Raw genomic sequence first — 54,052 nt, 5'->3', positions numbered from 1 at the left:
ACGAACTGGCCAGCAACGCGCTGCAATACGGATCGCTGTCGGTTGGCTCGGGGAAGGTCGATGTCGACTGGAAGGCGGCGGGCAAGAAAGGCGCGCGCCGCCTTGTGCTGACCTGGAGCGAAAGCGGCGGGCCGAAAGTCGACCCGCCGGAACGCCAGGGCTTCGGCTCTATCCTGATCCGCCGCAGCCTCGCCAAGGTTTTATCGAGCGAAGTGACCCACGAATTCCGCAGCGAAGGCGTGTTCGCCGAAATATCGATGCCGCTTGAAGATCTGCCGGCTTAAAGCGCGTCACGCTGAAACGGATTCATACGACGCGCTTTAAGTCTTTGTTTTGATGCATGTCGTTGTCCCAGAACCGCGGCACACTTCTGGGCGACATGCATTAAAAGCGATTCCAGAAGTGCGAAGCGGTTTTCCCGGGAACAGCGTATCAGCGCGACGCGCTTTAGTCGGCTTCGCTGTCTGGATCGCCCGGATCCGGCTTGACGTTCTCACGGTAGATGGCATAGGCCGCGAGCGCGATCATCGGGCCGAGAATGACGCCCTTCCCGCCTTTCCCCTTGAGCAAGGCCGGCAGCACGGCAAGCGCCGCGGTGATACCGAGCGCCTTCAGGTCGGCATTGCGCCTTCGCGCACGTCGGCGTGCACGCGTTCCAGCCGCAAGTTGATGAATGAGCACGATAAGCCCGGCCAGTACCAGGAGACCAGCGGCGAAGCCAAGACAGGCGGCCATCGAGCCATAACGGTCAGCCGCCCAGATGTAGGCCGCCCCCAGGAGAAACCCGAGGCCGCACAGGGCAGCCACGGCGGCGAGCCCGTAGACAATTGCCGCCGTGCGCGCGCGGCGCATGGCGGCAATGGCTTCACCCGAGGCCAAGGCCGAGATAAGCGGTGCCAGCATGCCCATCTCTGTCGAAACTAGCGCCGGGCAAGAAGCGCAAACAGGAAGCCGACGCCGGCCGCGATCGCCAGTGAAGTGACCGGCTTCTCGCGCACATTGGCCGTGATCTGGGCCTCAAGATCCTTGGCGTTGCCACGCAGGCTGTCGAAGACGGCTTCGCCCTGCGCGCGCAACTGGTCGACGCCTTCGGCAGCAGCGCGCCGCGCCGTGCCGTAACCATGTTCGCCGGTCTTGGCCAATTGCTTGGTCAACTTTTCGATATCCGCCTTCAACTGCCGAATGTCGGCTTCCAGGTCGGCGTTCGTCTGACTTTCGTTGGCGGTTTTTCCTGCGGCAGTTGCCATTCTAAACTCCTTGCGTTTGCTTGGCTTCAAACGCCCGACACACGTCATGGTTCCGAAATCGGAGACCGTATCCATGAAAGGGTGTTTGCAAGTGCGAGTCCAGCCCCAGATGGAGGCCTGCCTGTCAGATCAGTGGCCGACGGCCTTCGCTTAGGCCCTCCCAGCGCGCGAGATCCTTCAGCCCCTCCCCGTCGATCACTTCGCAACCGCCGTCGCGCCAGGCGATCAGCTTGCGATCGATGAGCTTGCGGATCGTCTTGTTGGTGTGGACCAGCGACAGGCCGAGCGTATCGGCGACATGCTGCTGGGTAATCGGGATTTGCACCGGCGCCTTGCCGTTGAGCCCGACTGCCGCCGCGCGGCTGGCGATGAAGGCAATGAGATAGGCGGTGCGCTCGACCGCCGTGCGCCGACCGACGCTGAGCAGGTTCTCGTCCAGCATGCGCTCCTCGCGCGACGCCAGCCAGGTAATGTCGTAAGCAAGGCCCGGATGGTTGCGGTAGAGCTCGTGCAGGTTTTCACGCTCGAAGACGCACAACAGCATGGGCGACAGCGCCTCGACCGAGTGCTGCATTTCGCCCATCAGGCTGCCCTGCAGCCCGATAAGATCGCCGGGCATGGAGTAGTTCAGGATCTGGCGCCTGCCGTCCGACAATAGTTTGTAGCGGAAGGCCCAGCCCGAAAGCACGGTGTAGAGATGAGCACTTTGGCTGCCTTCGACCAGCACTGTGGCGCCCTTGTCGACGGCCAGTTCGCCCTTCTTGAACATGCTGACATAGGCAAGCTCCTGCTTCTCGAATTCCCGGAACACCGGCAATGGCCGAAGCGGGCAGATCTCGCATGGGTACTGACGGCTGGAAAACGAACGACCATTCTGGCCAGACATTTCGATCCCTCTTTCGAAAGTCTCTTGCCAGAGACTGAGTGCTACGCCTTTGCAAGGCCGCGGTTCCGCTGCCGATGGCATGTCTTTTTTAAATGACAGGATGGCAAATAGCGATCATGACTCGCTACACTCCACTGAGGCGAATTCGAAGCTCGCTTGTGGAGTAGAGCCGGTGGGCGAACTTTTCGGATTAAGGCCTGACCGATCCCCCAAGGTCCGCGATGCGGTTGACTGGAGTCACTGTACCCGATGCTGCAAGAATTGAGGAGAGATTGCCAAGTGCCGCCATTGCTTGAGGGATTGCGAATTCTTGTCTTGGAGGATGAATTCCTGATCGCCATGGATGTCGAGCAGCTTTGCCGCGACCATGGCGCGAACGACGTAGTGATTGCCCGCGCTCTGGCCGAGATCGATGAGCAGAAGGTCGTTGGCGAGTTCGACGCCGCTATCGTGGACCTCATGCTGGGCGGAACGTCCACACTCGATTTCGCCGCGCGGCTGCGCCAATCGGGCCTGCCGTTTGTCTTTGCCTCCGGCTATTCGGACCCCGATGAGATCAAAGGGTCTTTTCCCGGCATCCGCCTGGTCACCAAGCCTTATTCGGGGACCGATCTCGTCGAGGCTCTGGCGGCGGCCTGCGGCCGCGCGCCAGTCTGAGATATCTTCGATGCGTACGTGTAAAGAGCCCAGGCCCGCAAACGGGGCCTCCGCCGTCAGGCAGCGTTTGAACCCGTCACCTGGGACGAGATCGCGTCCGGCCCGTATTCGTCTTCGCCGGAGATTTTGAGGATCTCCTGCAACCGCGTGCGGGCCCGGCTGACCCGGCTCTTGATCGTTCCGACCGCACAGCCGCAGATTTCGGCGGCCTCTTCATAGGAAAAGCCTGAAGCGCCGATGAGGATGATGGCTTCGCGCTGGTCCTCGGGGAGTTGCTCGAGCGCGCCGCGGAAATCCTTGAGGTCAAGCTGGCCGTGCTGAGCCGGATGAACGGCAAGCCTGGCCGTCATGATGCCGTCGCTGTCCTGCACCTCGCGGCCGCGCTTGCGCATCTGGGAATAGAACTCGTTGCGCAGGATGGTGAACAGCCATGCCTTGAGATTGGTGCCGGGCTGAAAGCTCTCATGCTTGTCCCAAGCCTTGACCAGCGTCTCCTGCACCAGATCGTCGGCCTTGTCGGCATTCTGCGTCAGCGACACGGCAAAGGCCCGCAGGCTCGGGATCGAGCCGAGCAGGTCGGTCTTGAACCCTTGTGAGACAGCTGCCATGCCTCAGTCCTTCTTCTGTGCAGGTTCGGCCTTTTCCAATTGGCTGAGCAACTGGGCAAAGCGATCCGGCACATTGTCCGAGACCAGCTCGTCATAATATTGTTTGAGTTTGCGGCCGATTTCCGAATTCGCCCCGAGCGGGTCGCCGGAATTGGCCCGGCGCCTGTCAGCGGCGCCAGCCAGCGTTTCTTTATTCATGTCCTTCATTTCGCCCTTAAATCCAGCGCCCCGAGCCGCCCCATTACACAACGCAAAGCGGCCCCCTCGTCTGGTTGCCCATCGCACCACAAACGTCGCCCGTACGGTTTCGTTCCACAAGTCTCGGAACTTTTTCGCAAAACCCGCGTTTGGGTGTTGGGGCTTGCAATCAGCTTGACCTGCAATCTATGCAATCACGTCATCTGAGGGAGACGTCTACCATGAGCCTTTCCGCAACCATCGCTCCGCACCTGCCGTTCCTGCGCCGCTTTTCACGCGCCGTATCCGGATCGCAGGAGAGTGGCGATGCGCTGGTCGCCGCGATGCTCGAAGCCATCATCGCCGACGTCGACATCTTCCCGCAAGCGTCAAGCGACCGCATCGCGCTCTACAAGGTATTCGCCAAACTGTTCACCTCCATTGCCATCCGCGTTCCGCAGGAGCAGGCACAATCGGCATGGGAGCAGCGCGCCGCCGCCAATCTGAACGCCATTGCGCCACGGCCACGCCAGGCTTTCCTGCTGGTCGCGGTCGAAGGCTTCGGTGAAGACGAGGCAGCTGAAATTCTCGATGTCGACGCCAAGGAATTCTCCGAACTGCTTGCCCAGGCGAGCAACGAGATCTCTCGCCAGGTGGCGACCGATGTGCTGATCATCGAGGACGAGCCGCTGATCGCCATGGACATCGAGGAAATGGTCGAGAGCCTCGGCCACCACGTGGTCGGAACCGCGCGCACCCATACCGAGGCGGTGGCGATGTTCGGCAAGACAAGGCCGAAGATGGTGCTGGCCGACATTCAGCTTGCCGATGGCAGCTCGGGTATCGATGCGGTCAACGAAATCCTGTCGTCGACTTCGGTGCCGGTAATCTTCATCACCGCCTTCCCCGAACGTCTGCTGACCGGCGAGCGGCCTGAACCGGCCTTCCTCGTCACCAAGCCGTTCAATCCCGACATGGTCAAGGCGCTGATCAGCCAAGCGCTGTTCTTCGACCGGCAGGCCAAGGCCGCCGCGTGAAGTAGGGCCTTCAATCTCCAACTTTTCGCCGCCTCGCAGCGTTGCCGGCACTGGCGATCGCCTAGCCCGGCGATCGGCGGCTGCCCGTCGCTCCGTATGGGGCGCACGCGCGTGAATCAATTCGCATCCGGGCCTCTTCCAAAGACCTTCTTTTTCGGCAAATGGTGGAACAAACAGCAATCACTCACGTTCTTGATTCAGTATCGGAAGGAGACAGATCATGCTCTACTGGGCGCTCGTATTTCTCGTCGTGGCGATCATCGCCGGCGCGCTTGGTTTCGGCGGCATCGCCGGTACCTCGGCCGGTATCGCGCAAATATTGTTCTTCATCTTTCTCGCCTTCCTCGTCATCTCGCTTCTGGCCGGCCTGTTCAGACGGGCATCGTAGGAGCGGGCGAACACTGGAAGCCGCACCCCTCAAACGGTTTCCAGCCACCGCCGGGCGATGTCCTCCAACGGGACATCGTCCGGCGGACCTTTTCTGGGGACCTACTCAGGAACTGAGTCCAAGTGAATCGTTCGGTCCTGATCAGGTGGACAGGTGATTGATGCGTTCCATTGGCGGAGGCGAGAGCGGACAGGGCGACGAGGTGATCGCACTGCACCCGGCTGAAAGCGGAATGCAGCTTGGCCGGGCCTTGCTTCACGCTCTGCACAATGCCGGCATTTCCGTCCTCTATCAGGATCGTGAATTGAAGACTGTATGGGCCCGCAACATGCGTGCGCCGTGGGTCTCCGACACAGCCGACAGCAACGGCGCGTTGCCACCGGCGCAAGCTGAGCAAATCGCCGCCGCCAAAAGCAATGTGATCGCTTCCGGCAATCCGGAACGCCTTGAACTGAGTGTTCCCACCGGTGATGGCATGCGCTGGTTCCAGGTATGGGTCGATGCCGATCGGGGCAATCGCGGCGACGTGCAGGGCGTCGTCACCACGATGGTGGAAACCACCGAGCAGAAACGCCGCGAACAGACGCTGAAGACGCTGTTGCGCGAAGTCAGCCACCGCTCCAAGAACCTGTTGGCCATCATCCAGAGTATTGCCACCCAGACCGGCCGCTATTCCGAGACACCCGACGATTTCCTGAAGCGCTTTCGCGGCCGCCTGCAGTCACTGGCTTCCTCCCAGGATCTGGTAACGTCGTCGAACTGGCGGGGTGCAGCACTTCGCGAGCTTATCCGCGGCCAGGTCGTTCGCTACGGCGCCGATCCCGCGCAGAGCCTGCGCTTCAATGGCGTCAACCCCTACCTCAATCCCAACGCGGCCATTCATATTGGACTGGCAATGCACGAACTCGCCGTCAATTCATTCAGCTACGGCGCCCTGGCGCGGCCGGACGGCTTTGTCGAGGTAACCGCCGATCTGTCGAACGTCGCAGAGGCCGCAGACAAGCCGGCTTTGTCGCTGACCTGGGTCGAGGCCATTGTCGCCAATGATAACAGGCGCACCGAGAAACGCTTCGGCAGCGTTGCCCTCGAACGTGTCGTGCCGGCATCGCTGAACGGCACGGCGACGCTGGAGATCACCAGTGACCGCCTCGAATATCGCCTCGTCGTTCCGCACGGCAATTTCGAAACCGAATGAGCGGCGGGATTCCTTAACCGGCTGTTCACCATAAAATCCGATGCTGTGGTTCCCAGAGATTGCTGGATCTTGACCGATTCAACCGATGTTTCGGCCGCAGCCTGCAACGCGAGTATGGGAGGAATGATCATGACGGTTGCCGATATGAACAGGCTGGAGCAGGCCGCCCGGGTGTCGATGAGCGGCTTTCAGGATCCTGACGCTTCAGCCTCGCCTTTGCAGCACGCCTGGCATCCCTTGCTTCGCGTCGCCGCTGTCGCGCTCGTCGCCGCTGTTGTGCTGATCGTGGCGTCGCAATTGGTCTGAGCCAGATGCTCAGGTTCACGCTGCTCCCAAGCAGCCTGGCTCAGAAACTGTCCAGCTCGTAGCCGACCAATTATTAACGCCCCTTTCGGCACAGGAACTTTGACGGCTGTGGACCGTTCTTATGGCGAGAGGACGTGTCGCCGTGGAACACATCGCCGCTTTGCTTTTGGTAATTGGCTGTTCGAACAACATGACCGAATGCCGTGAACTGCCGGTGCCGGTCAGTGTTTTCGAAACCGCCGAAGCATGCACGGCAGAACGTCCATTCGCTGCCGGCGACGTGCAGGGTCAGGCCGAGCACGTCGTTGCCAAATGTCTTACGGTCGACCCCGCGCTGGAAGATGATTACGACCAGATCGTCTGGAACGTGCGCCCGGACGGCACCCTCGACGCGTCTTTGCAGATTTCCAGTGTCGTGGTCGCGTCGAACGCCACGCGCCGCGAAAAAGACTCTCTTAGCCAACAATAAGATCGAGCGGGCAAAGGCTGCTGTTTTGTGCTAAATAGCGGCTGGAGCTTACTAAAGTGAGGACAAAAGTGAGGAGAGATTCTATGCGGAAATTGATTATTGCCATGGTTGCGGTGGTCGCCGTCAGCGGCTGCAGCACGACCGAGCAGGATGTCGGTGTCGGCGCCGGTGTCGGTGCTTTGGCCGGCGGACTGATCGGCGGCGGCAAGGGTGCGCTGATCGGCGCAGCCGTTGGCGCCGGTTCCGGCCTGCTGGTGCGCAACCTGCGCAACGGCTATTGCCAGTATCGCGACAATCGCGGCCGGCTCTACACCGCTCGCTGCTGATTCGCTTCAAAAGCGTCAGACAATCGCGACGGAGACCGGTCAGCCGGTCTCCGTTTGTTTGCCTGCATGAGGCGGCGGGATCCTGATTTCCACCGTAAGCCCATCGACGCGAAAATCTCGGGCAATCGTGCCGCGCAATTCCTGCGTGACATTGAGGTCGATCAGCTTGGTGCCGAAGCCGGTCTTCGCCGGCGCTTCGAGTTCCTTCTGCCCGGCCTCGCGCCAGTTCAGAACCAGCATCCGCTCGGACCCGCGCCCCTCGAACGACCAGTTGACCTTCAGCGCACCCACGGAATTGCCGGCCTCGCCATATTTCAGCGCATTCGTCGCCAGCTCGTGAAAGGTCAGGCCAAGCGCCTGCGTCGTCCTCTCGTCGAGAAGCACCTGAGGCCCTGACAATATCCCTTCCGGAAGCTCCTTGCCGAACACCTGGCCGAGCTCGATGCGCAGCAGGTCGCCAAGATCGGCCTTCTGCCAGCGCGAACGCGTCAGCATATCCTGGGAAGCCGCCATTGCCTGGAGGCGGGCCGAGAAGGAAGTTGAGAACTCCTTCACGTCGGTTGCTTGCGCTGCCGTCTGGCGCGCAATCGCCAGCACCCGCGTGATCGAATTCTTGATCCGATGCTTCATCTCCTGCAGCATCAAATCCTTTTCGAGCAGGCTTTTTTCCGTCGTTTCATGCAGCAGCGACTTGGCGTCGTAGGCGCGCTCCTGGTAGCGGGCCACCAACGCGATGGCGCCGGCCAGAAGCAGGCCGAACAGCCCGAGCATGACCGGAATGGCGCGCGAGGACGGTTGCGAAAATGCACTTGTCGGCCGAAACAGCACCGTCCACGGCCGACCGGCGACGATGATCTTGCGCGTCACCAACAGCCTGTCGCCAAAGCTCGCGGCCGGCGGCGTTTCGGACTGGAACAGAAGATTGTCGGCGTCCGCCGTGCCGTCATAGACCGCGGTGTTGACCGGCAGCAAAGGCGTGCGGCTGAGCGCGGTCTGGAGCAGGTCGCGGGCGCGGAAGGCCGCGTAGAGAAGGCCTGATGTCGATGATCTGGACGCATTGATACCATCCGGCGCGGTTTCTACATTGAGCCTGACGAAGACCAGGAAGCCGGTAAAGGTCTGCGCCGCGCCAGTATCCTGGCCGAGCTGGACCAGACCGCTTGCGTGCTGTGCGTCATCGGCCAGCGCTTTTTCGATCGCCTCGCGCCGCACCGGCTCGGTGAACATGTCGTAGCCGATGGTGGATTCGTTGGCAGGGTCGAGCGGCTCGAACAGCACGACGGGCGTGCGCCATGGCTGTGTCGTGTCCGGATAGACCGTGTGGGCGGCGCCGCGGTCGCGCAACATGTCGCGCTCGACCGCCGCTTCGTCACCGGTCTTGGCCAGCCTGAGATAGCCGATGCCGCGCAGGCCGGCGAAATTGTTATCGACATTGAGGGCGCTGAAGAAGGCCTTGAATTCGCTACCTGAAATCTCGCCATTGCGGGCGTCGAACAGCGCCTGCGTCGAGCGCAGCAGTGACAGATGCAGATCGATACGGCTTTCGATGCGGTTGAGCGCGTCGTCGGCCGTCGCCTCGAACTTGATGCGCGCCGCTTCCTGGGTGGCGAAATAGGCGAAGCCCGCCATCGTCAGGCTGATCAGTGCAACGGCAATGAAGGCAAGGATCGGGAAAAACTTCTTCAACGCAGGCCCACGGACGGTTCGGGAACCTTTATGGGCAAGTCGCGGCGGCAAGACAATGGCGCGGCCAAGCCATAATGACGGCTGGCATATCACGTATATTTAGCCGGCTTATCGGTCGAACATCGGTGAAGATGAGAGCCGATGATATCGTGGTCTCAGGCCGCGATCTTCAGCGCACCCGGACCGGGAATGGCGCCGGGCGGACACTTTCCCAGGATGATCATGCCGAGCACTTCGTCCTGCGTCACATCGGTGGTGAGCGCGGTGCCGACGACCTGGCCGTTCTTCATTACGCAGACTCGGTCGGCAAGCTCGAACACGTCGTGAATGTCGTGGCTGATCAGGAAAATGCCGATGCCGTCGGCCTTGAGCTGCTTTACCAGTTCGCCGACCTGCGCCGTCTCCTGCGGCCCAAGCGCGGCCGTCGGTTCGTCCATGATCAGGATGCGGGCGTTGAACAGGATGGCGCGTGCGATCGCCACCGACTGGCGCTGGCCGCCCGATAGCTTGATCACGGGCTCCTTGAAGCGCTGGAAGCGCGGATTGAGCCGGCCCATCACCTTGCGCGCCTCGGCCTCCATGGCGACATCGTCGAGTGTCCCCCACGCGGTCATCAGTTCGCGGCCGAGGAAGAGGTTGGCGGCAGCGTCGACATTGTCGGCCAGCGCAAGCGTCTGGTAGATCGTTTCGATGCCGTATTTCTTGGCGTCGCGCGGATTGGAGATCGAGGCCTCCTGGCCGTTGACCAAGATCTGGCCGGCATCGCGCTTGTAGGCGCCCGACAGGATCTTGATCAGCGTCGACTTACCGGCGCCGTTGTGGCCAAGCAGCGCCACCACTTCGCCCGGGAAAAGATCGATGGACGCATCGTCGACGGCGCGAATGCCACCGAACGCGATCGAGATGTTGCGCATGTCGATCAGTGGCGTACCGGTGGGAGCAGTTTTTTCCATAATCGTTCCTCCCTAGACGCGCTTGCGGTAGACGGTGTCGAGCCAGACGGCGATGACCAGGACAGCGCCAACGACAATGCTCTGCAGCGGCGAGTCGATGCCGAGCAGCACCATGCCGGATTGCAGCGACTGCATCAGAAGCGCGCCGAGCATGGCGCCCATCACCGTTCCGGCGCCGCCCGCGAGCGACGTGCCTCCGATGACAGCGGCCGCGATCACCAAAAGCTCGTCCAGCGTGCCCAGCGCATTGGTCGACGCATTGAGACGGGCCGACGAGATCGCCGCGCTGATTGTAGCTAGCACACCCATGATCATGAACACCTTCATGGTCACCCAGCGCGTGTTGATGCCGGCGAGTTCCGCTGCCTCCGGATTGCCGCCGATGGCGAAGACATAGCGGCCGAAACGCGTGCGCTTCGTGATAAACGTCATGATGATGCCGACAGTCACCGCCATCAGCACCGGTATGGCGATGCCATGCGCGATGAACAGCCCGCCTTCGGGAACGGTGATGCCGTTCTGCTGTGCGTACTGGCGCACGATGCCGATCGGCCATGGATAGGAATTGGCGATCCACACGGCGCCGAGGATGGCCGCGCAAGCGACCACGCCAAGCAGGGTCTCGGCCCAGACGGGGCGCAGTGGAAAGCTGAAGCGCTTGCGCTGCGAGCGACCGTTGAGCAGCGCGAAGGCGACCGCCGCGCAGGCGACGATGCCGACGATCCAGCTGGCAGCGGCGCCAATCGAGCCGCGTGGTCCGCCGCCCATCAGCTGGAAGGTGGCGTCGAGTGGCGCGACCGTGCGCCCGCTGGTGATGAGCCATGCCATGCCACGCCAGACCAGCAGGCCACCAAGCGTCACGATGAAGGCCGGAACCTGCATATAGGCGATGATGAAGCCCTGGAACGCGCCGATCAGCAGACCAAGCACCACGCCGGCGGCAAGCGCGACGACCCAGAGCCAGGGGTTTCCAAGCTGGAGGCCGATGATGCGAATCAGGAATTCGGCCTGTGCCACGCCCATGATCATGCCGATCACGCCTTCGACGGAGCCCACCGAAAGGTCGATGTTGCGCATGACGATGACCAGTACCATGCCGGTCGCCATGATCGCGACCGAGGACGTCTGCACCGACAGGTTCCAAAGATTGCGCGGCGTCAGGAAAAGCCCACCCGACAGGATATGTATGCCGACCCAGATGACCAGCAGCGCGCCGACCATGCCGAGCATGCGCGTGTCGAGCTCGGTCGCTTTCAGGAACCGGGCGGCCGCGCCGAGTTCAGACGCTCGTGCCGTATCGGCCTGCGGATTTGAGGTCGTGTCGGTCATGATGTCCTCCAGCGGCTTGCCGTCTGGCGCGGATGCCGGACCACAGCCTAGAAGTTTGCCGCCGATGGCGGAAACACACAATTCTCGTAGAGAAAACGCCCCCGCGGTGGCCCCCCCGCGGCCCGAATTTTGAAAAAGGGGGGGGTACGTTTGAACCCCCCCCCCCGCCGGGGCGGCCCCCCCGGCCCCCGTGGGGCGAGTTTGTCACCCCCCGGGGGGTGCGGGTGGGGGGGTTCGCCCCCACAACCCCTTTTTTGTTGCCGCCGTTGGGCTAAAAAAAAATTTTTTTTTAAAAAAACCCCGGGGTTTCCCCCCCGGCGGCGCCTCATTTCTTCAAGTCGTCGAGATCAGTTGCAAGCCGCGACGCTGCCGGCGGCGACGCCCGTGCAGACTTCGTCCTTCTTGATCCAGCCGGCGTCGATGACGACGTTGAGGTTGTCCTTGGTGATCGCGACGGGGGTCAGGAACAGCGACTTGACGGTGTTGCCGCCAGGCGTGGTGAAGTCCTTGGCGCCGGCAATGTCGCCGGTCTTCTTGCCATCGGCAAGCTGCGAGGCGATCTCGGCGGCGTTCTTGCCGAGTTCGCGCGCGTCCTTCCACACCGACACCGTCTGCGTGCCGAGCGCGATGCGGTTCAGAGCGGCATGGTCGCCGTCCTGGCCCGAGACCGGAACCGTTCCGGCAAGGCCCTGCGCCGTCAGCGCGGCGACAACGCCGCCGGCTGTGCCGTCATTGGCCGCAACCACGGCATCGACCTTGTTGTCATTGGCGGTCAGGAACTGTTCCATGTTCTTCTGGGCATTGGCCGGCAGCCAGCCATCGGTATAGGCCTCGCCGACATTCTTGATCTTGCCCGAGTCGATGGCTTCCTTGAGCACTTCCATCGAGCCCGAGAACAGGAAATCGGCATTCGGATCCGAGCCAGAGCCCTTGATGAAGACATAGTTGCCCTCGGGCTTCGCCTTGAACACTTCGCGGGCCTGCATGCGGCCGACTTCCTTGTTGTCGAAGGTCAGGTAGAAGACGTCCTTGTTCTCGATCAGGCGGTCATAGCCGACGACCGGAATGCCTTCGTCCAGCGCCTTCTGCACCGCCGGGCCGATGGCCGAGGCGTCCTGCGCCAGGATGATCAGCGAGTTGGCGCCCTGCGAGATCAGGCTTTCGACGTCGGTCAGCTGCTTGCCGGGATTGGACTGCGCGTCGGCGGAAATGTACTTGTCGCCGGCAGCCTCGATCGCCGTTTTCATCGCCGCCTCGTCGATCTTCCAGCGCTCTTCCTGGAAGTTCGACCACGACACGCCGATGACCTTGTCCTTCGCCTGCGCGACCGAGACCAGCGCCAGCGACATGGCGACGCCCGCCAGCATGGCGGCTGCAAATCTGTTCATTATAACCCTCCCTGCGCCGCGCACGGCGCGACAAAACCGGCCCGAAGGCCTGCACACAGAGGCTCCATTTTTTCGAGCCTCGAAAAAACACTGGTTCAATGATAAAGCGCTGTCAACATGGTTTCTGATGGCCTTGCCGAATTTTTTCGAGCTCCGCAATAAACAATGACAGGGCTGCCGGCGTCTGCCAATATTTGGCTGGTGCCGTCGAACGCCTTCACTATCATGAGGCGCGAGGAGGCCGGGAGGAAACAAATGTCGGTTGGAATCCGCCACGACGATCTGCGCCGTCGCAACCGCGCGATGGTGATTTCGGCCGTGCGCCGGGCCGGCCAGCCGTCGCGGACCGAGATTGCGGCGACCACCGGCCTCAGCCATTCGACCATATCGGCAATCTCGTCTGATCTGATTCAAGAAGGCATCCTGATTGAAGGCAAGCCTGGCGAGACCGGCTCGCTGAAACGCGGCCGGCCGCAGGTCGGCCTTGGCCTCAATCCGGAAGCGGCGGCGGTGATGACCGTGGTGCTGTCGCTGAACTTCCTCTCCGTCACCGTCATCGACTATGCCGGCCAGGTGGTCGCGGAAGAACAGCGCCGGCTCGACACGCTGACCATGCCGCGCGACGAACTGATCGGCGAATGCGTAGCAATCGTCCGGCGGCGTCTCGAGGACCCGGACCTGGACGTCCAGAGCATCGCCCGCATTGCCATGGGCATCCAGGGCATCACCGATTCGCAGGCGCGGGCCATGCTGTGGTCGCCAATCACGCCACTGACCGACATTGCCTTCGCCGACATGTTGGAAGCGGAATTCGGCATTCCGGCCACCATGGAGAACGACTGCAATATGATGGCGGTGGCGCTGCAATGGCGCCAGCCCGAGCGCTACCGCGACAATTTTATCGCCATCCTCTTGTCGCACGGCATCGGCATGGGACTGGTGCTGAAAGGCGAACTTTTCACCGGCACCCATTCCTCGGGCGGCGAGTTCGGCCACATGATCCACCGTCCGGGCGGCGCGCTCTGCCGCTGCGGGCGGCGCGGCTGCGTCGAGGCCTATGCCGGAAACTACGCCATCTGGCGCAGCGCCAAAATGATGGGCGAGGATGCCGAGCCGGTCGATATCGGCGACGCTGATATGCGCGCACTCGCCGCGCGCGCCCGCGAAACCGACGGCCCGGAGCGCGAAGCCTATCGCAAGGCCGGCGAGGCGCTCGGCTTCGGCCTCGGCAGCCTGTTTGCGCTGATCGATCCGGCACCCGTCGCCATGGTAGGCGTCAGCGCCGCCGCCTTCGACTTGATCGAACCGGCATTGCGCGAAGCGATCGCCCAGACCGCCGGCGGCCAGCACTCGAAATCGATCTCCTTCGACACCGAGCCCAACGAGCTGCCGCTGATCCGCGAAGGCTGTGCCATGCGCGCGCTCGGCTTCGTCGATCAGGAGATTTTCGCGCCGGGCATTCAGGCCAAATCCGGCAAGCATGTCGTCTGAATGGCCGGCAACGGCGCGACGCGCAGCATCCTAGTCTTCCCTGATCGCGTAGCCGGCGCCGCGAATGGTACGGATGACATCCGGCATGCGGCCGTTGTTGACCGCTTTGCGTAAGCGCCCGACATGGACGTCGACGGTTCGCTCGTCGATATAGATCGTCTCGCCCCAGACATTGTCGAGCAGTTGGCTGCGCGAGAACACGCGGCCGGGATGGCGCATCATGAATTCGAGCAGCCGGAACTCGGTCGGTCCGAGCCTGATCTCGCTCTTCTTGCGGTAGACACGGTGCGACTCGCGGTCGAGCACGATGTCGCCGACCTTGAGCACGCTGGACAGCACTTCCGGCTTGGCCCGGCGCAGCAGCGCCCTCACGCGCGCCATGAACTCCGGCGTCGAGAATGGCTTGACCAGATAGTCGTCGGCGCCGGTGGACAGGCCGCGCACGCGATCGCTTTCCTCACCGCGCGCGGTCAGCATGATGATCGGCAGCCGCTCGGTTTCGGGCCGCACTCTAAGGCGCCGGCAGAGCTCGATGCCGGAAACAGCGGGCACCATCCAGTCGAGCACCAGGAGATCGGGCACGTTTTCCTGCAGGCGGATCTCGGCCTCGTCGCCGCGTGTCACCACCTCGACGTGATAGCCTTCGGATTCGAGGTTGTAGCGGAGGAGCACGCCTAGCGGCTCCTCGTCCTCCACGACCATGATGCGTGGCGCGATCATCGGCAGTTCACCCTCATCAGGCCGGCATGGCCATCGCCGTCTCGTCCTGCTTCGGACGATTGGCGGGCAGTTGCTGGCCGGTCAGCACATAATACGCATTTTCGGCGATGTTGGTGACATGATCGCCGATGCGCTCAAGATTCTTGGCGCAGAACAAGAGATGCGTGCAGGCGGTGATGTTGCGAGGGTCTTCCATCATGTAGGTCAAGAGCTCACGAAACACAGACGTGTATTTGACGTCGATGCGCTCGTCGTCATTCCTGAGTTTTGCAAGCGCTGCCGCATCGGTGGCGGCATATTCCTCGACGACGCCTTGCACCTGGATCAGCACCAGCTGCGCCATGGCGTCGATGGAGTGCGAGAGGTCGCGCGGCGTGACGCTCAAGCCCACGGTGCCGACGCGTTTGGCGATGTTCTTGGCGAGGTCGCCGATGCGCTCGAGGTCGCCCGCCATGCGGATCGAGCCGACCACGGCACGCAGATCGTTGGCCATCGGCTGACGCTTGGCGATCAGCGTGATGGCGCGGTCGTCCAGTTCGCGCTGGCGCGCATCCATGATGGCGTCGTCGGAAACGACACGCTGTGCCAGCGCATTGTCCGAATTGAGCAGCGCCCTGGTCGAGCCGCTGACCATCGAGCCTGCCAGATCGCCCATGTCGCGGATCAGCTTGCTGATCTGCCCGAGCTCTTCATCGAAGGAGGCGACGGTATGTTCACCCATGATCTTGGTCCTCGTGCCTGAAAATTCACCCGCCGGACGGCTCAGCCGAAGCGGCCGGTAATGTAGTCCTGGGTGCGCTTGTCGTCGGGGTTGGTGAACATCTTGTCGGTGGCGCCCTCCTCGACGAGATAGCCGAGATGGAACATCGCCGTGCGCTGCGAGACGCGCGCCGCCTGCTGCATCGAATGGGTGACGATGACGATCGTGTAGTTCTGGCGCAGCTCGTCTATCAGCTCCTCGACACGGGCGGTGGCGATCGGATCGAGCGCCGAGCAGGGCTCGTCCATCAGGATCACCTCCGGCGACACGGCGATGGCGCGCGCGATGCACAGGCGCTGCTGCTGGCCGCCGGACAGGCCGGTGCCGGGCTCCTGCAGGCGGTCCTTGACCTCGTTCCAGATCGCCGCCTTCTTCAGGCTCTGCTCGACGATCTGGTCCATGTCGGACTTGCGCTTGGCCAGCCCATGGATGCGCGGGCCGTAGGCGACGTTCTCGTAGATGGACTTCGGGAACGGGTTGGGTTTCTGGAACACCATGCCGACGCGTGCGCGCAGTTCGACGACATCGATGTTCTTGTCGTAGATGTCGTCTTCATCGAGCGTGATCTTGCCGGTCACCCGCGCCGAATCGATGGTGTCGTTCATGCGGTTGAGGCAGCGCAAGAAGGTCGACTTGCCGCAGCCGGAGGGGCCGATCAGCGCCGTCACCTGGTTCTGGCGGACGTCGAGATTGACGTCGAACAACGCCTGCTTGTCGCCATAGAACACGCCGACCTTGTCGCCGCGCATCTTGATGACTTCGTTCGACTTGGCGTTCATTTTGTCGCCCACTGCATTCTCAAGGGACTGTTCGGTCATGATGTTCATACCAAATTGCCTTTTTTCTACCAGCGCCGCTCGAACCGGCGCCGGAGCACGATCGCAGTGATGTTCATGGCCATGAGGAAGACGAGCAGGATGATGATGGCGCCGGACATGCGCTCGACAAAAGCGCGCTCAGCCTCGTTTGCCCACATATAGATCTGAACCGGCAGCGCGGTCGCCGGATCGAAAGGCGTCGTCGGATAATCGGCGACGAAAGCGACCATGCCGATCAAGAGCAGCGGTGCTGTCTCGCCGAGCGCACGCGCCAGGCCGATGATGGTGCCGGTAAGGATGCCTGGGGCGGCAAGCGGCAGGATGTGATGGAACACCATCTGCATCTTGGAGGCGCCGAGACCTAGGGCCGCCGAGCGGATCGACGGCGGCACCGCGGCAAGGGCGGCGCGCGTGGCGATGATTATGGTCGGCAATGTCATCAAGGTCAGCACCAGGCCGCCGACGAAGGAAGCCGAGCGCGGCATGCCGAGGAAGTTGATGAACACGGCAAGGCCAAGCAGACCGAAGACGATCGACGGCACCGCCGCGAGATTGTTGATGTTGACTTCGATCAGGTCCGTAAAGCGGTTCTTCTTGGCGAACTCCTCCAGATAGATCGAGGCGGCGACGCCGATCGGCAGCGCCAGCAACAGCACGATCACCATCATGTAGAACGAACCGATGATGGCCACGCCCATGCCCGACGTTTCGGGCCGGCTGGAGGCGCCATAGGTGAACAGGCCGGTGTTGAAATGCTCGGCCATCACGCCGTCGGCTTTAAGCTTGTTCATCCAGTCGATCTGCTGGTTGGACACCTTGCGGCGCGCTTCATCGACGCCGAGGTCGATCTGGCCCTTGAAGGCCGAGTCGAGATTGGCGGCGGCCAGGATGTCGACGTCACGCGTCGTGCCGATCACCGACGGATCGGCGGAGACGATGTCGCGCAGCTGGACGCGGGCGCCTTCCGACAGGAAGCCCTTGAGCTTCAGCATCATCGGCTTGTTGGCCGGATCGATGCCGAGCTTGGCCACCAGCGCGTTTTCGGCGAGCTTGGGATAGTTCGCCTTGATCAGCACATTCGGGTCTGTGGCACGCTTGTTCGAGGGGTCGATGACCTTCTCATCGAAGGTGATCGGAAGCGTCACCGTCGTCTGCCAGAAGGCGGTGTAGCCTTTCGAGACGATGGTGATCAGCATGATGGCCAGGAACGCCAGGCCCACCGAGATCGCAATCACGCCATAGATGCGGAACCGGCGTTCGGCGGCATAGCGCGCCTTCAGCCCGATGTCGCGGCGCGGACGCGCGACGGCACCCGCCATCGTGTCCAGGGGGATGTCGGTCATTCGTACTGCTCCCGGTACTTGCGCACGATGTAGAGGGCGACGATGTTCATCACCAGCGTCAGCGCGAACAGCGTCAGGCCGAGCGCGAAGGCGACCAGCGTCTGCGGCGAGTTGAACTCGAGATCGCCGGTCAGCTGGTTGACGATCTTGACGGTGATGGTCGTCATCGCCTCGAACGGATTGGCCGTCAGATTGGCGGCGACGCCCGCCGCCAGCACGACGATCATCGTCTCGCCGATGGCGCGCGACGCCGTCAACAGGATGGCGCCGACGATGCCGGGCAGTGCCGCCGGCAGGATCACCCGCTTGATCGTCTCGGAGCGCGTGGCGCCGAGGCCGAGCGAGCCGTCACGCATTGCGCGCGGCACCGCGGTGATGATGTCGTCGGACAAAGAGGACACGACCGGGATCAGCATGACGCCCATCACCAGACCGGCGGTGAAGATGCTCTGGCCCTGGATGAAGGGCGAGCCGCCGGTGAGTGCCGCCGACAGGTCGCGCAAGAACGGTCCGAGCGTGACAACGGCGAAGATGCCGTAGACGATGGTCGGAATGCCGGCCAGCAGTTCCAACGCCGGCTTGACCACCGAGCGCACACCGCGCGAGGCATATTCGGACATGTAGACCGCCGACATCAGCCCGACCGGCACTGCCACCAGAAGGGCGACGGCGGCGATGTAGAGCGTGCCGGCGAGAAGCGGGATCAGGCCGAACTGACCCTGGCTGCCGCCGGAACCGGCGGCGGCGAAACGCGGATCCCACACCGTGCCGAAGAAGAAGCTCATCGGCGACACGCTCTCGAAGAAGGTGATGGTCTGGAACAGCATCGACAGCACGATGCCGACCGTGGTCAGGATGGCGATGGTCGAGGCCGCAAGCAGCCCCCACAGCATCAGCTTCTCGACGTTGTTGCGCGCCCTGGCGCGCGGCGCGATCTGCCTCAGCGCATAGAAGGCGCCGGCGACCGACAGCGCGAAGGTCAGCACGGCGCTGAACAGGCCGAGCCGGTCCTGGACCTGGTTCGCCTCGACCGCGATCGGGATCATATAGTCCTGGGTGTCACTGGCCAGTGCCACGCCCTTGGCGGCGAGCAGCGGCTGCAATTCGGCGAAAGTAGCGGGAAGTGCGATATCGCCATCGAGCCGGCGCAGGCCCTTGGCCAGGCTCTTCACCAGGCTGGCGTCGAGCGCTTCGCTGGCCACCTTTGTGTCGGCGGTGCGCTCGGGCAAAGCGGCATGGATATGCCGGTCGAGATAGAAGGAAGAGCCGATATCCCAGACGGCGAGCAAAAGGACGGCAGGCAGGACCGCGAGCAGAAAGGCCCACCAGCCATGATAATGCGCGCGCGAATGCGGCTTGACCTTGCCGGTATCCTGCGCCGCTGCGCGCTGGCGGCCGACCACAAAAGCGACCACGCCTATGGCGATGACTATGGCGAGTACGAGCAAGGACGACATCACCCACCCCAGGGAAAATTCAGATCGCCGCAGCCGTTGCGGCAAGCGGCGAAGTCAGGGCGCGGAGTTCATCCGCGCCCTGATCCGTCCGTTGATTACATTGTCTTTCCAGCGGCGAAGGCGTCGCGCTGGCCCTGACGTTCGGCGTCGGGAGCGGAAACCAGGCCGTACTGGGCGAGCGGGCTTTCCGGGCCGATCATCTGGTCATCAAGGAAGAACTCGACATATTCCTTGAGGCCGGGAACGACGCCCAGATGCGCCTTCTTGACGTAGAAGAACAACGGCCGCGACACGGGGTACGTGCCATCGGCGATGGTCTGCGTCGAAGGCACGATGCCTTCCACGGTAGCGACCTTCAGCTTGTCGGCATTGTTCTCGTAGAAGGCGAGGCCGAACACGCCAACGCCGGTCTTGTTGGAGTCGATGCGGGCCAGCGTCTCGGTGTAGTCGCCGTCAATGTCGACAGCCTTGCCGTCTTTGCGGATGGCGATGCAGGTCTTGCCGATTTCCTTGTCGTCGGCGATGCCGGCAGCCTTCAAAGCGGCCTTGTCGCAGCCGGCGTCGAGCAGCTTGGTCTCGAACACTTCACGGGTGCCGTGCTTCTCACCCGGGATATAGGCGGCGATATCCCAGTCGGGCAGCTTCGGATTGACCTGGTTCCACTTGGTGTTCGGGTTGTCGACCAGCTTGCCGTCGACCACCAGCTTGGCGGCGAGCGCCTTGTAGATGTCGGCGGGAACCAGCGCCCAGTCCGGACCCTTGATGTCGGTGGCAAAGACGATGCCGTCATAGCCGATGCGGACTTCCTGGACGTCCTTGACGCCGGCGTCGGCGCAGGACTTCAGCTCGTCCTTCTTGATCGGGCGCGAGGAGTTGGCGATGTCGATCGTGTCTTCGCCGACCCCCTTGCAGAACTCCTTGATACCGGCGCCACTGCCGCCGGACTCGACCACCGGGGTCTTGAAGCTGGTGAAGGTTTCGCCGAACTGCTCGGCGACGATCTTGGCGTAAGGCAGCACGGTCGACGAACCGGCGACCTGGATCTGGTCACGCGCAGCGGCGACACCGGACGATGCGGCGAACGCTACCGCCACGGCCGATGCCGTAACGAGGAATTTCTTCATGTGGCCTGCTCCTGTTCGGAAGATGGTCTCTTGGCGCCCTCTTCAAACCGGCGCCCGCTGAGGCCAATAGCCTTCGATTATTACAGTCGCATGACAGTTTCGTGTCAGCCCGGTAACGTCGCACAGACGCCTCGTGAGCCGCAGCCTTTAAGCCGGTTTGTGGGGATGGAAGTTGCCGCTGGAATCAGACGCTTGCGCGATTCGTGCTGGCATCAAGTCCCGGCAGATCGCAGGCCGCGATGCCGAGAAAGAAAAACCGGACGGGAGCGCGTTGCCCGTGGCCAGAGCGAATCTTGGCCGAGCCATCGCCAAAAACAGGTCCGTTGGGGTAGATTCGACGCTGTTTCTTGTCGGCGGTCGCTTGCTCCCGCCCGTAACTGAATGAGCGGTTTCGTTGCGACCATTGTCCTGACTGGGCGCCAGCTTTGATATGGTGCGATCGCACCATAGCCTTGGCTGTTGCGGCGCGGCCGAATCCCGGCCGGCGCCGCAGGTTGCTATCCAGCGTCTCGTTGGGCTTCGCCTGATATGCCGACCCAGCGCTCGACCTTTTCGAGCAGCGCCCTGGGGCTGATCGGCTTGGGCAGATAGTCGTCCATGCCGGCTTCCAGGCAGCGCTCACGGTCGCCCTTCAAGGCATGCGCGGTGACGCCGACGATCGGGATATGCATACCCGTATGTTCTTCCAGCCGGCGAATTGCGGCGGTGGCCTCGAGCCCGTTCATCTCCGGCATCGAGACGTCCATCAGGATCATGCGCGGATTAAGCCGGCCGAAGGCATCAAGCGCCTTGCGGCCGTTGCCGACGATTTCGAAACTGTAGCCGGTTTCGCCGATTATCTGGGTGAACACCATCTGGTTCACTTCATTGTCCTCCGCAACGAGGATGTCGAGCCGGCGTTCATCCCCGGCGGCCCGGGCGCGGGCACGAACCGGCGGCGGTTGCAGCAGGGCGCGTTCCGAGGCAGCGAGCGGCGGCTTTGCCGGCGACGGTTCGTTCCTGCCGCCGCCGGAACCGCTGCTTGCCGCCGGCAGCACACGGCCGTCTGTGATATTGTGATGGTGCCGCTGGATGGTGGCGACCAGCGTTTCCAGAAGCACCGAGGAACGCGCCGGCTTGATTAGCTGGGCGTCGATGCCGAGATCGCGATAGCTGGTGTTGGCGAGCGACTGGTCGACCGAAGTCAGCATGATGATCGGCGTGTCGGCCAGCCCTGCGGTGCTGCGCACGACGCGCGCCATTTCGGCGCCGCTCATCCCCGGCATCTGATAATCGAGCACGACGCAGTCGACCGGCACGCCGTAGGCAGCCGCGGCGACCAGCACCTTGAGCCCTTCGGGTCCGCTTTCGGCGGCGCAGGAATCGAAGGTCCATGACGCCATCTGCTCGCTCAGGATCGATCGGTTGACGGCATTGTCGTCGACGATCAGCACCCGTGAGCCGGTCACGTCGACCGGCATGATCCGCCGTCCGGTCCGTTCCTCGGCCCTGGGCAATGTCACGGTGAACCAGAAGGTCGAGCCCTTGCCTTCGGCGCTCTCGACACCGATCTCGCCGCCCATCAACTCGACCAGCCGCGAGGTGATGGCGAGCCCGAGCCCTGTGCCTTCGTGGCGTCTGGTCGACGAGGTGTCGGCCTGACTGAATTTTTCGAAGACGAGCTTCAGTTTCTGCTGCGGAATGCCGATGCCGGTATCGGTGACCGAAACGGTCAGCTTTGTCCCCGTCGGCCCCCTTTGTCCCGTCACGTCGACCAGCACGTGGCCTTCGTCGGTAAACTTCACCGCGTTGCCGACCAGATTGGTGACGATCTGCCTGATGCGACCGACATCGCCGACGAACAGGCTTCCCAGGCCCGGCTCGACGCGCACGATGAGCTCGAGGTCCTTCTCCTTGGCGCGGGTCGATATCAGCGTCGCCACATCCTCGATCGCTTCGGGCAGGTTGAAGGGCGCAGGGTCGAGCACCAGCTGTCCGGCATCGATCTTGGAGAAGTCCAGTATGTCGTTGATGATGGTCAAGAGCGCGTTACCCGATTTGACGATGATGTCGGTGAACGTCTTCTGCTTGGGATCGAGGTCGGATTTGGCCAGCAACTCGGCCATGCCGAGTACGCCGTTCATCGGCGTGCGGATTTCGTGGCTCATATTGGCCAGGAATTCCGACTTGGCGCGGTCGGCCAACACGGCGCGCTGCCGCGCCTCGCGCAGTTCGGCCTCGCGCAGCTTCAGTTCGGTGATGTCGGTGGTCGACCCAATCAGATAGAGCGAACCGTCGGACGCGATCATCGCGCCCTTGCGGGCGAACTGGTGGCGCACGCTGCCGTCGGCAAGCGTCACCGTTTCCTCGATCTCCTGTGTATCGCCTGTGCGCAGCACGGCGAGATCGCTGTTGACGAAGGCTTCGCCGTCCTCGCCGAAAATCTCGATGTCCGTCTTGCCGATCGCGTCTTCCCTGCGGAGGCCGGTGAGGTCGCACCAGCCCTTGTTGACGTAGAACTGCCTGAGGTCGGAGCGCTTGGCGTAGATCGACACCGGCACGTTGTCGATGAGATTGCGGAACACCTCGTTCTCGCGCATGCTCTCTTCCAGCGCCTGCTCGCGCGCCTTGACGTCGGTGATGTCGGTGCTGGAGCCGACAAGGTGCACCGACCCATCGAGCGCCACCAGCCGGCTCTTGCGCGTCATCAATTGCCGCACCGTGCCGTCGCGATGGATAACGGGCTCCTCGATCTCGCGGCCGCGCCCGGTGACGACGACCTCGGTGTCGTCATGGGTGTAGGTTTCGGCGTCGTCGATGCCGAAAAGCTGGAGATCGGTCCGGCCGATGACCTCCTCCTTGGGGATGCCGGTCAGCGCGCACCAGGCTTTGTTGACGAATTCCATGCTCAGATCCTGCGCCTTGATGAAGGCGGCGACCGGCAGTTCGTCCATGACGTGGCGGAACAGGTCGATCTGGCGCATGCTTTCCTGCAGCGCCTTTTCGCGGCTCTTGATCTCCGAGATGTCGACGCGCACGCCGATAAAGGTGCCGTCCTCGGTGCGCATATCGTAGACCTGATACCAGCGGCCGTCCGCATTGAGGCGCTCATAGGACGAGTTGGGCAGGCGATAGCGGGCGAGGATGGCATTGAGCCAGACATCGGGGTCGCCTTCATAGAGCCTGTCGATTTCTGGATCGCCGCTCGATCGGAAATAGCCGACCGAATGTCCAAGTTCCAGGGCCGCGCGGAAGCTGCGGCCAGGCTGCCATGCCGGTTTCAGCTCCGGCAGCGTGTCCTGCAGCTTGCGGTTTGCAAAGACGAACTTGTCGTCGCGGTCATAGATGATGACGGCCGCCGGCAGCGACTCCAGCACCGTGGTGAGGTTCTTGCGGGCGTCTTCGGCTTCGGTCTCGCGGCGCTTCATGTCGGAGATGTCGAACAGGAAACCGGCGACATAGTTGCGGCCGCTGGGCATGCCGACGCGGTTCTTGCGCACGATGCGCGAGCGGCTGGCGCCCTCGGCGTCGAAAGTCTCCTCGACCTCGTAGGGCGTGCCGGTCGCCAGCACGGCGCGTTCGCTGTCTTCGAACTGCGCGGCGTCCTTTTGCTTGAGGAAGTCGCCGCCGGGCCTGCCCAGCATCGCTTGCGGGCTCTGTCCGAACAGTGCCGAAAACGCCTCATTGACGAAGACGAAACGCAGATTGTCGTCCTTGACGAAGATCGGGTCCTTGACGCCGTTGATCACCGCCTCGGCCAGCCGCGATTTCTCCAGCGCATGGGCGAGTTCAGCCTCGCGATCCTTCATGTTGGTGACGTCGACATAGGAGATCAGCCTTTTGCCGCCGGCGAGCGGCGCCAGCGATGCAATCAGCGTACGGCCGTCATTGCGTGGCAGTTGCCTGGAGCCCACCAGGCCGGCCGAGATTTCTGCTTCGCGCTCGGCGATGTGGTCCTGCCATTCCGCATCGTCAGCACCGTACGGGTCCATATCGCGGCTGGCCTGCATCAGTTCGCGGAAGCCGCAGCCGATCCTGGCGCGTCGGGGATCGATTTCCCAGAAATCATAGAAGGCGCGGTTGATCACCTCCGCCCGCATGTCCGCATCAAGGACGAGCACGCCGATCGGCATCTGGTCGACCATCGTGCGAAGATTGGCGAAGGTCTCCGTGATTTTGGCGTTGGCACTCTCGATCTCTGCGTCGCGACGCTTGAGCTCGGAGACGTCGTAGTAGGTCAACAGCCGCTTGCCGCCGGACAATGCCGTCACCGAGAACATCATCGTCCTGCCGTTGGCATGGAGAAATTCGCGTGGCGCAACCGAGCCGGCGCTGATCTCCTCGATGCGGGTGGCTAGGTAGTGCTGCCACTGCTGTTCATCGAGATCGCCGTAGATGCCGTTGCGGCGGTTGAGTTCCATCAACAGACTGAACGGCGCGCCGACAGTGACGGCGCCATCGGGAATCCTGGAGAGCTCGCGATAGGCCTTGTTGACGATGAGTGTGCCGAGCTTTTCGTCAAGCAGCACGACGCCCATATGCATGGCATCCATCGTCCGCTCGAGATCGGCGAGGTGCTGCGTGGCCTCCCCGGCCGGCGGATCGCTCTCGTCCTGCCGCAGTTCGTCCAGCGCACCGGCCAGTGCCGTGACGTTGCGGCCGATGCCGCGATAGCCGATGAATTCGCCTTCGCCGTCGAACCGCGGGGAACCGGTGATCGAAACCCAGCGGCAGCCGGGACGGCCGCCCTTCAACTCATAAACAAAGTCGCGAAACGGCCGATGCGCCTGCAGATCCTCCAGATGCGCGGCGGCGTGTCGATTGCCGTGCACCATCTGCTTGAGGAAATCGAAGCGGAAACGGCCAAGAATGCTGGCGGGATCGATGCCGGTGGCGGCCTGGTAGTTCTCCGAAAGCCAGGAAAAGCGCAGCTCGGCGTCGGTCTCCCAGACCCAGTCGGCGCCGGCCTCGACCAGTTCGCGCAGCGCTTCGGGCGAACCCCCGACGGACGTATCCTCGCCGTTCACCACCCCTTTTCGGGAACCGCGTCCGCCGCGTGTTCCAACAGTCCCGTCAGCCATCCCGTTCCCACCCCGAAAGCCAAGGCCGAACCCCCTCAGCGGTTCGCCGGCGGAATTTGCCCGAGAAGCATTAATGATCCGCTAACCATAACCAATCCAGACTGCGGCCAGAGCCACATTGCCCTGCGGTATTCCGCCGGTTGTCGGCGGAACCCCGGCCGGGCTATAAGTCGGCGGGGGTGTTGCTGATGACGGGTTGGATCGTGCCTTGTTTCCTGTGCCTGGCGCTGCTTGCGGGCAGCGGCTGCGCACGCAGCTATGACGGCACGGTGGTGATCCCGAAGCCGCTCGATATCAGGCGGGTCTGGGATCGCGATCCGTCGCAGACTGAGGCCAGCCGGATGCAGGCGGCAGCCGGTGTGTTTCCGACGCCGCCGCCGCAGGAGCCCTACCGGCCCGCGGCACGCAGGCACACAACACAAATAGCTGCGCCAAGGCGGCACGTCAGGTCCAGCCCGCCCAGCATGGCTTCCGAACCGGCCAATCCGCTCACCTGCAAGAATGTCAGCGAACCCGGCAAACGCTACAGGATGGTTTGCGAATAGCTGGTACTAGTGCAATTCCAGGAAAAGTGTGAAACGGTTTTCCGTCCGGAATTGCGTAAAACAAAGACATAGAGCGGTTCGCCGTTTCGGTGAAACGGTGAAACGCTCTAGGCGCAGGTTACTCCACCGGGAAGAAAGCCGGCCCGACCACCCTGACCGGCCGCGAGCCGGCCAATGGCTCGACCGGTTGTCGCTGGGCGGCGCCCCTGGCCTCTGCAGCGTCTGCGCCAGGCTGGGGAAGTTGCGCCACGGTGCCAAGATCCGGCTTCGCTGACGGCAAAGGAATGATCGCGTTGGCCATATTAGCTGGCGTCACCGTGCGCGCTCTCAGCTCGGCAACGCGCCGGTGATAGCGCTTGAGGTCGCAGGCCCTGAAGTTCGCATCATCGCGATATTTGAAGGCCGTCGGCAGGTCCTTGTAGGATGTGCGCGTATCGAGCGCGACCATCTCTTCGGTTTCAAGGCTTGGGTCACTGAGCATGTACAGGTCGACGCCGGCATCGTCGCAGATGTAGCGGCACTGATCGACCATCTCCTTGACATCGCCGCCTTGCACGAACTGCGATTTCGGCGCCGGGAAGAAATAGCCGTCGGAGAGACGAACGCAAAACAGCATCGAATTGCTGCCGATCATGGCACCAGCCGGACGCTGTCTTTGTTGCCCGGCGGCGGGCCTGCAGCCGAGCGCGACGAGCCTGGCCTGCAGTCCGGACGTATCCCGGCGCGAAATCGCGGCGCCGGCGATCTGGCGTTGCACCCGAGTGTATTATGCCGGTTCCTGTAAATTCGCTATTACACTTTTGTTTCAAGATTGAGACGTAGCCAGGCTTGGGCGAGCCCAGGCCGCCGCAATCATCGATCCCGCGTTGTCGGCCCTTGCGGATGAAACCTTTCTCCGGTGTCTCGCGTTGTGTCGGGCAAAGGAGACGAAGATGTCTATTCACTTCACTGTCTCTGGCCTGACCAGGAACCTGTTCCACTCGCTGGGGCTGGACCATGAGCGGGCGCCGAGAGCGCTCGATCCCGAACAGAGCCTGTTGCTGGAATGCTATCTGGCCGGACAGATTCCGGAATCCGCCTGGGCCGACTACGTCTTCGAGACGCCGGAACTGCAGCGGCATGTCGATATCAGACGCCCGCACAACTGATCAGAGCAACTTCAGGAAAAGTGTGAGTCGTTTTTCCGCGAAAAGCGCGTAGCGCTTTCCCCTGGGAATTGCGTCAAGACAACGAGAGAGGGGGTCGCCGTTTCTGTGAAACGGTGAAACGCTCGCCCGCTCGCCTACTGCTTGGGCGAAGCGAATTGCACGGTGAAGACATTGCCTGCGACGCCTTGCGCCAGCGTCGGCGAGAAGCTCAACGGCAGGCGCTTTTGCAGAGCAGTGGTTGCGGCGTCGACGAACGACTTCCTGGTATCCGCATCGCCATCGACCTTGATCGCCGTCGGCCGCGGCGGACCGATCAGCGTGCCGTCGCGCTTGAAGCTGAAGCTCAAGGTGACGCTGGCATTTCCAGCACCCGCCGGCGGCGTCCAGCACGCCTGGATGGCATCGCCGACCTCCGCCATCGTGTCGAGCGGCGCGGCATTGCACGGGTAGCCTCCGACCAACACAACACCGGCAATCGCAAACACTCTCGCTACGCCCTTCATCGCAAAGCTCCTCGTGTGTCGTCCGCCGACCATGATGGTAGGGTCGAAGCAGACTGTGGCAATATGCCTGATGTCGGACTTTACGGCATGAGACGGGCCTGATGGCGCATCGGCGAAAAGCAAAAGGCCGGCATTGCGCCGACCTTTCCCTTCACCCTTGCGCCAGTACATCCGTGGTCGCGCGGTGCCTTCAATAGACAGCGTTCTGGTTAATGAATCCTTAGCGTTGCGCGCTGGCCTGCGACTTCACATAGGCGATGTAGCCGCGCACGTCGCCGGCCGGCTCGGCATAGGCCTGGCCGAGTTTCTTCTCCATCGCCGTGACATACTCCTTGGCCCATTTTGGCAGCGCATAGTCGATGACGGCCAGGAACTCCAGCGTCGATGCCAGGCGTATGTCGGCGATCGACGGGTGCTTGCCGCCGATGAACGGCTTGCCGTCCCTGAAGAAGGAGTGAAACACCTCCAGCGGCTCGGCAATGGCGGCCATGGCGGCCTTCTGCGCCTCGGACTTCTTCTCCGGATGAGCGTCGCTATGGCCGACCTCGCCGGCGTAATGCGGAAAACCCAGCGCCGGATAGGTGGCGCGCGCCACATACGGGTAGAGCGTGCCGATCAGGTAGAACATGGCGCTGTCGACCATCGCCCGCTTGGCCGGCGCCTTGGGATAGAATTTCTCCAGTCCGTGCTTGTTGGCGAGATACTGCATGATGGCACAGCTCTCCCAGAGCACGCCGCGCGGCAGCCCCTTGTCCTCGATCATCGGCGTCAGATGCGCCGGATTGCGCGCCATATATTCGGGCGAGCGCGTGTGGCCCCAAGCGTCGGTCTCGGCGGCGTCGAACCCAGCCGCACGGGCAAACACCCGGACGGTCATGTTGTTGACGCTCGGCTTCAGCATCGAGAGCTTCAGCGCCGGTTTTTTCGCCGCCTTGACCTTCGGCGCGGATTTCTTGGCAGCCGGCTTTGTCGCGGCTTTCGCGGCCGGCTTTGCGGCTGCCTTCGGCGCGGCCTTTACGGCCGCTTTTGCCGCCGGCTTCGCAGCCGCTTTCGCCGCAAGCTTGGCCGCTGATTTCCCAGCGCTCTTGATCACTGTCTTTGCCATTATGGTCCTCCCCCTTTGCTGGCCGTCAGTATGGATTCTTCGGCGTCCGGTCGTCCGACAAGGTCGCGCGCGACCGTTCGACCAGCGTCTGGATCGCGTCGGCAAGGTGCACTTCGGCGATGTTGTAGTCGCCGCGCGCAACGCGCAGCTTGTGCGCCTGCATCAAGACGTCGGCGTGGGTGAAGCCGGCCGGCGGCTCGAAGCGGTAGGACGCCAGCTCGATCAAAAGGCCGAGCGGATCCTCGAAATAGATCGAATCCATGAAGCCGCGGTCCTTGACGCCGCTGTGCTTGATGGCGCGCTCGTCGAGCCGGGCGACCGCCTGCAGGAAGGTCACGCGCGACACCGAGAACGCAATATGATGGACGCAGCCCGGTTCGGTGGGCGTGCGCCGCTTGACAGGCGTGCGGCTCTCGTCGGTGAAGACGGTGATCAGCCTGCCGTCGCCGGGATCGAAATAAAGATGGCTTTCGCTTGGCTTGTCGAGATTGGGTTGCTCGAAAATGAACGGCATGCCGAGCACGCCCTCCCAGAAATCGATCGAGGTCTGGCGGCCGGCGCCGACGAGCGTGATGTGATGGACGCCCTGCGACTGCAGTTTCTGCATCGGTCTCCTCCTCGCCGACCCTCGCCTATGTTCCCCGGCGTCTTGCGCGCCGCAAAGAGCCCTTTGGCTAGGCTTCGTACAGTGATGCTAGTGCAATTGGCAGCGCCGCGCCAGAAGCTCGCGGAGACTGCCGGCGCTGGATGGTGAAAGAGGCTTAAGGTTGCATGACCTGAGGCTACGCAACGGCTCTGAGTTCGGCCTCCGCCAGGGTACCCAGGCCCGCGCATTCGGCACATGCCATGGTCTGCCCGGGACAGCCGGCCCGATGCGTGCCTTGCGGGCAGCAATGCCCTTTCGACTCACGCCATTTCAAGCAATCGAAAACCTGCCCGCTGCCGTGACAGCACGGGCATATCATTTTTGCCGAATTCATGCCTGCTATGCCCAACCAAATCCGCGTTGCCGCAGATGCTATCCCCGCACCGCAAGTAACAGAGATCGCTACGCTTTCAAGCGTCGCGGCCTGACTTAAATTGGGTGTATTCGGGTGCGCGGACTTGCCGAATTTCGCTGATGCCGCCGACCCTCGCGGTCACACGCGATCCGCGCGGCTGCTGCCCGAAATTTTCGATGATGCGGAAGGAAAGTCGTTGCTTGGTACGCCCAAGGGGAATCGAACCCCTGTTCCCGCCGTGAGAGGGCGGTGTCCTGACCGCTAGACGATGGGCGCGTTCAAGAACCGGCGATATAGGCTGACGGTTTGGAAAAAGCAACTGGCTTCGAACGGCCGGACCGCTTCTGTGCAATGTCGGTTCGTGGACCTAGCGTTTCGGCTCGATCAGGTCCCACAGATTGCCATAGAGGTCGGCGAAAACCGCCACGGTGCCGTAAGGCTCATGGCGTGGCGTTTCGTGGAACTCGACGCCGTTCTCCAGCATCGTCGCATGGTCCGTGGCAAAATCATCGGTTTCGAGAAACAAAACCACGCGGCCTCCGGTCTGGTCGCCGACGCGGCTCTTCTGCACATCGTCCAACGCCTCCGCCAGAAGCAGCCGGGGCCCTTGCCCGACCGCCGGCGTTACCGTCACCCAGCGCTTGCCGTCGCCGAGCTCGATGTCGTCGCAGAGGACAAAGCCAAGCTTGCCGACATACCAGGCGATCGCCTCGTCATAGTCGGCGACGACGAGCGTGATGGTTGCGATGCGGCGATGTTCGGCAAACCCGGTCATTGTTTCGGCCCGGCTATTTGTTGCGGATGGCGAAGCGGCCGATGATACGGCGCTCGGCGATGTCGTAGACAAAGATGGTGCGGCTGCCGTCGCTGAGCTCGGCGTCGATCGAAATGCGATTGCCCGACAGAGCCTGGCTAATCACCTTGGCTCCGACCGGGAGCACTATGTCGGCCGCGAGCGGCTCGCCGGGCGGAACTGGAATGTCGTTGGCGAGCGGCGGGTTCGCGGGCGGCGCCCTGCGCGATTTGTAGACAATGGCCGCGATCACCACCATAAGGGCCAGCAAAAGCAGGCCGAGATTGATGGCCATGAAGCGGATGAGCCTGCCGCGCACCTTTTCGATCTCGGGATCGAGCGGCTTTTCTTCTTCATCGGCAACGGGCCGGGCCATGGCAGAACTTTCCGGAACTTTTTCGATGAGCGCTCATAACGAAGAGACCCCTGAATTGATAGAGGCTGTACAATTCATAGAGGCGGCGCCGACCGTGCTCGAAGCCGGCGCGGAAGCGGCCGGCCAGCGCCTCGACCAATGGCTGGCGAGCGCCCTCGGGCCTGACATGTCGCGCAGCCGGGTGCAGATGCTGATCCGGCAAGGTGCCGTTTCGATCGACGGCAAGCCGGTCGACGAGACCAAGCGCAAGATGAGTGCCGGCGAGCGCGTATCGGTCGTCAGGCCCGAGCCGGAACCGGCCGAACCGGAAGGCGAGGCCATCGCGCTCGACGTGCTTTATGAGGACGACGAGTTGATCGTCATCAACAAGCCGGCCGGCCTCGTCGTCCATCCCGGCGCCGGCAACTGGACCGGCACGCTGGTCAATGCCCTGATCCACCACTGCGGCGACAGTCTCTCAGGCATTGGCGGCGTCAGGCGGCCGGGCATCGTCCATCGGCTGGACAAGGAAACCAGCGGCGTCATGGTGGTGGCCAAGACCGACCGCGCCCACAAGGCGCTGTCGGAGGCCTTTGCCGACCACGGCCGCACCGGCGACCTCGAACGTGCTTATCTGGCGCTGGTCTGGGGAATCCCGTCGCGGCCGACCGGAACGGTCGACGCGCCGCTTGGCCGTGCCGCCGACCGCGTGCGCCGCGCCGTCGTGCCGGAAGGCCGTGACGACGCCCGCCACGCCGTCACGCATTTCACCGTCAAGGAGCGTTTCGGCGAAAACCAGCAGCCGTTCGCCGCCGCCAGCCTGGTCGAATGCCGGCTGGAAACCGGCCGCACCCACCAGATCCGCGTCCACATGGCTCATATCGGCCACCCCGTCATCGGCGACCCGGATTACGGCCAGGCCTTCCGCACCAAGGCCAACCGGCTGCCCGAGCCGCTGAAAACCCAGGTCAAGGCATTTTCCAGGCAAGCTTTGCATGCCTGGCTCCTTGCATTTCGGCACCCGGCTACCCATTTATCGATGAGGTTCGAGGCGCCGATACCGGGGGACATGGAGGAACTCGTCGGCGGCTTCCGCAAAGCTAAAACCTGAGCGGCATTGTTCACTTCAGCGTGACACACTGTTTCGTGTTGAACAAATGCCTGTCTTTTCTGGTTTTGTTCCTATATAGATCAGTTGTCGCGGGCGAGCCTTTTGGTGCTCGCGTCACATGCCCGCCGCGTTTCGGGGGCATCACTCCAATAGAGAGGGGGCGCAATCATGGCCCAGTCACTACCCAGTATTGTTTCCGGCGAAGGCGGCCTCAGCCGCTACCTGGAAGAAATCCGCCGCTTTCCCATGCTTCAGCCGCAGGAAGAGTACATGCTCGCCAAGCGCTACGCCGAGCATGAAGACACTTCCGCTGCGCACAAGCTCGTCACCAGCCATCTTCGGCTCGTCGCCAAGATCGCCATGGGCTATCGCGGCTACGGCCTGCCGATCGGCGAAGTGATCTCGGAAGGCAATGTCGGCCTGATGCAGGCCGTCAAGAAATTCGAACCCGAGCGTGGCTTCCGCCTCGCGACCTACGCCATGTGGTGGATCAAGGCCTCGATCCAGGAGTACATCCTGCGCTCGTGGAGCCTGGTCAAGATGGGCACGACCGCCAATCAGAAGCGCCTGTTCTTCAACCTGCGCAAGGTGAAGGGCAAGATCCAGGCGCTGGACGATGGCGACCTCAAGCCCGACCAGATCACCGAGATCGCCACCCGGCTGAACGTGTCGGAAGCCGAAGTCGTGTCGATGAACCGCCGCCTGTCGGGCGACGCGTCGCTGAACGCGCCGATCCGCGCCAGCGAAGGTGAATCCGGCGAATGGCAGGACTGGCTGGTCGATGACCACGAAAGCCAGGAAGACATGCTGATCGAGCAGGACGAGCTGGAAAACCGCCGCGGCATGCTGTCGGGCGCTCTGGCCGTGCTGAACGATCGTGAGCGGCGCATCTTCGAGGCCCGCCGCCTCGCCGAGGAGCCGCTGACGCTGGAAGAACTGTCGTCCGAGTTCGACATCAGCCGCGAGCGCGTGCGCCAGATCGAGGTGCGCGCCTTCGAGAAGGTGCAGGACGCGGTCAAGGCCGCTGCCAAGCGCCAGATGCAGGCCCTGCGCACGATCGAGGCGCAGCCCGCGGCGTAAAGCCGGGTTCGGTGACGAAACAAAAAGCGGCGCCAGGAAACTGGCGCCGCTTTTTTGTGGGTCCGCTGGTGGTTGGCGAAAACCGGGCGACAGCCAATCTCCCTCCTTGAGGGGGAGATGTCCGGCAGGACAGAGGGGGGCGTGACGGAACGCCGCCTTTTCGTGCTAGCTACCCCAACCGAACCAGCTCGATCACACAGCTAAAACCATTAGACGGGTCGGCGGGACAGCACCCCCCTCTGCCCTGCCGGGCATCTCCCCCTCAAGGGGGGAGATTAGCTGTTCACCGACAGCACCCTCTCACAAACCATCAAGCGGAAACTTCAGATACCGCCTCCCATTGGCCTCCGGTTCCGGCAGCCGTCCACCATTCATGTTGACCTGCAGCGCATGCAGGATCAGCCGCGGCATCGGCAGTGTCTTGTCGCGCGCTTCGCGCAAGTCGACGAACTCGGCTTCGCTGCGCGCCGCAACGAGGTGGATATTCTTTGCCCTCTGCTCGGCGACCGTGCTCTCCCAGCACGGCTCGCGGCCGCCGGCCTGATAGTCGTGGCCGACGAACACCCGCGTATCGTCCGGCAGCGCCAGAATGCCCTCAATCGAATGCCACAGCCGCGCGGCACTGCCGCCGGGAAAGTCCGTCCTTGCCGAGCCGCTGTCGGGCATGAACAGCGTGTCGTGGACGAAGGCGGCGTCGCCGATGACATAGGTGATCGAGGCGAGCGTGTGGCCGGGCGAGAACAGCACCTTGACCGGCAGGTTGCCGATCATGAACGTTTCGCCTTCCCCAAACAGCCGGTCCCACTGCGAGCCGTCTGCGGGGAAATCCGGCCAGTTGTAGATCGCCTTCCACAGCGCCTGGACTTCGACGATCCTGTCGCCGATCGCCGTCGGCGCGCCGGTCTTTTCCCGGAGATAGTGCGCCGCCGAGAAATGATCGGCATGCGGATGGGTGTCCAGAATCCACTCGAGCTCCAGCCCGTTTTCGCGGATAAAATCCAGCAAGGCGTCGGCATTCTTCGTCGCCGTCGCGCCGGATTTTTCGTCGAAGTCGAGGATCGGGTCGATGACGGCGCAGCGTCTCGTCACCGGGTCGGTGACGACATACTGGATCGCGCCGGTCGGCTTGTCGTAGAAGCCGGCGACCTCAGGTTTGGCCGAAGCGATGTCCAATGTCCGGCTCCCCTGCCCCTTGCCCGACAGGAACCGTTTTCTCCGTCGGGTTGAACAAGAGCATGGTCATCTGGCAAAGCGCGCCGGTCAAGCACGCCTTGCCACAAATAGGACTGAAGCCCCAAATAGCTCCGACGGAGAAAACCTAGGCTGACGGCTGCTTGGTCTTCCTGAGATAGGGCAGGATCGTCTCGAAAGCGCCAAAACGCTTGACCGCATCTTCGTTCGAAACCGCGGCGGTGATGATCACATCCTCGCCCTGCTTCCAGTTGGCCGGCGTCGCCACCTGGTGCTTGGCCGTCAGCTGCATGGAATCGACCGCGCGCAGGATCTCGTCGAAGTTGCGGCCCGTCGTCATTGGGTAAGTCAGCACCAGCTTGATCTTCTTGTCCGGCCCGATGACATAGACCGAGCGCACCGTGGCGTTGTCGGCCGGCGTGCGGCCTTCCGACGTCTCGCCGGCGCCCGCCGGCAGCATGTCATAAAGCTTGGCCACCTTGAGGTCCTTGTCGCCGATCAGCGGGTAGTTCACCGTCTGGCCGGTCGCCGTCTTGATGTCGGCCTGCCACTTGTCGTGGCTCGCAACGGGATCGACGGAAATGCCGATGACCTTGACGTTGCGCTTCTTGAACTCGCCTTCGAGCCCCGCCATCGTGCCCAGCTCGGTGGTGCAGACCGGGGTGAAATTCTTCGGATGGCTGAACAGGATCGCCCAGCCGTCGCCGATCCAGTCATGAAACTTGATCGGCCCTTGCGTTGTCTCGGCGGTGAAGTCAGGCGCGATGTCGTTGATACGAAGGCTCATGGCATTATTTCCCCAGCAACAGATTTCGTCAGGAGCGGCCGTGGACGGCGTCAACGCTCCGGCATTCCCGCATCTTAGCGCAAAAATCGCGGCTGCAGGACAATAGGAAACTATTATTGGCGACGGAACGAGCACTTTCGTTCTACGGACCGACGTTGGGCCGACAATCTTTCGTTTGTGCGGGGAAGGCTCAGGCCTTGTTGACCGCCAGCGACGTGGCCAGGTCTTCCATGCGCTGGGCGAGCGCGCCGAGCGCGCTGGTCAGCACGGTGTCGTTCTTGTCGGCCTTGGTCAGCGCTTCGTCGCGAGTCTTGCGCAGCGTCTGCACTTCGGTCTCCATGCCCTTGACCCGCTTCTGCAGCTCCGAAAGCTCGTCCATCACCATGATGCCGGCCATCACCGTCAGCCGCTGGTCGCCGATCTCGCCGAACGAATCCTTCAGATGCGAGACATAACGGTCGAACCGCTCGGCGAGGTCGATCAGGTGCTCTTCCTGACCCTCGTCGCAAGCCATGCGATACTGCTTGCCGTCGATGGAAACCGTGACCTGTGCCATGGCCTGCAGCTCCTACCTGTCCAGCACCGCGCGGATGGTTTCCATGGCGGTCACCAAGCGGCGCGACACTTCCTTGTTGGCATCTTCCAGCCGTTCGGCGCGGGCTTCGGAATTGTCGAGTTCCTGCGCCAGCCGTGAACGGTCGGCGTTCATGCGCTGCACCTCAGCCTCGGCTTCGGAATAGTCGCGCTCGTGCTCGAGCTTGGCCGCGACGGCGTTTTCCAGCCCCTCGATGGCCTTGCCCAGCCTGTGGATGACTTCCTTGAGTGTGGTTTCGCCGGTCATGGCCTTCGTCCTGTGCCCTGCCCATCACCGAATCGCTTCGCGTTCAGAACGCGTTAACAAGGAAACATTAGGCACCGGGTGAAGGCAACGTCAACAAAGCTCTCGCGACTGTCCCCCGCTAACGCTAATGTAGGTCGCCCCATAAGGTCTCAAAGCCATCACAAGACCGGCAAATGTGCAGCCGATTTGTTGACTAAAAGCCCGTGGCTGCTATGTGTCGCGCACTCTTTCCTGGGCTCTGCCAAGCCCACAAATCCCCACCCCGGAGGTACCATGACGTCGCGTGAACAACATGACCGGATGGCCAATGCGATCCGTTTTCTCTCCATGGACGCCGTCGAGAAGTCCCAGTCCGGCCATCCCGGCCTGCCCATGGGCTGCGCCGACATCGCCACAGTGCTGTTCACCCGCTTTCTGAAATATGATCCGAAGAACCCCCATTGGCCGGACCGAGACCGCTTCATCCTGTCGGCCGGCCACGGTTCTATGCTGCTCTACTCGCTGCTGCATCTGACCGGTTACGAGGACATGACCCTCGACCAGATCAAGCATTTCCGCCAGCTGGGTTCCAAGACCGCCGGCCATCCCGAATACGGCCATGCCACCGGCATCGAGACGACGACCGGCCCGCTCGGCCAGGGTCTCGCCAATTCGGTCGGCTTCGCGCTCGGCGAGCGCATCATGAACGCCGCCTTCGGCAACGACCTCGTCGACCACTACACCTATGTGCTGGCCGGCGACGGCTGCCTGATGGAAGGTGTTTCCCAGGAAGCCATCGCGCTGGCCGGCCACCTCAAGCTCAACAAGCTGATCGTCTTCTGGGACAACAACAACATCTCGATCGACGGTCCGGTTTCGCTTGCAGACAACACCGACCAGGTCGCCCGCTTCCAGGCCTCGGGCTGGAACGCCAGCCACATTGACGGCACCGACCCCGAGGCGATCGCCTACGCCATCGAAGCCGCCCGCCATTCCGACAAGCCGACGATGATCGCCTGCAAGACGACCATCGGCTTCGGCGCCCCGACCAAGGCCGGCACCAACAAGGCGCACGGTTCGCCGCTCGGCGCCGACGAGATCGCAGGCGCGCGGAAATTCTTCAACTGGGACTCGCCGCCCTTCGAAATTCCGGCCGACATTCTCGACTCCTGGCGCACCGCCGGCAAGGCCGGCGTCAAGCCGCGCACCGACTGGGAAGGCCGGCTCGCCAAGGCCAAGCCCGAGCTGAAGGCCGAGTTCGAGCGCCGCCTCGCCGGCAAGCTGCCGTCGAATTTCGATGCCGTCATTGCCGACTACAAGAAGAAGCTGTCGGCCGACAAGCCGAAGGTCGCCACCCGCAAATCGTCGGAAATGGCGCTGGAAGTCATCAACGGCGCGGTGCCGGAAACCATCGGCGGCTCTGCCGACCTGACGGGCTCCAACAACACCAAGACCAGCCAGACCAAGAACATCACGCCGGACGATTACGGCCAGCGCTATGTCCACTACGGCATCCGCGAGCATGGCATGGCGGCCGCCCTCAACGGCCTGACGCTGCATGGCGGCCTCATCGCCTATGGTGGCACCTTCATGTGCTTCTCCGACTATGCCCGTCCGTCGATGCGGCTGGCCTCGCTGATGGGCATCCGCTCGATCTTCGTCATGACCCATGATTCGATCGGTTTGGGCGAAGACGGCCCGACCCACCAGCCGGTCGAGCACCTGGCGGCGCTCCGCGCCATCCCCAACCACAATGTCTTCCGTCCGGCCGACGCGGTGGAAACCGCCGAATGCTGGCAGATCGCCATTGAATCGGAAAAGACCCCGTCCACCCTGGCGCTGACCCGCCAGAACCTGCCGACGGTGCGCACCGAGCACTCGGCCAGGAACCTCTCGAGCCAGGGCGCCTATGAACTGGCCGCGGCGAGCGGCGAAGCGGCGGTGACGATCTTCGCGACCGGCTCCGAGGTCGAGATCGCGCTCGGCGCCCGTGATTTGCTTGAAAAGCATGGGCACCCGACCCGCGTCGTCTCGGTGCCTTGCTTCGAACTGTTCGACCAGCAGAGCGACGCCTATCGCAAGGAGACGATCGGCAACGCGCCGATCAAGATGGCGATCGAGGCCGGCATCCGTCAGGGCTGGGATCACCTGATCGGCTCCGACGGCATCTTCATCGGCATGACCGGCTTCGGCGCTTCCGGCACCATCGAGCAGCTCTACCCGCATTTCGGCATCACCGCCGAAGCCGCGGCCAAGGCGGCGGAAGCCCGCCTGCACGGCAAGTAAGATCAGGGTCAGTCCCGCGCACCTCCAAGGCGGATTCGCGGGGCTGGACCAACCTAATCGATTTAAATTCGGCCTTCTGCGGCTGGATTCTTGTGCCATCCGCCGCTATGAAGCTGCGGACCCATCTGCCGCCTCCAGCTCCCAGGGAGAGTAAAATGACCGTCAGAGTTGCCATCAACGGATTTGGCCGCATCGGCCGCAACATCCTGCGCGCCATCCATGAATCCGGCCGCAAGGACATCGACGTCGTCGCCGTCAACGACCTCGGCCCGGTCGAGACCAACGCGCATCTGCTGCGCTATGACAGCGTGCACGGCCGCTTCCCGCACGAAGTGTCGGTCTCGGGCGACCAGATCACCGTCGGCAAGGAGACCTTCAAGGTCACCGCGATCAAGGACCCGGCGCAGCTGCCGTGGAAGGAGCTCGGCATCGACATCGCGCTCGAATGCACCGGCATCTTCACCGCCCGCGACAAGGCTGCCGCGCACTTGACCGCCGGCGCCAAGCGCGTCGTCGTCTCCGCGCCTGCCGAAGGTGCTGACCTCACCGTCGTCTACGGCATCAACCACGACAAGCTGACCAAGGACCACATCGTCATCTCGAATGCGTCCTGCACCACCAACTGCCTGGCGCCGCTGGCCGCCGTGCTGCACGAGACCGTCGGCATCGAAAAGGGCATGATGACGACGATCCACTCCTACACCGGCGACCAGCCGACGCTGGACACCATGCACAAGGATCTCTACCGCGGCCGCGCGGCTGCCCTGTCGCAGATCCCGACCTCGACCGGTGCGGCCAAGGCGATCGGCCTGGTGCTGCCCGACCTCAAGGGCAAGCTCGACGGCATCTCGATCCGCGTGCCGACCCCCAACGTCTCGGTCGTCGACTTCAAGTTCATCGCCAAGCGCGCCACCACCGTGCAGGAGATAAACGAAGCGGTGATCGCTGCCTCCAACGGCAAGCTGAAGGGCATTCTCGGCGTCACCCATCATCCGAATGTGTCGATCGACTTCAACCACGATCCGCGCTCGTCGATCCTGGCGCTCGACCAGACCAAGGTCATGGACGGCAACTTCGTTTCGGTGCTGTCCTGGTACGACAATGAGTGGGGCTTCTCCAACCGCATGGCCGACACCTCGGTCGCCTTCGGCAAGACCATCGCCTGATCTGAAGGCATCGTCTCGCAGCTTCGAACGCCCGGCTTTGCCCGGGCGTTTTTCGTCAGTCAGCGCGCCGGGCAAGGCGCGCCGAGCCGCCAAACGCCGGAAAATCAGCGGCATAAGGCAAAAAGCCATCCTTGCGCCTTGCACCGGCCATGCCTTCGCCCCACTCTCCCGTGAATCGGTAGAAAGAGGAATTCGAGGGGCAAATCACGGATGGAGCATGCGATCTATCTCGTCACGCTGGTCGGCACAGCGCTAGTCGTCGCCGCAGCGTTCTCGAGCCTGATCGCCTTTCGCTTCGGCGCCCCTTTGCTGCTGCTCTTCCTCTGCATCGGCCTCGCCAGCGGCGTCGATGGTCTCGGCATCGAATTCGACAATGCGCGCGTGGCATATTTTGCCGGCTCACTGGCGCTGGCGGTCATCCTGTTCGATTCCGGTTTCGGCACGCCGCTCAACGCGCTGCGCCAAGCGGCCGGACCGGCGCTGTCGCTGGCGACCTTCGGCGTAATCCTGACCACTGGCCTGTTCGGCGCCGCCGCCTATTATCTGCTCGACCTCAGCTGGCTGGAATCCTTCCTTCTGGGAGCTGCCGTCGCCTCGACCGACGCGGCTGCGGTGTTCTTCCTGCTGCGCGCCGGCGAAATCAATCTGCGCGAGCGCGTGCGCGCCACGCTCGAAGTCGAATCCGGCACCAACGACCCCATCGCCATCTTCCTGACCATCACGCTGGTCGAGATCATCGCCGCCCACGCCAATCCCGAGACCCATGTGCTGGTCACCGACCTGATCCTCGGCTTCCTGCTCAATATGGGGCTCGGCGCCGTCGTCGGCGTGCTTGGCGGGCTCGGCATCGTGCGCCTCGTCGACCGGCTCAACCTCGACCATGGCTTGCTGCCGATCTTCGTGCTGACCCTGTCGCTGATGGTGTTCGCCGCCGCCGGCGCCATTGGCGGCTCGGGCTTCCTGGCGGTCTATCTCGCCGGGCTGATTGCCGGCAACTCCGACATCCGCGCCGTCACCATCCTGAAGCGCTTCCAGGACGGCATGTCGTGGCTGGCACAGATCATCATGTTCCTGATCCTCGGCCTGTTCGCGACGCCCTCGCAGTTTCCGGCGATCATGGTGCCGGCGGTGCTGCTCGGCCTGTTCCTGATGTTTGTCGCGCGCCCGGTCGCCGTCTGGCTCTGCCTTATCCCGTTCCGCCTGCCACGTCCCGAGATCGCCTTCGTCTCCTGGGTCGGCCTGCGCGGCGCCGTGTCCATCCTGCTTGCCATCACCCCGCTGCTCGGCGGACTGGAGAACGGCCGCACCATCTTCAACGTCGCCTTCATCATCGTTCTGGTATCGCTGGTGGTGCAGGGCTGGTCGGTCGGTCCGCTGGCGCGCCGGCTCGGCCTGATCGTGCCGGCGAGACTCGGGCCGCTCGACAAGGTCGAACTCGAACTGCCGGGCTCCGCCCACCACGAACTGCTCGCCTACCGCGTCGCGCCCGGCAGCCCGGTGGCGCGCGGCGAGCGCATCCCGCGCTGGGCACGGCCCTCGCTGGTGCTGCGCGACGGCCGCTCGATGCGTTTCCAGGACATGGGCCGGCTCGCGGCCGGCGACCAGGTCTACATCTTCGTGCCCGACCGCTATCCGCGCCTGCTTGACAAGCTGTTTGCCAGCCGCGCCGTAGTCGACCCCGAGGATGCCGACTTCTTCGGCGCCTTTGCCGTCGATCCCGCCCGCTCGGCCGCAGAACTCGAGGCCGCATACACACCGGGATTGAGCGAAGCCGAGCAGAAGCTCACCGTCGGCGCGCTGGTGACGGCAAGGCTTGGCGGCCATGCCGAATATGCCGACCGGGTGCTGATCGGCCCGATCGAATTGATCGTCCGCGACGTCGACGACAAGGGCAAGATCACCGGTCTCGGCCTCTCCTTCGAGCCGACCGCGCCGGTGGCGCGGGTTCCGGTGTTCCTGAGCGCCGGCGAGATCGGCGATCGTGTCTCCGCCTTCATCCGCAACTGGCGCAAGCCGACCGAGACGCAGACTGCAGAGGCGATAGCCAATGAGAAGGCCCTTGAGCCGACGGCGGAAAAGGTAACGACCGAAGGCTGACAAGCGATCGGTTCACGCTGACGTCCCGCATCATCACGACAGCCTTCTCCTTGATCTCAAAATTTAGCTCGCACTCCGGCTCAAGCCTTGCATCGTCATCGATGCGAGGTATGGTCCCGGCGATTTTCCACGGAAAGGAACCCGCATGGCCGCCCTCAAGACACTCGACGATATCGGCAATATCAGCGGCAAGCGCGTGCTGGTGCGCGTCGACCTCAACGTGCCCGTCGCCGACGGCAAGGTCACCGACGCCACCCGCATCGAACGCATTGCGCCGACCATCGCCGAACTGTCCGGCAAGGGCGCCAAGGTCATCCTGCTCGCGCATTTCGGCCGCCCGAAGGATGGTCCCTCGCCCGAATTCTCGCTGGAGCCGATCGCCAAGGCTGCCGCGGAGGTGCTTGGCCGCCCCGTCGGCTTTGCCGGCGACTGCGTCGGCGACACGGCGGGCAGTGCGGTCGCCGCCATGAACAAGGGCGATGTGCTGCTGCTGGAAAACACCCGCTTCCACAAGACCGAGGAGAAGAACGACCCGGCCTTTACAGAGCGGCTCGCCGCCAATGGCGATATCTTCGTCAACGACGCCTTTTCCGCCGCCCACCGGGCGCACTCCTCGACCGAAGGCCTGGCGCGGCTGTTGCCGTCCTATGCCGGCCGCACCATGCAGGCCGAGCTCGAGGCGCTGGAGAAGGGGCTCGGCAATCCGGTCCGCCCTGTCGTCGCCATTGTCGGCGGCGCCAAGGTGTCGACCAAGATCGACCTGTTGATGAACCTGGTGAAGAAGGTCGACGCGCTGGTGATCGGCGGCGGCATGGCCAACACTTTTCTCGCCGCGCGTGGCACCGCTGTCGGCAAGTCGCTGTGCGAGCATGACCTTGCCGCGACCGCCAAGCAGATCATGATCGAGGCCGCCGAAGCCGGCTGCGCCATCATCCTGCCTGTCGACGGTGTCGTCGCCAAGGAATTCAAGGCGGGTGCGGCCAGCGAGACCGTTGCCATTTCGGATGTCCCGGCTGACGGCATGATCCTCGATGTCGGCGAAAAGACCGTGAAGACGATCGGTGAATGGATCGACCGCGCCGCGACCCTGGTCTGGAACGGCCCGCTCGGCGCCTTCGAGATCGAGCCTTTCGACCACGCCACGGTGGCGGCGGCCAGGCACGCGGCGGCCCGCACCAGGGCCGGCAAGCTGGTCTCGGTCGCCGGTGGCGGCGACACGGTGGCCGCCCTCAACCATGCCGGCATCGCCGACGACTTCACCTATGTCTCGACCGCCGGCGGCGCTTTCCTCGAATGGATGGAAGGCAAGCCGCTGCCCGGCGTCGACGTGCTGAAGAAACAAGCCTGACCGGATCGGGGGCGCAAAAACGGACGCCAGGAACTTTCAATCGATTCGAGCTTTCCGATCCCATTCCTTTGGCGGTAGACTTCCGTTACGCGCGGAGCGTACCCCCTTAGGAGAAGAGAAATGAGCGAACGTCTCGAAGACATTGCCGCCGCGATGGTGGCCGGCGGCAAGGGCCTGCTGGCCGCCGATGAAAGCTCCGGCACCATCAAGAAGCGCTTCGACGTCATCGGCGTCGAATCGACCGCCGATAGCCGCCGCGACTACCGCGAGATGATGTTCCGCGCCAAGGACGCGATGACGAAGTACATCTCCGGCGTCATTCTCTACGACGAGACCATCCGTCAGAAGGCTGCCGACGGCACGCCTCTGGTCGACATCATCAAGGCGGCGGGCGCCATTCCCGGCATCAAGGTCGATGCCGGCGCCAAGCCACTCGCCGGCTTTCCCGGCGATACCGTTACCGAAGGCCTCGACGGCTTGCGCGAACGGCTCGCCGATTATTACAAACTCGGCGCCCGCTTTGCCAAATGGCGCGCGGTGATCGACATCGACACCGGCAAGGGCGTGCCCTCGGCCAATTCGATTGCCTCCAATGCCCATGCGCTGGCCCGCTATGCCGCACTGTGCCAGGAGGCCGGCATCGTGCCGATCGTCGAACCGGAAGTGCTGATGGACGGCGCGCACGACATTGACACCTGCTACGACATCTCGAAGGCAACGCTGATCAAGCTCTATGACGAGCTGCATGCAGCGCGCGTTGTGCTGGAAGGCACCATCCTGAAGCCGAACATGGTGCTGGCCGGCAGGAAGTCGGGCAAGGTGAGCAGCCCCGAAGAGGTCGCGGAAAAGACCATAAAACTGTTCCGCGAAACCGTACCGGCAGCGGTGCCGGGCATCGCCTTCCTTTCGGGCGGGCAGTCGGACGAGGAGGCTACCGCCAACCTCAACGCCATCAACGCCATCGGCCCGCATCCGTGGAAGCTGACCTTCTCCTATGGCCGCGCCTTGCAGGCCGCCCCGCAAAAGGCCTGGAGCGGCAAGACATCGAACGTCGCCGCCGGCCAGGCCGCCTTCACCCATCGTGCCCACATGAACCATCTGGCGGCGCTGGGACAATGGACGGCGAGCCTCGAACAGGCCGCCTGAGCGCAGTCCTCCCGTTGTCATACAACCCGGGCCGATGCGCCCGGGTTTGTTTATGCAAAGCCCGGCTTGGACGGAGTTCGTCCATCCTTATCTCCTTTTCGGCAAAAGCTGACGGCGATGTCGGTTTCTGCCCACCCCAAACGTCCTTGGGTGAACAGACAGGGAGAACTTCATGACTCGCAGCAAGGTGGTTTCGCGTGAAGACTGGTTTGAGGCGCACAAGGCGCATCTGGCGCGCGAGAAGGAATTGACACGGTTGCGTGAGCGCATCGCCGCCGAGCGGCGTGAACTGCCCTGGATGAAAATCCGCAAGGACTATGTCTTCGAAACCGAGCAGGGTCCGAAGAACCTGGCCGGACTGTTCGGCGCCAACAGCCAACTGATCGTCTACCACTTCATGATGACGCCAGGATCGAACCACCGCTGCGAAGGATGCTCCTTCCTTGCCGACCATATAGACGGCGCCGATCAGCATCTCAGGCACCACGACGTGTCGCTGGTGGTGGTTGCGCGCGCGCCGCTGGCGGAACTGCTGCCTTACAAGCAGCGTATGGGCTGGAAATTCGACTGGGTGTCGTCCTACGCCTCGGATTTCAACTTCGACATGCAGGTCTCCTTCACCGACAAGCAGATCGCGGCCGGCGACACCACCTACAATTTCGAGACGCGTCCGCGCACGTCAAAGGACCTTCCCGGCACCAGTGTTTTCTACAAGGACGAGAACGGCGACATATTCCTTACCTTTATGTCGCGCGCCCGCGGCGGCGAGGCCCAGATCGGCACTTACGACTATCTCGACATGACACCGAAGGGCCGCGGCGAAAATGGCCCTTATCATAGCCTGATGGACTGGGTGCGGCTGCATGACGAATATCAGGACAAGCAGGCGGATAAGCCGAACTGCTGCGACTAGAAGCGCGTTCACCTGCGCCCAAACATGCGCTAAGGCTGCCGTTAACCTCTAACGGTATTGCCATGCGCTTCCCGGCCCTTCTTACCTGGCTCGCCTACCCCGTCTATTTCTGGCAGGGCCTCGGCGTGCGCCGCCGCACCACCCGCATGCTGCCGGCACAAGGGCCGGTCATGCACGAAATATCGGGCAAGGCGCCGGCCATCTCGCTGCTGGTGCTGGGCGATTCCTCGGCCGCTTCCGTCGGCATCGGCAATTCCGAGAACGGGCTTGCCGCGCAGCTTGCCGTCATGATCGCGCAACGAACCGGCCTTGCCGTGCGCTGGCGCGCCGCTGGCTTCAACTCGGCAACGTCGGGCCAGATCCGCGACCATGTGCTGCCCAATCTGTCGGCCGATCCGTGGACGCATATCGTGCTCGCCATCGGCACCAACGACACCAAGAATTTCCACTCGGTACCGCGCTTCAAGAAGGAGTTCGGTGGCCTGCTCTACGCCTCGCGTGCCAAATGGCCGGAGGCGCGCGTGGTGTGGTCGCCGGTGCTGGAGTTCACCCGCGCGCCGGCCATGCCGCCGCTGCTCGGCAAGATTCTCGAAATCCGCGCTACCGCAATGAACCGCATGGGCGAGCGCCTCTGTTTCGAGCGCGGCGCCGTGCCGGCGCCACGGCTGCCGATCACCAACCCGGAGGCCGGCTTTGCCTCCGATGGCTTTCATGCCTCGGAAGCCGGTTACCGCGCCTGGGCCGAACATCTGGTCGGATGGGTGCTCGCCGATTGACCTGAGGGGGCACAAGCTCGGACTGGTGGGCTTCAGAGAACTGACATGAGTATTTCCAAATACTGTTGATTGCAGCCTGCTTCCAATGGATCTGAGCCAGAATATCATCCAGCAGCAATGGATGAGCTACGGCCTGGATTCCGAAACCGGCAACGACACCTGCACGCTGACCGGCAACCGCGCCGAATCGAGCAAGCATGTCATTCCGGCCGGCCCGGCCAGCGCCACGCCTTTTATTGCGGCGAACCTGCCGGAATTCATGACGACGCGCGGTGGCGATTACTTCTTCGTGCCCAGCCTCAACGCCATCCGGATGATTGCCATGGGAACGGTGGACCCGACCTGACCCTCAAGGCTATGTCCAGTGCCCCAGCGCACCCGCCAGCGCGATGGCCGCCATGGCGATCAGGGCCAGCTTCCAGAAATCGCCGCGCCGCTTCAGGCCCGGCCAGCCGAGCGGCTTGATCAGCTGAATGGCCATCATGCCGATGATGACGAGCGCGAGGAGTTTCGACATGCCCGCCTTTGAGCAGCATCGCGACAGGCTGTCAAAGCGGTTCTTGCATGGTCTCGGTCGACTTGGCCATTCCTGACAAAAGGCTCGTTTCCGAACCGACCGCCAAGCACCTCGCAGCTTTCTTCAACGACCTGACATGCTCCTGACAGACTGCTGTCAGGAGGGGTATGCAATAGTGTCTCCATCAGAGAAGAGGAGATGGTCATGAACAGCTTTGGTATTTTGAACAGCGTACAGCACTATGTCGGCAAGATCCGCACGATGCGCAATGAAGTTCGTACCCAGCGCTTCCTGAACTCCTTGCCCGCGGACATCCGCAAGGACATTGGCTGGCCGGATATGTATGAGGGTCACAGCCGCATTCGCGAGATCTGAGGCGTTTTACATGACAATGCTTGGATGCGAACCCCGCAACGCCCGGATCATTGACATGGCCCCCCGGGCGGCGACCCCTCGGGCTGGCGCAAAAACTTTGGCGCCTGCTACGGACAATGCTGAAGGCTCCTGACAGAATGCTGTCAGGAGCACCATGCCATAAACGTGTCAGGAGACATGAATGGTGAAAAGCTGGAACGACAGGCTGAACACGCCGGGCGTCAACGGCGTGAAGCCGACGCCACGCACAATGGGCGACGTCGTCGAGGGCCAGCCGATGCTGGTGCCGACGCCCCGTCAGGTCGATGATTTCATCCGCACGATCCCCAACGGCCTCGAGATGGATGTACGCGCCTTGCGCACCGCGCTCGCCATCGAGCATGGGGCGCACGTGACATGTCCGGTCACCATCGGTTATCATCTGCGAACCGTCGCCGAAGCCGCCAATGAGGATCTCGAACGCGGCATGACGCTGAACGATATCACGCCGTACTGGCGTGTGCTCGACGTGAACACGCCGACAACGAAGAAGTTGTCCTTCGGCGCGGAATTCGTCGCCGTGCAGCGCAGGCGCGAAGGACTTAAACCATAATGCGTGTCGCCCAAAAGTGCGCAGCGGTTTTTGGGAGAACGACAAGCATAAAACAGGACATGGATGTCACCCGGAACCGGTTTTGGGACCATGACATTCATAGACAAGCAGTCGAGGGACCATACGATGCGACGTGCCGACAGGCTCTTTCAGATCGTGCAGCACCTGCGTGGCGGCCGGCTGGTCACCGCCCAGAAGCTCGGCACATGGCTCGAGGTTTCCGAGCGGACCATCTACCGCGATATCGCCGATTTGCAGTCGACCGGAGTGCCAATCGACGGCGAGGCCGGCGTCGGCTACATGATGAGGGAGGGTTTCGACCTTCCGCCGCTGATGTTCACGCGTGACGAAATCGTCGCGCTGGTCGCCGGCGCCCGCATGGTGCGGGCCTTTGGCGGCGCGGCCATGGCGCGTGCGGCCGACGAGGCGCTGGTCAAGATCGGCGCCGTCCTGCCCGACGCCGAGAAGGACCGCATCGCCCGCACCGAGATCCACACGCCGATGTGGGTGGTGAGCGACGCCGCGCGTGAGGCGATCGACGTGATCGAGCGCGCTGTCGAGAAGCGACAGGTGCTGACCATCGACTACCGCGACGAGGCCGGCCGCAGCACCGGGCGTGACATCCGTCCGCTCGGTCTGTGGTTCTGGGGCAAGGTATGGACGCTGGTTGCCTGGTGCGAGATGCGCGACGATTTCCGCGCCTTCCGCATCGACCGCATCGCCTCGGTGGTCATCGCCGGCCGCATCTTCAAGCCTGAGCGCGGCAAGCAGCTTGCCGACTTCTACCGCGCCGTCGAACGCTCGGAGGACTATGGCATGACGCCGGACCGGGCGGCGCGCAGCTGAGACTTCGATAATCAATGAAAAAGCCCGCTCGAAGCGGGCTTTTTTGATGAACTGTCGCAAACCTTACTCGTCGTCCGCATCTTCCTTCTTGGACTTGAGCGCCGAGAGCTTGGCGAACACGGCGTTTGCGTCGAGCTCGGCATCCTCGTCCTTCGGCTTCTCCGGCGCCGGCACCAGGCGCTCGGTCACGGCAGCCGGCAGCAGCGTGTCGCCGACAGGCTGCGCCTGCTCGCGGCCGCGCGAGGCGCGGTTGACTTCCATGTCGAGGTCGATCTGCGAAGCGAGACCCAGCGTCACCGGGTCCATCGGCTGCAGATTGGCCGAATTCCAGTGCTTGCGCTCGCGGATCTGTTCGATCGTCGACTTGGTCGTGCCGACCAGGCGCGAAATCTGCGCGTCCTTCAATTCCGGATGGTTGCGGACCAGCCACAGGATGGCGTTGGGCCGGTCCTGGCGCTTCGACAGCGGTGTGTAGCGGGGACCCTTGCGCTTGGATTCCGGCACCCGCACCTTGGGGTCGGACAGTTTCAGGCGCTGGTTCGGATCCTTCTCGGCGCGCGCGATCTCGTCGCGGGTCAGCTGTCCGGTCATGATCGGATCCATGCCCTTGATACCCTGCGCCGATTCGCCGTCGGCGATCGCCTTGACCTCGAGCGGATGCAACCCGCAGAACTGCGCGATCTGCTCGAAGGAAAGCGCGGTGTTGTCGACCAGCCAGACGGCGGTCGCCTTGGGCATCAGCAGCGTATTGGCCATTTCAAAAATCCTTCTCGTTCGCCCGCGTTCCCGCGCGGGCGGTGGTTTAGAGCCACCAAAATGGGAAATTCGCGGCCTGTATAACCGCTCCGCTGCCGTTTCGCAATGTTTTTGGCGCAGGGCGCAGCCGTCGGACACCGGACAGCGGGGGAGGCCAGGAGGACCTCGGCTCCGGCGATCATTGATGCCGAGTTGTACAGGGGGTCCAAAACGACAAAACCCGCCGGACAGGGTCCAGCGGGCTCGGAACCGGCGACGGGATACCGTCTGCGGCGGCTCTTGCTTCTGCCGCGTGGTCAGGCCTCATCGGCCGACCAGGCTTCGAATTAGATGGCCTTGCGGGCAATCCTCTCGATGTCGCCGCGGCTGATGCCGAGGTCGCTGAGCTGACGGGCGTTGAGCTTGTTCAGCTCGCGCACGGTTTCGTTGTACATACGCCAGTTACGGAAAGCGCGGATCGGGTTCATGGTTGTCCTCCAGTTGTTGGATCAAATCGTTTCGATGACGCTTAGATAGGCAGTGCTGCCCACGAATTGAACAGACGTCTTTGCATAGCCGCAATGCAAATGCTGCATTGCAGCATTAAGCTTCTGTTCATCTTGCCGACAGGCTGAGCGCGGAGCATGGCGCGAGGTTCAGGTCAGGCCGAGCAGAGAATGGCGGCTCCCGAGAACCGGAGCGGAGCGTACTTCAGTACGAAGCACCGGCCTACGCCGGCCGTAGCCTTAACTGCCGCAACCCCTCATGAGGGCTTCGGCCGGCGGAAGGCCGGAAGCGCAGGGAGCCGCCATTCGCAGGCCGGCCTCACCTGAATCTCGCCCCATCTAGCCGACGTCGAGAACGATCTTGCCTATATGCTCGCCCTCTTCCATGCGCTCATGCGCCCGCCAGGCGTCGGTTAGCGGGAAGATCATGTCCATCACCGGCGCTACCTTCCGGGTGCCGAGCAGCGGCCACACCTGTGCTTCCAGTGCGGCGACGAGCGCCGCCTTGAACTCGACCGTGCGAGGCCGCAGCGTCGAGCCGGTGTGGGTCAGCCGCTTGACCATGATTTTCGAGAAATCGGCGCTCGCCACCGCGCCGGCCTGGACGGCGATCTGGACGATCCTGCCCTCGACCGCGGCGGCCTCGTAGTTGCGCGCGATATAGTCGCCGCCGACCATGTCGAGAATGACGTCGGCCCCCTTGCCGCCAGTCGCATCCTTGACCGCCGCGACGAAATCCTCCTCGCGGTAGTTGATCGCCCGGTCGGCGCCGAGCTTCAGGCAGGCGTCGCATTTTTCCTTGCTGCCGGCGGTGGTGACGACATACGCGCCGAAGGCCGACGCCAGCTGGATCGCCGTGGTGCCGATGCCCGATGAGCCGCCATGGACCAGCAGCGTCTCACCCTTTTTCAAGCCGCCGCGCTCGAACACATTGTGCCAGACGGTGAAATAGTTTTCCGGAACCGCGGCCGCCTCCGTGTGGGTGAAGCCGGCGGGCAGCGGCAGCACGCTGCCGGCATGAACCTTGACATATTCGGCATAACCGCCCCCCGGCGTCAGCGCGCAGACCCGGTCGCCGATGCGCCAGCGCGATATCTCGTCGCCAAGGGCGGCCACTTCGCCCGATGCCTCGAGACCGGGCAGGTCGGAGGCGCCGGGCGGCGCCGGATAGGCGCCCTTGCGCTGCTGCACGTCGGGGCGGTTGACGCCGGCCGCACGCACCCGGATCAGGATTTCGCCGGGACCAGGCACCGGCACGTCGCGCGTTTCCGGTTTCAGCACCCGCGGCCCGCCCGGTTGCGAGATTGCGATGGCCGTCATCGTGGCTGGAATTTTATGTCCGCTCGCCATGAAATTTCCCGTCTCGGTCCGCCGGTCTGTCGCCGGCTGCCAGCTTCTTGCCGGCTGTTTGCATCTGCGCCCCTGCCCTATGTATGCTGATTGCCGGATCAGGCAAATGGCCAAATCAGCCCAATACTGAATAGGGAGGAGCGACGATGGCGATCTTCGACGACGAACCCAAAAAGAAAGCCCGCCCGCATGAGATCGGACAGGATCTGTCGCTGCTTTCGGTCGGTGACCTTACCGAACGGATCAGCATCCTGCGCGAGGAGATTGCCCGGCTCGAAGCCGAGCTCCAGACCAAGGGCAGCACCAAATCGGCGGCCGAAGCCCTGTTTCGCCGCGGCTAGTTTTCGCGTTAGTTTCGGCGTTGAGCATCCGCCGCCGAAAAGCCCGAATGCGCCTGTCTTCAGACCCCGCCACCGAATCTCCAGACGGATCAAACAATGTTTGCAAGCTACAGGCCGATCCTCTCGCTGCTTCGCGGCACCGCTTTCCTGCTTGCAGCTTCGGGATTGCACGGCCTGTTGTTGCCGTTGCGCGGCCAGATCGAAGGGTTTTCGACCGCATCGCTCGGTCTGATGGGCACGGCCTGGGCCGGTGGCTTCGTCACCGGCTGCTTCTTCGCACCGCGCCTGGTGCGCCGCGCCGGCCACGTCCGGGCGTTCGGCGCCTTTGCCGCTTCGGGCGCCATCGTGGCGCTGCTTACCGGCCTGATCATCGACGAATATGTCTGGATCCTGCTGCGCGCCTTCACCGGCTTCACCATGGCCGGAGCCTTCATGGTCATCGAAAGCTGGCTGAACGAGAAGGCCACCAACGAGAACCGCGGCACCGTCTTCGGCCTCTACATGATGGTCACCTATGCCTCGATCATGGGCGGCCAGATGATCGTTGCGGGCGGCGACGTCAGATCGGCGTCGCTGTTCATGATCACCGGCATATTGTTCTGCTTGTCGCTGATCCCGACCGCGGTGTCGTCGGCTTCGTCTCCCAAGCCTTTGCAGGACGTCAAGCTCGACGTCAAAGGTCTCTACGCCAACTCGCCGGTGTCGGCGATCGCCTGCCTGTTGGTCGGCATCGCCAATGGCGCCTGGGGCACGCTTGGCGCCGTCTACGGCGCCCGTATCGGCATCTCCACCGCCCAGATCGCACTGATGATGAGCCTTGTCGTTATTGCCGGCGCGGCCATGCAGCTTCCGGCCGGACGCCTCTCCGACAAGACCGACCGCCGTTTCGTGCTGGCGGGCGCGGCTTTCGGCGCCGCACTGTTCGCCATCCTGATCTTCCTGTTCGAACCGCGTTCCGCCGTCCTCGTCATTGTCTTCGCCGCCGCCTACGGCGCCTTTGCCTACACGCTCTATTCGATCGCCGTGGCGCATGCCAACGACCACGCCCGATCGGAGGATTTCGTCAAGGTCTCGGGCGGCCTGCTGCTTCTGTATGGCTTCGGAACCATGATCGGGCCCCTGCTGGCTGCCGCCCTGATGGGTTGGCTCCGCCCCGAAGGCCTGTTCCTGGCCACCGCGCTAGCGCATCTCAGCCTCGCCGCCTACACGTTGCTGCGCATCAGCCGCCGCGCGCCGGTGCCGATCGAAGACCGCGACGCCTTCAAGACCCAGCCGGCCGATCGCTCGGTCACCCCTGAAGCACTGCGGCTCAGAAAAGCGGAAGCCGACGGTTGAGATTTGAAAAGCTTTGCCCCACAAGTATAGGCATGATCTTTTCTGACGCCTTCATGGCGATTGCGGACCCCAACCGGCGCTATCTTCTGGAAGAGCTCCGGCGTGGCCCGAAAACCGTCAACGAACTGGCTTCGGGCCTGCCAGTCTCCCGCCCGGCCGTGTCCCAGCATTTGAAAGTGTTGCTGGACGCCGGTCTGGTTCAGGCCAAGGCCGAGGGCACGAGGCGGGTCTATACAGTCAGCAGTGGCGGCTTCCTCAAGCTCAATATTTGGCTTGATCAGTTCTGGGAAGCATAGGCCGCGATTCCAGCTCGCCTCCCTGGCTTTCAAGTGTCCGTTGCCAGCGCCTTGCCCAGCGCATCGAGCAGGAATCCGGTACCATGCTCGCGCGATGACGGTGTGTCGTGCCCATCGAGAAACGCGCCCTGCTCGGTGAGCACCAGACGCGTGCCCGTGCCTTCCGGGCGAAGCTCAATTGTCGCCAGCGAAACCGAGATTCTGACATCACCGAACAGCATGTCGTAGCTGTAGACGATGCGCTGGTTGGGCACGATGTCCTGATAGGTGGCGGTATAGGTGTGGATCGGCCCGTCCTTCGGCCCGCCGGCATTGACCTCCTGGCCGCCGACGCAAAAATCCATTTCGTGCCTGTGGGTCATCGGGTTGTCGGGGTCGGCGAACCAGCGCCGCTTGGCGGCCGGATCGCTGAGCGCGAAATAGACTTTCGCCGGCGCAACTGGATAGAGGCGCTCGAGGACGAAGGTGGAGTGGACGACGGATCGTTCGGCCATGGTCGGGTCCTCTTGGTCAGCTTGATGGTTTCTGCGCGACGAAGACGCCGTCGCGATAGGACGCGCCGAAATAGACTTCGACGGCGCGCAACCTGTCGCCATGGAACAGATGCAGTTCGGTGTTGCGGAAGGTCTTTCCGTCCGCCGTCTCGCAGCGATAGAGGACAAAGGCGGCGTCCTCGTCCTCGCATATCCGCTCGATGACGATCGAGCTGAAGGCCGGGCTGTCCGGCCAGCAGCGCTCGAAATAGGTCGCACGGTCGATGGCGTCGTCATAAGGGCTGGTGAAGGTGAAATCGTCGGCGAGCACCGCCGCGACGGCAGCCTTGTTATTCGCCTGGTAGGCGGAAAAATAGCCGCGGATCAACTCCGCTCTGCTTTTGCCGGGCATGGTCATTTCTCCTCTGCTTCAGGTCATTCGGTTCCGGCGAGAAAATCGCCGAGCCGGTCGAGCCGACGCTCCCATGTCAGCCGCCGTTCGTTGATCCAGTGTTCTGCGCTGCGCAGCGCCTGCGGCGCGATCTGGCAGGTGCGCACGCGGCCGAGCTTTTCCGAGCGCACCAGCCCGCTTGCTTCGAGCACGTTGAGATGCTGGACGACGGCCGACAGCGACATCGCCAGCGGTTCGGCCAACTGGCTGACCGAGGCCGGCCCACGCGACAGCCGTTCGACCATGCTGCGCCTGGCCGGGTCTGCGAGCGCCTGGAACATCAGGTCGAGCTGGGCGGGATCGTGCAGCATCGCGATCAGCCGTTATTGTAGGGAAAGAACTTGAAGTAGGGCTGCGCCTCCTCGACCACCCGGGCGAAGGACGGCCGCTTGAGCAGGCGGTCGTGGTAGTGTTTCACGGCCGGATAGCTGTCGCCGAATGGCTCGACCTTGTTGGCGTAGAACAGCGCCGGCGAGGCCGCGCAGTCGGCCATGGTGAAGGTAGGCCCGGCCGCCCAGAGTTTCGAGCGCATCTCCTCCTCGATGATCGCATAGGCGTTGCGCAGTTGCGCGCGCGCCTCGTCGACCCCGAACGGATCGGTCTTGTCCTGCGGGCGCAACCTGTCGCCGACGATCTTCT

General features: G+C 63.1%; 61 protein-coding genes and 1 tRNA gene (2 of these 62 only partly in view). 27 read left to right on the top strand and 35 right to left on the bottom strand.

From position 1 onward, the window contains the following. Nucleotides 1-284, top strand: partial view of a sensor histidine kinase gene (locus tag NKH38_RS19515; protein WP_502896613.1) — the 3' portion only. 1,291 nt of this gene lie to the left of the window's left edge; only the last 284 of its 1,575 coding nucleotides appear in the window; its start codon lies off the left edge, out of view; the stop codon is at nt 282-284. Nucleotides 285-447: 163 nt separating this feature from the next. Here the strand turns inward: NKH38_RS19515 and NKH38_RS19510 are convergent, their stop codons facing one another. The 3 genes from NKH38_RS19510 to NKH38_RS19500 all read right to left on the bottom strand — a co-directional run bounded on the left by NKH38_RS19510 (nt 448) and on the right by NKH38_RS19500 (nt 2,133). After that, nucleotides 448-909 (bottom strand): hypothetical protein, encoded by a 462-nt coding sequence (locus tag NKH38_RS19510; RefSeq protein WP_352762176.1) that lies wholly within the window; start codon nt 907-909, stop codon nt 448-450. Between the two features lie 11 nt (nt 910-920). After that, entirely contained in the window at nt 921-1,247 is a 327-nt protein-coding gene (locus NKH38_RS19505) for an ElaB/YgaM/YqjD family protein (protein WP_023670092.1), read from the bottom strand. Between the two features lie 124 nt (nt 1,248-1,371). Beyond that, nucleotides 1,372-2,133 (bottom strand): Crp/Fnr family transcriptional regulator, encoded by a 762-nt coding sequence (locus tag NKH38_RS19500; RefSeq protein WP_023670093.1) that lies wholly within the window; start codon nt 2,131-2,133, stop codon nt 1,372-1,374. Nucleotides 2,134-2,472: 339 nt separating this feature from the next. On the opposite strand from NKH38_RS19500, the gene NKH38_RS19495 reads away from it, so the two are divergent. Next, nucleotides 2,473-2,790, top strand: coding sequence for a response regulator (locus tag NKH38_RS19495; RefSeq protein WP_050485906.1), 318 nt, complete (start codon nt 2,473-2,475; stop codon nt 2,788-2,790). A 56-nt stretch (nt 2,791-2,846) separates the two neighbouring features. Here the strand turns inward: NKH38_RS19495 and NKH38_RS19490 are convergent, their stop codons facing one another. Together NKH38_RS19490 and NKH38_RS19485 are read right to left on the bottom strand one after the other, a co-directional pair. Then, the gene (locus NKH38_RS19490; RefSeq protein ID WP_023670095.1) at nt 2,847-3,398 is read right to left on the bottom strand and encodes a sigma-70 family RNA polymerase sigma factor; all 552 of its coding nucleotides are present in this window, start codon (nt 3,396-3,398) and stop codon (nt 2,847-2,849) included. A 3-nt stretch (nt 3,399-3,401) separates the two neighbouring features. Then, the gene (locus tag NKH38_RS19485) at nt 3,402-3,605 is read right to left on the bottom strand and encodes a NepR family anti-sigma factor (RefSeq protein WP_023670096.1); all 204 of its coding nucleotides are present in this window, start codon (nt 3,603-3,605) and stop codon (nt 3,402-3,404) included. Between the two features lie 212 nt (nt 3,606-3,817). On the opposite strand from NKH38_RS19485, the gene NKH38_RS19480 reads away from it, so the two are divergent. The 6 genes from NKH38_RS19480 to NKH38_RS19455 all read left to right on the top strand — a co-directional run bounded on the left by NKH38_RS19480 (nt 3,818) and on the right by NKH38_RS19455 (nt 7,296). Then, nucleotides 3,818-4,612: a response regulator gene (locus NKH38_RS19480; protein WP_023670097.1), complete on the top strand. Its 795-nt coding sequence runs from the start codon at nt 3,818-3,820 to the stop codon at nt 4,610-4,612. A gap of 220 nt (nt 4,613-4,832) precedes the next feature. Next, nucleotides 4,833-5,000 carry a DUF1328 domain-containing protein gene (locus tag NKH38_RS19475; RefSeq protein ID WP_023670098.1) on the top strand — a complete coding sequence of 56 codons (168 nt, stop codon included), beginning with the start codon at nt 4,833-4,835 and terminating at the stop codon, nt 4,998-5,000. Between the two features lie 160 nt (nt 5,001-5,160). Beyond that, nucleotides 5,161-6,195, top strand: a complete 1,035-nt coding sequence (locus NKH38_RS19470; RefSeq protein ID WP_023711673.1) for a sensor histidine kinase — start codon at nt 5,161-5,163, stop codon at nt 6,193-6,195. Nucleotides 6,196-6,324: 129 nt separating this feature from the next. Further along, the gene (locus tag NKH38_RS19465; protein WP_023683964.1) at nt 6,325-6,501 is read left to right on the top strand and encodes a hypothetical protein; all 177 of its coding nucleotides are present in this window, start codon (nt 6,325-6,327) and stop codon (nt 6,499-6,501) included. 142 nt (nt 6,502-6,643) lie between these two features. Then, nucleotides 6,644-6,970 carry a hypothetical protein gene (locus NKH38_RS19460; protein ID WP_023670101.1) on the top strand — a complete coding sequence of 109 codons (327 nt, stop codon included), beginning with the start codon at nt 6,644-6,646 and terminating at the stop codon, nt 6,968-6,970. A gap of 83 nt (nt 6,971-7,053) precedes the next feature. Continuing rightward, on the top strand, nt 7,054-7,296 hold the full coding sequence (locus tag NKH38_RS19455) for a YMGG-like glycine zipper-containing protein (RefSeq protein WP_023670102.1): 243 nt from the start codon (nt 7,054-7,056) through the stop codon (nt 7,294-7,296). A gap of 39 nt (nt 7,297-7,335) precedes the next feature. Here NKH38_RS19455 and NKH38_RS19450 read toward each other — a convergent pair whose 3' ends face one another. From NKH38_RS19450 to xylF, 4 genes are all read right to left on the bottom strand, one after another. Further along, a complete protein-coding gene (locus NKH38_RS19450) occupies nt 7,336-8,982 on the bottom strand; it encodes a CHASE domain-containing protein (protein ID WP_352762175.1) in 1,647 nt (548 codons plus the stop codon). 155 nt (nt 8,983-9,137) lie between these two features. After that, nucleotides 9,138-9,935 (bottom strand): ATP-binding cassette domain-containing protein, encoded by a 798-nt coding sequence (locus tag NKH38_RS19445; RefSeq protein ID WP_023683966.1) that lies wholly within the window; start codon nt 9,933-9,935, stop codon nt 9,138-9,140. A gap of 12 nt (nt 9,936-9,947) precedes the next feature. Continuing rightward, complete coding sequence (locus NKH38_RS19440; protein ID WP_023730793.1) at nt 9,948-11,264, bottom strand: sugar ABC transporter permease; 1,317 nt, start codon at nt 11,262-11,264, stop codon at nt 9,948-9,950. 347 nt (nt 11,265-11,611) lie between these two features. Beyond that, complete coding sequence (gene xylF, locus NKH38_RS19435; protein ID WP_352762174.1) at nt 11,612-12,652, bottom strand: D-xylose ABC transporter substrate-binding protein; 1,041 nt, start codon at nt 12,650-12,652, stop codon at nt 11,612-11,614. Nucleotides 12,653-12,907: 255 nt separating this feature from the next. Between xylF and NKH38_RS19430 the strand changes: the two genes are divergently transcribed. Then, the gene (locus NKH38_RS19430) at nt 12,908-14,143 is read left to right on the top strand and encodes an ROK family protein (RefSeq protein ID WP_352762173.1); all 1,236 of its coding nucleotides are present in this window, start codon (nt 12,908-12,910) and stop codon (nt 14,141-14,143) included. 30 nt (nt 14,144-14,173) lie between these two features. On the opposite strand, the gene phoB is transcribed toward NKH38_RS19430, so the two are convergent. From phoB to NKH38_RS19395, 7 genes are all read right to left on the bottom strand, one after another. Next, nucleotides 14,174-14,863 (bottom strand): phosphate regulon transcriptional regulator PhoB, encoded by a 690-nt coding sequence (gene phoB / locus NKH38_RS19425; RefSeq protein ID WP_352522076.1) that lies wholly within the window; start codon nt 14,861-14,863, stop codon nt 14,174-14,176. Nucleotides 14,864-14,879: 16 nt separating this feature from the next. Beyond that, a complete protein-coding gene (phoU, locus tag NKH38_RS19420; protein WP_352462178.1) occupies nt 14,880-15,584 on the bottom strand; it encodes a phosphate signaling complex protein PhoU in 705 nt (234 codons plus the stop codon). Nucleotides 15,585-15,625: 41 nt separating this feature from the next. Then, nucleotides 15,626-16,450 (bottom strand): phosphate ABC transporter ATP-binding protein PstB, encoded by an 825-nt coding sequence (gene pstB, locus NKH38_RS19415; RefSeq protein ID WP_352656901.1) that lies wholly within the window; start codon nt 16,448-16,450, stop codon nt 15,626-15,628. 17 nt (nt 16,451-16,467) lie between these two features. Continuing rightward, nucleotides 16,468-17,784, bottom strand: coding sequence for a phosphate ABC transporter permease PstA (pstA, locus tag NKH38_RS19410; protein WP_352762172.1), 1,317 nt, complete (start codon nt 17,782-17,784; stop codon nt 16,468-16,470). Further along, on the bottom strand, nt 17,781-19,241 hold the full coding sequence (gene pstC, locus NKH38_RS19405) for a phosphate ABC transporter permease subunit PstC (protein ID WP_352762171.1): 1,461 nt from the start codon (nt 19,239-19,241) through the stop codon (nt 17,781-17,783). Before pstC ends, pstA begins: the two co-directional genes overlap by 4 nt. Nucleotides 19,242-19,336: 95 nt before the next feature. Then, nucleotides 19,337-20,365 (bottom strand): substrate-binding domain-containing protein, encoded by a 1,029-nt coding sequence (locus NKH38_RS19400; protein WP_023806533.1) that lies wholly within the window; start codon nt 20,363-20,365, stop codon nt 19,337-19,339. Between the two features lie 497 nt (nt 20,366-20,862). Further along, nucleotides 20,863-25,425 carry a PAS domain-containing hybrid sensor histidine kinase/response regulator gene (locus tag NKH38_RS19395; RefSeq protein WP_502896612.1) on the bottom strand — a complete coding sequence of 1,521 codons (4,563 nt, stop codon included), beginning with the start codon at nt 25,423-25,425 and terminating at the stop codon, nt 20,863-20,865. Nucleotides 25,426-25,613: 188 nt separating this feature from the next. On the opposite strand from NKH38_RS19395, the gene NKH38_RS19390 reads away from it, so the two are divergent. Next, nucleotides 25,614-25,970: a hypothetical protein gene (locus NKH38_RS19390; RefSeq protein ID WP_023693676.1), complete on the top strand. Its 357-nt coding sequence runs from the start codon at nt 25,614-25,616 to the stop codon at nt 25,968-25,970. A 118-nt stretch (nt 25,971-26,088) separates the two neighbouring features. Here the strand turns inward: NKH38_RS19390 and NKH38_RS19385 are convergent, their stop codons facing one another. Further along, entirely contained in the window at nt 26,089-26,604 is a 516-nt protein-coding gene (locus NKH38_RS19385) for a DUF2865 domain-containing protein (protein WP_352762169.1), read from the bottom strand. A gap of 298 nt (nt 26,605-26,902) precedes the next feature. Here NKH38_RS19385 and NKH38_RS19380 point away from each other — a divergent pair, with 298 nt between their 5' ends. Further along, nucleotides 26,903-27,118 carry a hypothetical protein gene (locus NKH38_RS19380; RefSeq protein ID WP_023690098.1) on the top strand — a complete coding sequence of 72 codons (216 nt, stop codon included), beginning with the start codon at nt 26,903-26,905 and terminating at the stop codon, nt 27,116-27,118. Nucleotides 27,119-27,252: 134 nt separating this feature from the next. Here the strand turns inward: NKH38_RS19380 and NKH38_RS19375 are convergent, their stop codons facing one another. From NKH38_RS19375 to NKH38_RS19350, 6 genes are all read right to left on the bottom strand, one after another. Further along, nucleotides 27,253-27,621: a UCP034077 family protein gene (locus tag NKH38_RS19375; RefSeq protein WP_352762168.1), complete on the bottom strand. Its 369-nt coding sequence runs from the start codon at nt 27,619-27,621 to the stop codon at nt 27,253-27,255. 220 nt (nt 27,622-27,841) lie between these two features. Beyond that, on the bottom strand, nt 27,842-28,726 hold the full coding sequence (locus NKH38_RS19370; RefSeq protein ID WP_352762167.1) for a glutathione S-transferase family protein: 885 nt from the start codon (nt 28,724-28,726) through the stop codon (nt 27,842-27,844). Between the two features lie 25 nt (nt 28,727-28,751). After that, entirely contained in the window at nt 28,752-29,333 is a 582-nt protein-coding gene (locus NKH38_RS19365) for a VOC family protein (RefSeq protein ID WP_023711666.1), read from the bottom strand. Between the two features lie 595 nt (nt 29,334-29,928). Continuing rightward, nucleotides 29,929-30,003 (bottom strand) — tRNA-Glu (locus NKH38_RS19360). Between the two features lie 91 nt (nt 30,004-30,094). Further along, a complete protein-coding gene (locus NKH38_RS19355) occupies nt 30,095-30,502 on the bottom strand; it encodes a VOC family protein (RefSeq protein WP_023670121.1) in 408 nt (135 codons plus the stop codon). Between the two features lie 13 nt (nt 30,503-30,515). Beyond that, complete coding sequence (locus tag NKH38_RS19350) at nt 30,516-30,896, bottom strand: hypothetical protein (protein ID WP_023670122.1); 381 nt, start codon at nt 30,894-30,896, stop codon at nt 30,516-30,518. A 25-nt stretch (nt 30,897-30,921) separates the two neighbouring features. On the opposite strand from NKH38_RS19350, the gene NKH38_RS19345 reads away from it, so the two are divergent. After that, nucleotides 30,922-31,986, top strand: a complete 1,065-nt coding sequence (locus NKH38_RS19345; protein WP_352762166.1) for an RluA family pseudouridine synthase — start codon at nt 30,922-30,924, stop codon at nt 31,984-31,986. Between the two features lie 168 nt (nt 31,987-32,154). Then, nucleotides 32,155-33,066, top strand: a complete 912-nt coding sequence (rpoH, locus tag NKH38_RS19340; RefSeq protein WP_023670124.1) for an RNA polymerase sigma factor RpoH — start codon at nt 32,155-32,157, stop codon at nt 33,064-33,066. Nucleotides 33,067-33,366: 300 nt separating this feature from the next. On the opposite strand, the gene NKH38_RS19335 is transcribed toward rpoH, so the two are convergent. The 4 genes from NKH38_RS19335 to NKH38_RS19320 form a co-directional block, all read right to left on the bottom strand. Continuing rightward, nucleotides 33,367-34,239 carry an MBL fold metallo-hydrolase gene (locus tag NKH38_RS19335; RefSeq protein ID WP_352762165.1) on the bottom strand — a complete coding sequence of 291 codons (873 nt, stop codon included), beginning with the start codon at nt 34,237-34,239 and terminating at the stop codon, nt 33,367-33,369. A gap of 145 nt (nt 34,240-34,384) precedes the next feature. Further along, complete coding sequence (locus tag NKH38_RS19330) at nt 34,385-35,044, bottom strand: peroxiredoxin (RefSeq protein WP_023670126.1); 660 nt, start codon at nt 35,042-35,044, stop codon at nt 34,385-34,387. A 190-nt stretch (nt 35,045-35,234) separates the two neighbouring features. Further along, nucleotides 35,235-35,600 (bottom strand): cell division protein ZapA, encoded by a 366-nt coding sequence (locus NKH38_RS19325; RefSeq protein ID WP_023670127.1) that lies wholly within the window; start codon nt 35,598-35,600, stop codon nt 35,235-35,237. A gap of 12 nt (nt 35,601-35,612) precedes the next feature. Beyond that, a complete protein-coding gene (locus NKH38_RS19320) occupies nt 35,613-35,885 on the bottom strand; it encodes a DUF4164 domain-containing protein (protein ID WP_023670128.1) in 273 nt (90 codons plus the stop codon). 273 nt (nt 35,886-36,158) lie between these two features. Here NKH38_RS19320 and tkt point away from each other — a divergent pair, with 273 nt between their 5' ends. From tkt to NKH38_RS19280, 8 genes are all read left to right on the top strand, one after another. Continuing rightward, nucleotides 36,159-38,150: a transketolase gene (gene tkt, locus NKH38_RS19315; RefSeq protein ID WP_023832011.1), complete on the top strand. Its 1,992-nt coding sequence runs from the start codon at nt 36,159-36,161 to the stop codon at nt 38,148-38,150. 155 nt (nt 38,151-38,305) lie between these two features. After that, complete coding sequence (gene gap, locus NKH38_RS19310) at nt 38,306-39,316, top strand: type I glyceraldehyde-3-phosphate dehydrogenase (RefSeq protein WP_023683984.1); 1,011 nt, start codon at nt 38,306-38,308, stop codon at nt 39,314-39,316. A 210-nt stretch (nt 39,317-39,526) separates the two neighbouring features. Continuing rightward, the gene (locus NKH38_RS19305) at nt 39,527-41,413 is read left to right on the top strand and encodes a potassium/proton antiporter (protein ID WP_023826735.1); all 1,887 of its coding nucleotides are present in this window, start codon (nt 39,527-39,529) and stop codon (nt 41,411-41,413) included. Nucleotides 41,414-41,558: 145 nt separating this feature from the next. Then, the gene (locus NKH38_RS19300; RefSeq protein WP_352762164.1) at nt 41,559-42,761 is read left to right on the top strand and encodes a phosphoglycerate kinase; all 1,203 of its coding nucleotides are present in this window, start codon (nt 41,559-41,561) and stop codon (nt 42,759-42,761) included. A 120-nt stretch (nt 42,762-42,881) separates the two neighbouring features. Then, nucleotides 42,882-43,907 carry a class I fructose-bisphosphate aldolase gene (locus NKH38_RS19295; RefSeq protein WP_352656877.1) on the top strand — a complete coding sequence of 342 codons (1,026 nt, stop codon included), beginning with the start codon at nt 42,882-42,884 and terminating at the stop codon, nt 43,905-43,907. Between the two features lie 172 nt (nt 43,908-44,079). Then, nucleotides 44,080-44,820, top strand: a complete 741-nt coding sequence (locus NKH38_RS19290) for a DUF899 domain-containing protein (RefSeq protein ID WP_023670134.1) — start codon at nt 44,080-44,082, stop codon at nt 44,818-44,820. A 62-nt stretch (nt 44,821-44,882) separates the two neighbouring features. Then, complete coding sequence (locus NKH38_RS19285) at nt 44,883-45,596, top strand: SGNH/GDSL hydrolase family protein (protein ID WP_023670135.1); 714 nt, start codon at nt 44,883-44,885, stop codon at nt 45,594-45,596. Between the two features lie 85 nt (nt 45,597-45,681). Further along, the gene (locus tag NKH38_RS19280) at nt 45,682-45,942 is read left to right on the top strand and encodes a hypothetical protein (RefSeq protein ID WP_023670136.1); all 261 of its coding nucleotides are present in this window, start codon (nt 45,682-45,684) and stop codon (nt 45,940-45,942) included. A gap of 9 nt (nt 45,943-45,951) precedes the next feature. Here the strand turns inward: NKH38_RS19280 and NKH38_RS19275 are convergent, their stop codons facing one another. Continuing rightward, entirely contained in the window at nt 45,952-46,113 is a 162-nt protein-coding gene (locus NKH38_RS19275; RefSeq protein WP_023670137.1) for a hypothetical protein, read from the bottom strand. Between the two features lie 204 nt (nt 46,114-46,317). On the opposite strand from NKH38_RS19275, the gene NKH38_RS19270 reads away from it, so the two are divergent. The 3 genes from NKH38_RS19270 (at nt 46,318) to NKH38_RS19260 (ending at nt 47,926) form a co-directional block, all read left to right on the top strand. Further along, entirely contained in the window at nt 46,318-46,488 is a 171-nt protein-coding gene (locus tag NKH38_RS19270; RefSeq protein WP_023670139.1) for a hypothetical protein, read from the top strand. Between the two features lie 181 nt (nt 46,489-46,669). After that, complete coding sequence (locus NKH38_RS19265; protein WP_352762163.1) at nt 46,670-47,080, top strand: hypothetical protein; 411 nt, start codon at nt 46,670-46,672, stop codon at nt 47,078-47,080. 126 nt (nt 47,081-47,206) lie between these two features. Next, nucleotides 47,207-47,926, top strand: a complete 720-nt coding sequence (locus NKH38_RS19260; protein ID WP_023670141.1) for a helix-turn-helix transcriptional regulator — start codon at nt 47,207-47,209, stop codon at nt 47,924-47,926. A gap of 63 nt (nt 47,927-47,989) precedes the next feature. Here the strand turns inward: NKH38_RS19260 and NKH38_RS19255 are convergent, their stop codons facing one another. From NKH38_RS19255 to NKH38_RS19245, 3 genes are all read right to left on the bottom strand, one after another. Then, on the bottom strand, nt 47,990-48,682 hold the full coding sequence (locus NKH38_RS19255) for a DUF1013 domain-containing protein (RefSeq protein WP_023670142.1): 693 nt from the start codon (nt 48,680-48,682) through the stop codon (nt 47,990-47,992). A gap of 326 nt (nt 48,683-49,008) precedes the next feature. Further along, on the bottom strand, nt 49,009-49,149 hold the full coding sequence (locus NKH38_RS19250) for a DUF1127 domain-containing protein (RefSeq protein ID WP_023670143.1): 141 nt from the start codon (nt 49,147-49,149) through the stop codon (nt 49,009-49,011). A gap of 357 nt (nt 49,150-49,506) precedes the next feature. Further along, nucleotides 49,507-50,517 (bottom strand): NAD(P)H-quinone oxidoreductase, encoded by a 1,011-nt coding sequence (locus tag NKH38_RS19245; RefSeq protein WP_352762162.1) that lies wholly within the window; start codon nt 50,515-50,517, stop codon nt 49,507-49,509. 146 nt (nt 50,518-50,663) lie between these two features. Between NKH38_RS19245 and NKH38_RS19240 the strand changes: the two genes are divergently transcribed. The 3 genes from NKH38_RS19240 (at nt 50,664) to NKH38_RS19230 (ending at nt 52,489) form a co-directional block, all read left to right on the top strand. Continuing rightward, a complete protein-coding gene (locus NKH38_RS19240; RefSeq protein ID WP_023670145.1) occupies nt 50,664-50,858 on the top strand; it encodes a DUF1192 domain-containing protein in 195 nt (64 codons plus the stop codon). Nucleotides 50,859-50,954: 96 nt separating this feature from the next. Beyond that, nucleotides 50,955-52,193 carry an MFS transporter gene (locus tag NKH38_RS19235; protein ID WP_023670146.1) on the top strand — a complete coding sequence of 413 codons (1,239 nt, stop codon included), beginning with the start codon at nt 50,955-50,957 and terminating at the stop codon, nt 52,191-52,193. Nucleotides 52,194-52,225: 32 nt separating this feature from the next. Beyond that, nucleotides 52,226-52,489: an ArsR/SmtB family transcription factor gene (locus NKH38_RS19230; protein WP_023670147.1), complete on the top strand. Its 264-nt coding sequence runs from the start codon at nt 52,226-52,228 to the stop codon at nt 52,487-52,489. 29 nt (nt 52,490-52,518) lie between these two features. Here the strand turns inward: NKH38_RS19230 and NKH38_RS19225 are convergent, their stop codons facing one another. The 4 genes in view from NKH38_RS19225 to NKH38_RS19210 are tightly spaced (at most 23 nt apart) and all read right to left on the bottom strand, a layout consistent with a single transcriptional unit that may run on beyond the window. Further along, nucleotides 52,519-52,983 (bottom strand): SRPBCC family protein, encoded by a 465-nt coding sequence (locus tag NKH38_RS19225; RefSeq protein ID WP_023670148.1) that lies wholly within the window; start codon nt 52,981-52,983, stop codon nt 52,519-52,521. A 16-nt stretch (nt 52,984-52,999) separates the two neighbouring features. Beyond that, complete coding sequence (locus tag NKH38_RS19220; RefSeq protein ID WP_032893136.1) at nt 53,000-53,374, bottom strand: nuclear transport factor 2 family protein; 375 nt, start codon at nt 53,372-53,374, stop codon at nt 53,000-53,002. A 23-nt stretch (nt 53,375-53,397) separates the two neighbouring features. Then, the gene (locus tag NKH38_RS19215) at nt 53,398-53,724 is read right to left on the bottom strand and encodes an ArsR/SmtB family transcription factor (RefSeq protein WP_023699361.1); all 327 of its coding nucleotides are present in this window, start codon (nt 53,722-53,724) and stop codon (nt 53,398-53,400) included. A gap of 5 nt (nt 53,725-53,729) precedes the next feature. Further along, nucleotides 53,730-54,052: the 3' end of a glutathione S-transferase family protein gene (locus NKH38_RS19210; RefSeq protein WP_352762161.1), read on the bottom strand. The gene runs 334 nt beyond the window's last position; the window shows 323 of its 657 coding nt (coding positions 335-657); its start codon lies beyond the right edge, outside the window — the gene reads right to left on this strand; it ends in the stop codon at nt 53,730-53,732.

The sequence above is a fragment of the Mesorhizobium sp. M1078 genome (genome assembly GCF_040318615.1).
In the GTDB taxonomy this organism is placed as follows: domain Bacteria; phylum Pseudomonadota; class Alphaproteobacteria; order Rhizobiales; family Rhizobiaceae; genus Mesorhizobium.
This window is presented reverse-complemented; position numbering and strand designations above follow the sequence as displayed.

Bases quoted from the DNA above. Each gene is read 5' to 3' on its own strand.
- NKH38_RS19480 (WP_023670097.1), top strand. From the start codon at position 3,818: ATGAGCCTTTCCGCAACCATCGCTCCGCACCTGCCGTTCCTGCGCCGC.
- NKH38_RS19510 (WP_352762176.1), bottom strand. From the start codon at position 909: ATGGGCATGCTGGCACCGCTTATCTCGGCCTTGGCCTCGGGTGAAGCC.
- NKH38_RS19355 (WP_023670121.1), bottom strand. From the start codon at position 30,502: ATGACCGGGTTTGCCGAACATCGCCGCATCGCAACCATCACGCTCGTC.
- tkt (WP_023832011.1), top strand. From the start codon at position 36,159: ATGACGTCGCGTGAACAACATGACCGGATGGCCAATGCGATCCGTTTT.
- NKH38_RS19365 (WP_023711666.1), bottom strand. From the start codon at position 29,333: ATGCAGAAACTGCAGTCGCAGGGCGTCCATCACATCACGCTCGTCGGC.
- NKH38_RS19380 (WP_023690098.1), top strand. From the start codon at position 26,903: ATGTCTATTCACTTCACTGTCTCTGGCCTGACCAGGAACCTGTTCCAC.
- NKH38_RS19330 (WP_023670126.1), bottom strand. From the start codon at position 35,044: ATGAGCCTTCGTATCAACGACATCGCGCCTGACTTCACCGCCGAGACA.
- NKH38_RS19275 (WP_023670137.1), bottom strand. From the start codon at position 46,113: ATGTCGAAACTCCTCGCGCTCGTCATCATCGGCATGATGGCCATTCAG.
- phoB (WP_352522076.1), bottom strand. From the start codon at position 14,863: ATGATCGCGCCACGCATCATGGTCGTGGAGGACGAGGAGCCGCTAGGC.
- NKH38_RS19475 (WP_023670098.1), top strand. From the start codon at position 4,833: ATGCTCTACTGGGCGCTCGTATTTCTCGTCGTGGCGATCATCGCCGGC.
- NKH38_RS19290 (WP_023670134.1), top strand. From the start codon at position 44,080: ATGACTCGCAGCAAGGTGGTTTCGCGTGAAGACTGGTTTGAGGCGCAC.
- NKH38_RS19370 (WP_352762167.1), bottom strand. From the start codon at position 28,726: ATGGCAAAGACAGTGATCAAGAGCGCTGGGAAATCAGCGGCCAAGCTT.
- NKH38_RS19350 (WP_023670122.1), bottom strand. From the start codon at position 30,896: ATGGCCCGGCCCGTTGCCGATGAAGAAGAAAAGCCGCTCGATCCCGAG.
- NKH38_RS19500 (WP_023670093.1), bottom strand. From the start codon at position 2,133: ATGTCTGGCCAGAATGGTCGTTCGTTTTCCAGCCGTCAGTACCCATGC.
- NKH38_RS19430 (WP_352762173.1), top strand. From the start codon at position 12,908: ATGTCGGTTGGAATCCGCCACGACGATCTGCGCCGTCGCAACCGCGCG.
- NKH38_RS19320 (WP_023670128.1), bottom strand. From the start codon at position 35,885: ATGACCGGCGAAACCACACTCAAGGAAGTCATCCACAGGCTGGGCAAG.
- NKH38_RS19300 (WP_352762164.1), top strand. From the start codon at position 41,559: ATGGCCGCCCTCAAGACACTCGACGATATCGGCAATATCAGCGGCAAG.
- NKH38_RS19325 (WP_023670127.1), bottom strand. From the start codon at position 35,600: ATGGCACAGGTCACGGTTTCCATCGACGGCAAGCAGTATCGCATGGCT.
- NKH38_RS19255 (WP_023670142.1), bottom strand. From the start codon at position 48,682: ATGGCCAATACGCTGCTGATGCCCAAGGCGACCGCCGTCTGGCTGGTC.
- NKH38_RS19235 (WP_023670146.1), top strand. From the start codon at position 50,955: ATGTTTGCAAGCTACAGGCCGATCCTCTCGCTGCTTCGCGGCACCGCT.
- NKH38_RS19445 (WP_023683966.1), bottom strand. From the start codon at position 9,935: ATGGAAAAAACTGCTCCCACCGGTACGCCACTGATCGACATGCGCAAC.
- NKH38_RS19295 (WP_352656877.1), top strand. From the start codon at position 42,882: ATGAGCGAACGTCTCGAAGACATTGCCGCCGCGATGGTGGCCGGCGGC.
- NKH38_RS19215 (WP_023699361.1), bottom strand. From the start codon at position 53,724: ATGCTGCACGATCCCGCCCAGCTCGACCTGATGTTCCAGGCGCTCGCA.
- NKH38_RS19265 (WP_352762163.1), top strand. From the start codon at position 46,670: ATGGTGAAAAGCTGGAACGACAGGCTGAACACGCCGGGCGTCAACGGC.
- NKH38_RS19485 (WP_023670096.1), bottom strand. From the start codon at position 3,605: ATGAAGGACATGAATAAAGAAACGCTGGCTGGCGCCGCTGACAGGCGC.
- NKH38_RS19230 (WP_023670147.1), top strand. From the start codon at position 52,226: ATGATCTTTTCTGACGCCTTCATGGCGATTGCGGACCCCAACCGGCGC.
- NKH38_RS19440 (WP_023730793.1), bottom strand. From the start codon at position 11,264: ATGACCGACACGACCTCAAATCCGCAGGCCGATACGGCACGAGCGTCT.
- NKH38_RS19505 (WP_023670092.1), bottom strand. From the start codon at position 1,247: ATGGCAACTGCCGCAGGAAAAACCGCCAACGAAAGTCAGACGAACGCC.
- NKH38_RS19390 (WP_023693676.1), top strand. From the start codon at position 25,614: ATGACGGGTTGGATCGTGCCTTGTTTCCTGTGCCTGGCGCTGCTTGCG.
- pstC (WP_352762171.1), bottom strand. From the start codon at position 19,241: ATGTCGTCCTTGCTCGTACTCGCCATAGTCATCGCCATAGGCGTGGTC.
- NKH38_RS19225 (WP_023670148.1), bottom strand. From the start codon at position 52,983: ATGGCCGAACGATCCGTCGTCCACTCCACCTTCGTCCTCGAGCGCCTC.
- NKH38_RS19245 (WP_352762162.1), bottom strand. From the start codon at position 50,517: ATGGCGAGCGGACATAAAATTCCAGCCACGATGACGGCCATCGCAATC.
- NKH38_RS19470 (WP_023711673.1), top strand. From the start codon at position 5,161: ATGCGTTCCATTGGCGGAGGCGAGAGCGGACAGGGCGACGAGGTGATC.
- xylF (WP_352762174.1), bottom strand. From the start codon at position 12,652: ATGAACAGATTTGCAGCCGCCATGCTGGCGGGCGTCGCCATGTCGCTG.
- NKH38_RS19400 (WP_023806533.1), bottom strand. From the start codon at position 20,365: ATGAAGAAATTCCTCGTTACGGCATCGGCCGTGGCGGTAGCGTTCGCC.
- NKH38_RS19260 (WP_023670141.1), top strand. From the start codon at position 47,207: ATGCGACGTGCCGACAGGCTCTTTCAGATCGTGCAGCACCTGCGTGGC.
- gap (WP_023683984.1), top strand. From the start codon at position 38,306: ATGACCGTCAGAGTTGCCATCAACGGATTTGGCCGCATCGGCCGCAAC.
- pstA (WP_352762172.1), bottom strand. From the start codon at position 17,784: ATGACCGACATCCCCCTGGACACGATGGCGGGTGCCGTCGCGCGTCCG.
- NKH38_RS19465 (WP_023683964.1), top strand. From the start codon at position 6,325: ATGACGGTTGCCGATATGAACAGGCTGGAGCAGGCCGCCCGGGTGTCG.
- NKH38_RS19270 (WP_023670139.1), top strand. From the start codon at position 46,318: ATGAACAGCTTTGGTATTTTGAACAGCGTACAGCACTATGTCGGCAAG.
- NKH38_RS19395 (WP_502896612.1), bottom strand. From the start codon at position 25,425: ATGGCTGACGGGACTGTTGGAACACGCGGCGGACGCGGTTCCCGAAAA.
- NKH38_RS19385 (WP_352762169.1), bottom strand. From the start codon at position 26,604: ATGATCGGCAGCAATTCGATGCTGTTTTGCGTTCGTCTCTCCGACGGC.
- NKH38_RS19490 (WP_023670095.1), bottom strand. From the start codon at position 3,398: ATGGCAGCTGTCTCACAAGGGTTCAAGACCGACCTGCTCGGCTCGATC.
- NKH38_RS19240 (WP_023670145.1), top strand. From the start codon at position 50,664: ATGGCGATCTTCGACGACGAACCCAAAAAGAAAGCCCGCCCGCATGAG.
- NKH38_RS19280 (WP_023670136.1), top strand. From the start codon at position 45,682: ATGGATCTGAGCCAGAATATCATCCAGCAGCAATGGATGAGCTACGGC.
- NKH38_RS19285 (WP_023670135.1), top strand. From the start codon at position 44,883: ATGCGCTTCCCGGCCCTTCTTACCTGGCTCGCCTACCCCGTCTATTTC.
- NKH38_RS19220 (WP_032893136.1), bottom strand. From the start codon at position 53,374: ATGCCCGGCAAAAGCAGAGCGGAGTTGATCCGCGGCTATTTTTCCGCC.
- phoU (WP_352462178.1), bottom strand. From the start codon at position 15,584: ATGGGTGAACATACCGTCGCCTCCTTCGATGAAGAGCTCGGGCAGATC.
- NKH38_RS19305 (WP_023826735.1), top strand. From the start codon at position 39,527: ATGGAGCATGCGATCTATCTCGTCACGCTGGTCGGCACAGCGCTAGTC.
- pstB (WP_352656901.1), bottom strand. From the start codon at position 16,450: ATGAACATCATGACCGAACAGTCCCTTGAGAATGCAGTGGGCGACAAA.
- NKH38_RS19345 (WP_352762166.1), top strand. From the start codon at position 30,922: ATGAGCGCTCATAACGAAGAGACCCCTGAATTGATAGAGGCTGTACAA.
- NKH38_RS19455 (WP_023670102.1), top strand. From the start codon at position 7,054: ATGCGGAAATTGATTATTGCCATGGTTGCGGTGGTCGCCGTCAGCGGC.
- NKH38_RS19495 (WP_050485906.1), top strand. From the start codon at position 2,473: ATGGATGTCGAGCAGCTTTGCCGCGACCATGGCGCGAACGACGTAGTG.
- NKH38_RS19250 (WP_023670143.1), bottom strand. From the start codon at position 49,149: ATGAACCCGATCCGCGCTTTCCGTAACTGGCGTATGTACAACGAAACC.
- NKH38_RS19375 (WP_352762168.1), bottom strand. From the start codon at position 27,621: ATGAAGGGCGTAGCGAGAGTGTTTGCGATTGCCGGTGTTGTGTTGGTC.
- rpoH (WP_023670124.1), top strand. From the start codon at position 32,155: ATGGCCCAGTCACTACCCAGTATTGTTTCCGGCGAAGGCGGCCTCAGC.